Annotated in this window: 49 protein-coding genes, 2 tRNA genes and 15 pseudogenes (1 of these 66 running past the window's edge); 40 read left to right on the top strand and 26 right to left on the bottom strand. The window is 56.6% G+C overall.

Features of this window, described 5'->3' with window-relative positions; genetic code table 11:
- A partial coding sequence (locus MUBE_RS07950) for a 1-deoxy-D-xylulose-5-phosphate synthase N-terminal domain-containing protein (RefSeq protein ID WP_243632934.1) occupies nucleotides 1–648 on the bottom strand: 648 nt, incomplete at its 3' end.
- A 189-nt stretch (nucleotides 649–837) separates the two neighbouring features.
- On the opposite strand from MUBE_RS07950, the gene MUBE_RS07955 reads away from it, so the two are divergent.
- Together MUBE_RS07955 and MUBE_RS07960 are read left to right on the top strand one after the other, a co-directional pair.
- The gene (locus tag MUBE_RS07955) at nucleotides 838–1,281 is read left to right on the top strand and encodes a CBS domain-containing protein (protein ID WP_116540128.1); all 444 of its coding nucleotides are present in this window, start codon (nucleotides 838–840) and stop codon (nucleotides 1,279–1,281) included.
- A 52-nt stretch (nucleotides 1,282–1,333) separates the two neighbouring features.
- A complete protein-coding gene (locus MUBE_RS07960; RefSeq protein ID WP_116540129.1) occupies nucleotides 1,334–2,620 on the top strand; it encodes an ArsB/NhaD family transporter in 1,287 nt (428 codons plus the stop codon).
- Nucleotides 2,621–2,641: 21 nt separating this feature from the next.
- Here MUBE_RS07960 and MUBE_RS17745 read toward each other — a convergent pair.
- A pseudogene (locus tag MUBE_RS17745) lies at nucleotides 2,642–3,126 on the bottom strand (ABC transporter permease); the annotation flags it as partial.
- 150 nt (nucleotides 3,127–3,276) lie between these two features.
- Here MUBE_RS17745 and MUBE_RS19410 point away from each other — a divergent pair.
- Nucleotides 3,277–3,517 (top strand): annotated as a pseudogene (locus MUBE_RS19410) (MarR family transcriptional regulator); the annotation flags it as partial.
- A gap of 1,236 nt (nucleotides 3,518–4,753) precedes the next feature.
- Here the strand turns inward: MUBE_RS19410 and MUBE_RS07980 are convergent.
- The gene (locus MUBE_RS07980; protein ID WP_116540131.1) at nucleotides 4,754–6,748 is read right to left on the bottom strand and encodes an APC family permease; all 1,995 of its coding nucleotides are present in this window, start codon (nucleotides 6,746–6,748) and stop codon (nucleotides 4,754–4,756) included.
- A 141-nt stretch (nucleotides 6,749–6,889) separates the two neighbouring features.
- Between MUBE_RS07980 and MUBE_RS07985 the strand changes: the two are divergent.
- Together MUBE_RS07985 and MUBE_RS07990 are read left to right on the top strand one after the other, a co-directional pair.
- Nucleotides 6,890–7,512 (top strand): annotated as a pseudogene (locus MUBE_RS07985) (NAD-binding protein); the annotation flags it as partial.
- A gap of 119 nt (nucleotides 7,513–7,631) precedes the next feature.
- Nucleotides 7,632–7,967 (top strand): annotated as a pseudogene (locus MUBE_RS07990) (NAD-binding protein); the annotation flags it as partial.
- Nucleotides 7,968–7,975: 8 nt separating this feature from the next.
- Here the strand turns inward: MUBE_RS07990 and MUBE_RS07995 are convergent.
- Both MUBE_RS07995 and MUBE_RS17755 read right to left on the bottom strand, forming a co-directional pair.
- Nucleotides 7,976–8,581, bottom strand: a pseudogene (locus MUBE_RS07995) (DUF3159 domain-containing protein).
- A 165-nt stretch (nucleotides 8,582–8,746) separates the two neighbouring features.
- Nucleotides 8,747–9,092: pseudogene (locus MUBE_RS17755) on the bottom strand (OB-fold nucleic acid binding domain-containing protein).
- Between the two features lie 105 nt (nucleotides 9,093–9,197).
- Here MUBE_RS17755 and MUBE_RS08005 point away from each other — a divergent pair.
- Nucleotides 9,198–9,896, top strand: coding sequence for an alpha/beta hydrolase (locus tag MUBE_RS08005; RefSeq protein WP_116540132.1), 699 nt, complete (start codon nucleotides 9,198–9,200; stop codon nucleotides 9,894–9,896).
- 45 nt (nucleotides 9,897–9,941) lie between these two features.
- Here MUBE_RS08005 and MUBE_RS08010 read toward each other — a convergent pair whose 3' ends face one another.
- Nucleotides 9,942–10,709, bottom strand: coding sequence for a DUF3710 domain-containing protein (locus MUBE_RS08010; protein WP_116540133.1), 768 nt, complete (start codon nucleotides 10,707–10,709; stop codon nucleotides 9,942–9,944).
- Nucleotides 10,710–10,755: 46 nt separating this feature from the next.
- On the bottom strand, nucleotides 10,756–11,220 hold the full coding sequence (gene dut, locus MUBE_RS08015) for a dUTP diphosphatase (protein WP_116540134.1): 465 nt from the start codon (nucleotides 11,218–11,220) through the stop codon (nucleotides 10,756–10,758).
- A 25-nt stretch (nucleotides 11,221–11,245) separates the two neighbouring features.
- Between dut and MUBE_RS08020 the strand changes: the two genes are divergently transcribed.
- Entirely contained in the window at nucleotides 11,246–11,731 is a 486-nt protein-coding gene (locus MUBE_RS08020) for a DUF3093 domain-containing protein (RefSeq protein WP_116540135.1), read from the top strand.
- Between the two features lie 4 nt (nucleotides 11,732–11,735).
- Here the strand turns inward: MUBE_RS08020 and MUBE_RS08025 are convergent, their stop codons facing one another.
- Nucleotides 11,736–12,038, bottom strand: a complete 303-nt coding sequence (locus MUBE_RS08025; protein ID WP_116540136.1) for a DUF4193 domain-containing protein — start codon at nucleotides 12,036–12,038, stop codon at nucleotides 11,736–11,738.
- A gap of 172 nt (nucleotides 12,039–12,210) precedes the next feature.
- Between MUBE_RS08025 and cei the strand changes: the two genes are divergently transcribed.
- On the top strand, nucleotides 12,211–12,861 hold the full coding sequence (gene cei, locus MUBE_RS08030) for an envelope integrity protein Cei (protein ID WP_116540137.1): 651 nt from the start codon (nucleotides 12,211–12,213) through the stop codon (nucleotides 12,859–12,861).
- Nucleotides 12,862–12,988: 127 nt separating this feature from the next.
- Here cei and MUBE_RS20165 read toward each other — a convergent pair whose 3' ends face one another.
- Nucleotides 12,989–13,117: a hypothetical protein gene (locus tag MUBE_RS20165; protein WP_424399058.1), complete on the bottom strand. Its 129-nt coding sequence runs from the start codon at nucleotides 13,115–13,117 to the stop codon at nucleotides 12,989–12,991.
- A gap of 92 nt (nucleotides 13,118–13,209) precedes the next feature.
- On the opposite strand from MUBE_RS20165, the gene MUBE_RS20170 reads away from it, so the two are divergent.
- Entirely contained in the window at nucleotides 13,210–13,371 is a 162-nt protein-coding gene (locus MUBE_RS20170; protein ID WP_424399059.1) for a hypothetical protein, read from the top strand.
- A 21-nt stretch (nucleotides 13,372–13,392) separates the two neighbouring features.
- Here MUBE_RS20170 and MUBE_RS20175 read toward each other — a convergent pair whose 3' ends face one another.
- Nucleotides 13,393–13,569, bottom strand: a complete 177-nt coding sequence (locus MUBE_RS20175) for an FIG domain-containing protein (protein ID WP_424399060.1) — start codon at nucleotides 13,567–13,569, stop codon at nucleotides 13,393–13,395.
- A gap of 330 nt (nucleotides 13,570–13,899) precedes the next feature.
- Here MUBE_RS20175 and ppgK point away from each other — a divergent pair, with 330 nt between their 5' ends.
- From ppgK to MUBE_RS17760, 4 genes and pseudogenes are all read left to right on the top strand, one after another.
- Nucleotides 13,900–14,712: a polyphosphate--glucose phosphotransferase gene (ppgK, locus tag MUBE_RS08040; protein WP_116540138.1), complete on the top strand. Its 813-nt coding sequence runs from the start codon at nucleotides 13,900–13,902 to the stop codon at nucleotides 14,710–14,712.
- A gap of 178 nt (nucleotides 14,713–14,890) precedes the next feature.
- Nucleotides 14,891–16,435 (top strand): RNA polymerase sigma factor, encoded by a 1,545-nt coding sequence (locus MUBE_RS08045; protein WP_116540200.1) that lies wholly within the window; start codon nucleotides 14,891–14,893, stop codon nucleotides 16,433–16,435.
- Between the two features lie 730 nt (nucleotides 16,436–17,165).
- Nucleotides 17,166–17,363 carry a hypothetical protein gene (locus tag MUBE_RS08050; protein WP_133297082.1) on the top strand — a complete coding sequence of 66 codons (198 nt, stop codon included), beginning with the start codon at nucleotides 17,166–17,168 and terminating at the stop codon, nucleotides 17,361–17,363.
- Between the two features lie 248 nt (nucleotides 17,364–17,611).
- Nucleotides 17,612–17,968, top strand: a pseudogene (locus tag MUBE_RS17760) (RidA family protein).
- On the opposite strand, the gene MUBE_RS15755 reads toward MUBE_RS17760, so the two are convergent.
- Nucleotides 17,953–18,093: a DUF952 domain-containing protein gene (locus MUBE_RS15755; RefSeq protein ID WP_165849772.1), complete on the bottom strand. Its 141-nt coding sequence runs from the start codon at nucleotides 18,091–18,093 to the stop codon at nucleotides 17,953–17,955. The pseudogene MUBE_RS17760 and the gene MUBE_RS15755 sit on opposite strands and share 16 nt — an antisense overlap.
- 378 nt (nucleotides 18,094–18,471) lie before the next feature.
- Between MUBE_RS15755 and MUBE_RS08060 the strand changes: the two genes are divergently transcribed.
- From MUBE_RS08060 to dnaG, 5 genes are all read left to right on the top strand, one after another.
- Nucleotides 18,472–18,657 (top strand): DUF7455 domain-containing protein, encoded by a 186-nt coding sequence (locus tag MUBE_RS08060; RefSeq protein ID WP_116540140.1) that lies wholly within the window; start codon nucleotides 18,472–18,474, stop codon nucleotides 18,655–18,657.
- 598 nt (nucleotides 18,658–19,255) lie between these two features.
- On the top strand, nucleotides 19,256–19,450 hold the full coding sequence (locus tag MUBE_RS08065) for a transposase (RefSeq protein WP_116539437.1): 195 nt from the start codon (nucleotides 19,256–19,258) through the stop codon (nucleotides 19,448–19,450).
- 784 nt (nucleotides 19,451–20,234) lie between these two features.
- Nucleotides 20,235–20,471, top strand: coding sequence for a hypothetical protein (locus MUBE_RS08075; protein ID WP_116540142.1), 237 nt, complete (start codon nucleotides 20,235–20,237; stop codon nucleotides 20,469–20,471).
- 444 nt (nucleotides 20,472–20,915) lie between these two features.
- Nucleotides 20,916–22,205, top strand: a complete 1,290-nt coding sequence (locus MUBE_RS08080) for a deoxyguanosinetriphosphate triphosphohydrolase (protein ID WP_116540143.1) — start codon at nucleotides 20,916–20,918, stop codon at nucleotides 22,203–22,205.
- A gap of 637 nt (nucleotides 22,206–22,842) precedes the next feature.
- Nucleotides 22,843–24,771, top strand: coding sequence for a DNA primase (gene dnaG / locus MUBE_RS08085; protein WP_116540144.1), 1,929 nt, complete (start codon nucleotides 22,843–22,845; stop codon nucleotides 24,769–24,771).
- A 13-nt stretch (nucleotides 24,772–24,784) separates the two neighbouring features.
- Here the strand turns inward: dnaG and MUBE_RS08090 are convergent, their stop codons facing one another.
- Nucleotides 24,785–25,042, bottom strand: coding sequence for a hypothetical protein (locus MUBE_RS08090; RefSeq protein ID WP_116540145.1), 258 nt, complete (start codon nucleotides 25,040–25,042; stop codon nucleotides 24,785–24,787).
- 181 nt (nucleotides 25,043–25,223) lie between these two features.
- On the opposite strand from MUBE_RS08090, the gene MUBE_RS08095 reads away from it, so the two are divergent.
- A tRNA-Asn gene (locus MUBE_RS08095) sits at nucleotides 25,224–25,297 on the top strand.
- 281 nt (nucleotides 25,298–25,578) lie between these two features.
- Here MUBE_RS08095 and MUBE_RS20180 read toward each other — a convergent pair.
- Nucleotides 25,579–25,692, bottom strand: coding sequence for a malic enzyme-like NAD(P)-binding protein (locus tag MUBE_RS20180; RefSeq protein ID WP_243632936.1), 114 nt, complete (start codon nucleotides 25,690–25,692; stop codon nucleotides 25,579–25,581).
- A gap of 164 nt (nucleotides 25,693–25,856) precedes the next feature.
- Between MUBE_RS20180 and MUBE_RS20185 the strand changes: the two genes are divergently transcribed.
- Entirely contained in the window at nucleotides 25,857–26,078 is a 222-nt protein-coding gene (locus tag MUBE_RS20185) for a hypothetical protein (RefSeq protein WP_243632937.1), read from the top strand.
- Between the two features lie 124 nt (nucleotides 26,079–26,202).
- On the opposite strand, the gene MUBE_RS20190 is transcribed toward MUBE_RS20185, so the two are convergent.
- Nucleotides 26,203–26,442: a hypothetical protein gene (locus MUBE_RS20190; RefSeq protein WP_243632938.1), complete on the bottom strand. Its 240-nt coding sequence runs from the start codon at nucleotides 26,440–26,442 to the stop codon at nucleotides 26,203–26,205.
- A 674-nt stretch (nucleotides 26,443–27,116) separates the two neighbouring features.
- On the opposite strand from MUBE_RS20190, the gene MUBE_RS15760 reads away from it, so the two are divergent.
- The 7 genes and pseudogenes from MUBE_RS15760 (at nucleotide 27,117) to MUBE_RS08125 (ending at nucleotide 30,753) form a co-directional block, all read left to right on the top strand.
- Nucleotides 27,117–27,269: a hypothetical protein gene (locus MUBE_RS15760; RefSeq protein ID WP_165849773.1), complete on the top strand. Its 153-nt coding sequence runs from the start codon at nucleotides 27,117–27,119 to the stop codon at nucleotides 27,267–27,269.
- A 179-nt stretch (nucleotides 27,270–27,448) separates the two neighbouring features.
- Nucleotides 27,449–27,784 carry a hypothetical protein gene (locus MUBE_RS15765; RefSeq protein WP_116540146.1) on the top strand — a complete coding sequence of 112 codons (336 nt, stop codon included), beginning with the start codon at nucleotides 27,449–27,451 and terminating at the stop codon, nucleotides 27,782–27,784.
- Nucleotides 27,785–28,156: 372 nt separating this feature from the next.
- Nucleotides 28,157–28,780: pseudogene (locus MUBE_RS08110) on the top strand (aminotransferase class V-fold PLP-dependent enzyme).
- Nucleotides 28,773–28,983: pseudogene (locus MUBE_RS20195) on the top strand (aminotransferase class V-fold PLP-dependent enzyme); the annotation flags it as partial. The pseudogenes MUBE_RS08110 and MUBE_RS20195, both read left to right, overlap by 8 nt.
- A 128-nt stretch (nucleotides 28,984–29,111) precedes the next feature.
- The gene (locus tag MUBE_RS08115; RefSeq protein WP_116540147.1) at nucleotides 29,112–29,585 is read left to right on the top strand and encodes an LppP/LprE family lipoprotein; all 474 of its coding nucleotides are present in this window, start codon (nucleotides 29,112–29,114) and stop codon (nucleotides 29,583–29,585) included.
- 339 nt (nucleotides 29,586–29,924) lie between these two features.
- Nucleotides 29,925–30,107 carry a hypothetical protein gene (locus tag MUBE_RS08120; RefSeq protein ID WP_116540148.1) on the top strand — a complete coding sequence of 61 codons (183 nt, stop codon included), beginning with the start codon at nucleotides 29,925–29,927 and terminating at the stop codon, nucleotides 30,105–30,107.
- A gap of 70 nt (nucleotides 30,108–30,177) precedes the next feature.
- A complete protein-coding gene (locus MUBE_RS08125) occupies nucleotides 30,178–30,753 on the top strand; it encodes an MFS transporter (protein WP_133297083.1) in 576 nt (191 codons plus the stop codon).
- Between the two features lie 553 nt (nucleotides 30,754–31,306).
- On the opposite strand, the pseudogene MUBE_RS20200 reads toward MUBE_RS08125, so the two are convergent.
- A pseudogene (locus MUBE_RS20200) lies at nucleotides 31,307–32,540 on the bottom strand (acyl-CoA dehydrogenase); the annotation flags it as partial.
- 608 nt (nucleotides 32,541–33,148) lie between these two features.
- On the opposite strand from MUBE_RS20200, the gene MUBE_RS15770 reads away from it, so the two are divergent.
- On the top strand, nucleotides 33,149–33,322 hold the full coding sequence (locus tag MUBE_RS15770; RefSeq protein ID WP_165849774.1) for a hypothetical protein: 174 nt from the start codon (nucleotides 33,149–33,151) through the stop codon (nucleotides 33,320–33,322).
- Between the two features lie 532 nt (nucleotides 33,323–33,854).
- Here MUBE_RS15770 and MUBE_RS08145 read toward each other — a convergent pair.
- Nucleotides 33,855–34,295 (bottom strand): annotated as a pseudogene (locus MUBE_RS08145) (MarR family winged helix-turn-helix transcriptional regulator).
- A gap of 172 nt (nucleotides 34,296–34,467) precedes the next feature.
- Here MUBE_RS08145 and MUBE_RS08150 point away from each other — a divergent pair.
- The gene (locus MUBE_RS08150; RefSeq protein ID WP_116540154.1) at nucleotides 34,468–36,525 is read left to right on the top strand and encodes an ABC transporter ATP-binding protein; all 2,058 of its coding nucleotides are present in this window, start codon (nucleotides 34,468–34,470) and stop codon (nucleotides 36,523–36,525) included.
- Complete coding sequence (locus MUBE_RS08155) at nucleotides 36,522–37,373, top strand: CbiQ family ECF transporter T component (RefSeq protein ID WP_116540155.1); 852 nt, start codon at nucleotides 36,522–36,524, stop codon at nucleotides 37,371–37,373. Before MUBE_RS08150 ends, MUBE_RS08155 begins: the two co-directional genes overlap by 4 nt.
- A 68-nt stretch (nucleotides 37,374–37,441) precedes the next feature.
- Here MUBE_RS08155 and MUBE_RS08160 read toward each other — a convergent pair whose 3' ends face one another.
- From MUBE_RS08160 to MUBE_RS08170, 3 genes are all read right to left on the bottom strand, one after another.
- On the bottom strand, nucleotides 37,442–38,782 hold the full coding sequence (locus tag MUBE_RS08160; RefSeq protein WP_116540156.1) for an ABC transporter substrate-binding protein: 1,341 nt from the start codon (nucleotides 38,780–38,782) through the stop codon (nucleotides 37,442–37,444).
- A 96-nt stretch (nucleotides 38,783–38,878) separates the two neighbouring features.
- Nucleotides 38,879–39,703, bottom strand: coding sequence for a carbohydrate ABC transporter permease (locus MUBE_RS08165; RefSeq protein WP_116540157.1), 825 nt, complete (start codon nucleotides 39,701–39,703; stop codon nucleotides 38,879–38,881).
- On the bottom strand, nucleotides 39,690–40,574 hold the full coding sequence (locus MUBE_RS08170) for a carbohydrate ABC transporter permease (protein WP_116540158.1): 885 nt from the start codon (nucleotides 40,572–40,574) through the stop codon (nucleotides 39,690–39,692). Before MUBE_RS08170 ends, MUBE_RS08165 begins: the two co-directional genes overlap by 14 nt.
- 154 nt (nucleotides 40,575–40,728) lie before the next feature.
- On the opposite strand from MUBE_RS08170, the pseudogene MUBE_RS08175 reads away from it, so the two are divergent.
- Nucleotides 40,729–42,174, top strand: a pseudogene (locus tag MUBE_RS08175) (TldD/PmbA family protein).
- Nucleotides 42,171–43,543, top strand: a pseudogene (locus MUBE_RS08180) (metallopeptidase TldD-related protein). Before MUBE_RS08175 ends, MUBE_RS08180 begins: the two co-directional pseudogenes overlap by 4 nt.
- On the opposite strand, the gene MUBE_RS15775 reads toward MUBE_RS08180, so the two are convergent.
- Together MUBE_RS15775 and MUBE_RS08185 are read right to left on the bottom strand one after the other, a co-directional pair.
- The gene (locus MUBE_RS15775; protein WP_165849771.1) at nucleotides 43,462–43,695 is read right to left on the bottom strand and encodes a hypothetical protein; all 234 of its coding nucleotides are present in this window, start codon (nucleotides 43,693–43,695) and stop codon (nucleotides 43,462–43,464) included. The pseudogene MUBE_RS08180 and the gene MUBE_RS15775 sit on opposite strands and share 82 nt — an antisense overlap.
- A 98-nt stretch (nucleotides 43,696–43,793) precedes the next feature.
- Nucleotides 43,794–44,063 carry a TrkA C-terminal domain-containing protein gene (locus MUBE_RS08185; protein WP_133297084.1) on the bottom strand — a complete coding sequence of 90 codons (270 nt, stop codon included), beginning with the start codon at nucleotides 44,061–44,063 and terminating at the stop codon, nucleotides 43,794–43,796.
- 179 nt (nucleotides 44,064–44,242) lie between these two features.
- Between MUBE_RS08185 and MUBE_RS18990 the strand changes: the two genes are divergently transcribed.
- On the top strand, nucleotides 44,243–44,377 hold the full coding sequence (locus tag MUBE_RS18990; RefSeq protein ID WP_279386698.1) for a hypothetical protein: 135 nt from the start codon (nucleotides 44,243–44,245) through the stop codon (nucleotides 44,375–44,377).
- A 184-nt stretch (nucleotides 44,378–44,561) separates the two neighbouring features.
- Here the strand turns inward: MUBE_RS18990 and MUBE_RS08190 are convergent, their stop codons facing one another.
- Nucleotides 44,562–44,768, bottom strand: a complete 207-nt coding sequence (locus MUBE_RS08190) for an ion channel (RefSeq protein ID WP_116540160.1) — start codon at nucleotides 44,766–44,768, stop codon at nucleotides 44,562–44,564.
- A complete protein-coding gene (locus MUBE_RS08195; protein WP_116540161.1) occupies nucleotides 44,769–45,203 on the bottom strand; it encodes a hypothetical protein in 435 nt (144 codons plus the stop codon).
- Nucleotides 45,204–46,644: 1,441 nt separating this feature from the next.
- Here MUBE_RS08195 and MUBE_RS15780 point away from each other — a divergent pair.
- The 3 genes and pseudogenes from MUBE_RS15780 to MUBE_RS08220 all read left to right on the top strand — a co-directional run bounded on the left by MUBE_RS15780 (nucleotide 46,645) and on the right by MUBE_RS08220 (nucleotide 50,687).
- Nucleotides 46,645–46,965 (top strand): hypothetical protein, encoded by a 321-nt coding sequence (locus MUBE_RS15780; RefSeq protein ID WP_165849775.1) that lies wholly within the window; start codon nucleotides 46,645–46,647, stop codon nucleotides 46,963–46,965.
- Between the two features lie 1,842 nt (nucleotides 46,966–48,807).
- Nucleotides 48,808–48,881: transfer RNA gene (locus MUBE_RS08210), tRNA-Ile, on the top strand.
- 850 nt (nucleotides 48,882–49,731) lie between these two features.
- Nucleotides 49,732–50,687 (top strand): annotated as a pseudogene (locus MUBE_RS08220) (cation:proton antiporter).
- A 508-nt stretch (nucleotides 50,688–51,195) separates the two neighbouring features.
- Here the strand turns inward: MUBE_RS08220 and MUBE_RS08225 are convergent.
- On the bottom strand, nucleotides 51,196–51,534 hold the full coding sequence (locus tag MUBE_RS08225; protein ID WP_116540165.1) for a hypothetical protein: 339 nt from the start codon (nucleotides 51,532–51,534) through the stop codon (nucleotides 51,196–51,198).
- Nucleotides 51,535–52,370: 836 nt separating this feature from the next.
- On the opposite strand from MUBE_RS08225, the gene MUBE_RS15785 reads away from it, so the two are divergent.
- Nucleotides 52,371–52,547 (top strand): glycosyltransferase family 1 protein, encoded by a 177-nt coding sequence (locus MUBE_RS15785; RefSeq protein WP_165849776.1) that lies wholly within the window; start codon nucleotides 52,371–52,373, stop codon nucleotides 52,545–52,547.
- Between the two features lie 325 nt (nucleotides 52,548–52,872).
- Nucleotides 52,873–53,109, top strand: coding sequence for a hypothetical protein (locus MUBE_RS08235; RefSeq protein WP_116540167.1), 237 nt, complete (start codon nucleotides 52,873–52,875; stop codon nucleotides 53,107–53,109).
- 707 nt (nucleotides 53,110–53,816) lie between these two features.
- Here MUBE_RS08235 and MUBE_RS08240 read toward each other — a convergent pair.
- On the bottom strand, nucleotides 53,817–54,275 hold the full coding sequence (locus MUBE_RS08240) for an Hsp20/alpha crystallin family protein (RefSeq protein WP_116540201.1): 459 nt from the start codon (nucleotides 54,273–54,275) through the stop codon (nucleotides 53,817–53,819).
- A gap of 178 nt (nucleotides 54,276–54,453) precedes the next feature.
- Between MUBE_RS08240 and MUBE_RS17780 the strand changes: the two genes are divergently transcribed.
- Nucleotides 54,454–54,606 carry a hypothetical protein gene (locus MUBE_RS17780; protein ID WP_243632939.1) on the top strand — a complete coding sequence of 51 codons (153 nt, stop codon included), beginning with the start codon at nucleotides 54,454–54,456 and terminating at the stop codon, nucleotides 54,604–54,606.
- 922 nt (nucleotides 54,607–55,528) lie between these two features.
- A complete protein-coding gene (locus MUBE_RS08255; protein ID WP_116540169.1) occupies nucleotides 55,529–55,747 on the top strand; it encodes a hypothetical protein in 219 nt (72 codons plus the stop codon).
- An 842-nt stretch (nucleotides 55,748–56,589) separates the two neighbouring features.
- Here the strand turns inward: MUBE_RS08255 and MUBE_RS08260 are convergent.
- A pseudogene (locus MUBE_RS08260) lies at nucleotides 56,590–57,671 on the bottom strand (AAA family ATPase); it runs 104 nt beyond the window's last position.

Below are 57,671 nucleotides of genomic sequence, written 5' to 3' on the forward strand. Positions count from 1 at the left end.
CTGGCCGACCAACGGCAGCGAGCGCAGTCCATCACGGCCSTTCTCGAGTAACTGCTCATAGCCTGGCTGCAGCCGCAGCGTGGCGAGATGGTCGGCGACACCACCAATCGTAGGCGCATAGCTGCGACCATTATCATTGACCACGATGACCACCGGACGCGGCGTTGCCGCGATGTTGTTCAACGCTTCCCAACACATGCCGCCGGTAAGCGCCCCGTCACCAACCACTGCGACCACATGTCGGTTGCGATGTCCAGCCAGCTCAAATGCCTTGGCCAGACCGTCGGCATACGATAACGCAGCACTAGCATGGCTGGACTCCACCCAATCGTGTTCGCTCTCGGCGCGAGACGGGTACCCCGACAACCCGGCCTTTTTACGCAGGCTGTCGAAGTTCTGACAGCGACCCGTCAACATTTTGTGGACGTACGCTTGGTGACCGGTATCGAAGATGATCGGATCATGAGGTGAGTCGAACACCCGGTGCAGCGCCAGCGTGAGCTCGACGACACCCAGGTTCGACCCCAGATGACCCCCGGTGGCCGCCACTTTGTAGATAAGGAATTCACGGATCTCAGAAGCCAGATCCCGTAGCTGCCTCCGGGAAAGACCCTGCAAATCAACGGGCCCGCGGATCTGTTCCAACATTCCGTTAGTGTACGCAGGTAACGTAAGGATGAGCCCCGCTAAGCGGATAGCCGAACCACCTCTCTGGTAGCGTCAGCCTGCGGTGAGCCGAGAAGTCGGGTCGGCAGCCAGAGTCCTGCAACCCTGGAGTATGATGTGAGCCTCAATGTAGCCCACAACTAACGAACCACACAGACGTATTGTCAGCACATGCGCGCCGAGGACATCGCCGAGGACTTTCCGGCAATCAGCATCGATTCAAGTGCGTTAGACGCTGCTCGCATGCTTGCGGAGCACAGCTTGCCTGGACTCTTGGTCACCGACACGTCTGGCAAGCCCTACGCGGTTCTGCCCGCATCCCAGGTGGTGCGATTCATTGTGCCCCGGTATGTGCAGGATGATCCCTCACTGGCTGGTGTTCTCAACGAATCGACAGCCGACCGGGCTGCGGAAAAGTTGAGCGGCAAGAAGGTCCGCGACGTGTTGCCGGAACATCTCGTTGACGTCCCTCCGGTCAATGCCGACGACACCATCATCGAGGTAGCTGCTACCATGTCGCGGCTGCGAAGTCTACTGCTTGCCGTGGTCAAAGACGGACGGTTACTCGGTGTTATCACAGCGTCACGCCTACTAGGGGCGGCGCTGAGACATTGATCCCGACCAATGCAGTGACAAGTCGCCTGCGGACAGCAGCGCAGGAAGCTCGATGAGTGCCGTTGTGGTCACCGTGTTTGCGGTGACCTACGCACTGATATCTCATGATCGCTTTAACAAGACACTGGTGGCCCTGGCGGGAGCGGCGATCGTAGTCACCTTGCCGATTATCAATTCCGAAGACGTCTTCTACTCGCATGAGACCGGAATCGATTGGGACGTAATCTTTTTACTGTTGGGAATGATGATCATCGTCGGCATGTTGCGCCAAACCGGTATCTTCGAATACATTGCAATCTGGGCCGCCAAGCGTACGTATGGCTCCCCACTGCGCATCATGATCCTGCTGGTGCTGGTAACCGGCACGGCATCGGCTCTGTTGGACAACGTCACCACGGTGTTGTTGATCGCTCCGGTCACACTGTTGGTATGTGATCGGTTGACGATCAACGCAGCACCATTTCTGATGGCCGAAGTTTTTGCCTCCAACATCGGCGGCGCAGCAACCTTGGTCGGCGACCCACCCAACATCATCATTGCCAGTCGGGCGGGGTTGTCGTTCAACGATTTCCTGATCCATCTAGCGCCGGTTGTGCTCATTGTAATGACTGCCTTCGTTGCTCTGGTACCCCGCTTGTTCGGCCCGTTCGCAATCGACCCCGACCGAGTCGCCGACATCATGTCACTGGACGAGCGTGAAGCAATCCGCGATCGCGGGCTGCTCATCAAATGCGGCGTTGTTTTGTTACTGGTATTCGTAGCTTTCATCGCCCATCCGGTGCTACACATCGAGCCGTCACTGGTGGCGATGCTGGGCGCCGGCGTCTTGATCCTGATCGCCGACCTGGAGCGGTCCGATTACCTATCCAGCGTCGAGTGGGACACATTGCTGTTTTTCGCAGGCTTGTTCATCATGGTCGGGGCTTTGGTGAAGACCGGTGTAGTCAACCAGCTGGCGCGGGCAGCGACTACCTTGACCGGTGGCCACGAGTTACTCACCGTCGCCCTAATCCTCGGTGTCTCAGCTCTGGTGTCTGGCATCATAGACAACATTCCTTACGTGGCCACAATGACGCCCATTGTATCGGAGCTGGTCGCGGCCATGCCGAATCAAAGCCACACCGACACCCTGTGGTGGGCGCTGGCGCTAGGCGCCGACTTCGGCGGCAACCTTACCGCGGTTGGCGCCAGTGCCAACGTCGTTATGATCGGAATCGCTAAGCGGACAGGAGCTCTCATCTCATTCTGGGAATTCACCCGCAAAGGCATTGTGGTCACTATGGTCTCGACCGCTCTCGCGGGGATCTGCTTGTGGCTGCGTTATCTGGTGATGAGCTGAGCTCGGTTGCTCAGGTTGAGCTTAGCGTGAAATCGCCAAAACAGCACCGGAGTCGCAGCCAAAGCCAACAGCCAGATAAGGCCAATATACTAAATAGCCCAGGCCACCCAGAACGCCTTGGAGGCCAAGTAAAACTCGCAGGATACCAAAGGCGAGGTTTCAACCGGAATTGATAAACCACGGCAAGCAGGGCAGTCCCATGATCAGCATGCCAAGCGCGCGTACCATAGCTACACTCTGAACTTTGTTGCTGGCCATGACGATGATTATCAGCAGGGTCACCACAGTCGACAGACTGGACAGCAGTCCGATCAGAACCAGGCCGGGTCTCAGCAGACCACTGAATGATATCGTCGCGACGATATAGACCGTGGTCACCACAAGCACAGCAACTGCCCGATAGGCAAAAACACTCTCAACGAGACCAGGGCAACCCACAGCGCAATCAAGGTACCAGCGTCGACTTCGTCTAGTGTCAGTAATGCCACCAACGCACCGATGCTGATGCTGATGCATAGTCAGGATAAGCGGACAGTACGGACAAAGAATTTCTCACTCACACGATGACAACAGAAAGTGCGGTGGCCAAGCACAACGATCTACACTAGGCCGCCAAAGAGCTCACACTCGTGCTCACTAAGCATGGGCTGCAGTGTATGATTATGTACGCGCTTGCAGCTCCGCTGTTCACCGCACAAACCACCATAATCATTGAGGGAATCGGCGAAACGACTGCAGGCACATTCGGGCGCCGTTTCCGACTCACTCAAGATGTTCACCTCGGTCAGCCTGGCCGAATGCGTGCTCACCCCGGGTAGTCGTCGAGACCACTACCGGCTGCGCGACGACGCCTGGGCGGTCTTGTTCACCAATCAAAACTTCGTGATCTCGACCATGTAGACCGCCGAGGACGGGATCACCGCAACTAAGAGCTGGGCAGCGTTGCCCGAGACCGACTGGCCTAGATGCACGACCTCTACGCATTTCTACCGGGCTAGATCCCAGTACTGCTGTAACACTGGTGGCAGCAGGCTTCTTAGTGACCTAACAGGTCAACAATGCGACGCATTCGATGTGATGGTTCAGTGGGAACGCATCAAAGAACTTGATCTTCTTGACGACGTAACCATGACAACAGTAAAGCCCGATACCACGAGCGAAAGATGCATTCTCACAACCGACATGCACCACTCACAGGACCTCGGTTGCAATCAATAAGTCGACATCATCGCGTCCTGTGCCTGGCTGCGACGGAGCCAACACCGCTATAGCGGCGCCGGCTTGTTATACCACCAGCTCCCGTCTGACCAAATCGGGCCATGACGTCCACCTGCGGCAGATAGGCCAACGCGGGCGGCGAGCGCCGAGGTGTTAGGCGCGGTGTCGACGGCCAAACACCCATCAGGAGTACTCGACAGCATAATAAGCTAGCACCGCAGCGAAAACTCCTGCGCCACCCTATAAATATGCTGAAGCCAGGCTGTGCTCAGTCAAAGACCAGATTGCTGTAGACCGCCGTCGCATCCCGGTGCACCTCCCAAAAACCGCCACCGGCACCCACCAGCTACGTTGACCTACCCACTGCACCGCGTGATAGTTACCCTCGGTCGCCTTGGTCACGTTTCTGGTTGCGTTATATGTGGCCCCTCTCGCACCGTGCACACCACATAGCGCGCTGTACGTCGTCGACCGCATCGGTGCGGCTTAGTTGTGGGCGACCAGTCGATGTCGGCCAACCCATCCACCATTCCAGCCGGTAAGTGTGCACAGCTCGAATCGGTCACCAGTTTTGCCCTATACTATTCGGTCAAAACTCGGACGACAGTCCGGCCCGACGTCTAGCCGAACCCGGTGCCGTTCGCCCCAGTGATCGGGTACAACGACGTGGTTCGATTCGCCGACGACTCAATCACCTCGACAACTTCTGCGTGCCAATATTTAGAGCCGCGGTCAACGGTGCCTCACACCCATACTCATTCACCGAGCATACGTAGCGGACGAATACAACCCGACCTTCGTGGCGTGCAACACAGCTGCCGTCGTTCGCGAGGGCACCGGTGACCAGCATCAGTGCTCCGACAGCAGATGATATCGGCGCCTCGGGTTTCCCATCATGGGTAGCCGGTTTGGTGCTCACTCGAATATTCCACGACGAGTATCTCCTGAAGCCGCGTGCAATTGCAGCGCCCTGACACGCTCCGACGAATTCAATTGCCAAGGAACCGAAGTCACCATAACTCCGGGCATGAACAACAACCTGCTCTTGAGCCGCAGCGCACTCTGATTGTGCAGCAACTGCTCCCACCAACGGCCTACCACATACTCCGGGATGAATACCGTCACCACAGTGCGCCGCGACTCTTTGCTGACTCGTTTGACGTATTCGAGTACAGGACGGGTGATCTCGCGATACGGCGACGCAATAACCTTGAGCGGCACACTGACGTTGCTGTCCTGCCAAGTACGTACCAGCGCACGGGTTTCCACGTCATCTACGCTCACTGTAATCGCCTCAAGCGCATCTGGACGAGTCACCCGCGCGTAGGCCAGTGCACGCAGGGTCGGCAAGTGCAACTTCGACACTAGCACCAGGGCGTGATTGCGGCTGGGCAACATCACGTCATCTTGGGCAGTGGCTTGCTCCTCAAGCTCTCGGTTAACGTTGTCGTAGTGCTTGCGGATAAACTTCATGAGGATGAGCAACAAACCCATCGCAACTATCGCGATCCACGCACCGGCAAGGAATTTGGTGAACAACACGACCAGAAGAACTGCACCGGTGGATAGGAAACCGACCGTGTTGACCGCCCGCGAACGCATCATCTGACGACAGACCATAGCATCAGTCTCGGCGCACAGCAATCGGTTCCAGTGCCGGACCATGCCGATTTGGCTCAGCGTGAGCGATATGAACACACCGACAATGTACAACTGGATCAGCACGGTCAACTCAGCGCGGAACGCAATAATAGCCAAGAGGGCCGCTACCGACAAAAACAGGATTCCGTTGGAAAATGCCAGGCGATCTCCGCGATTATACAGTTGGCGGGGAAGATAGCTGTGTTGTGCCAGTACCGAACCAAGGACCGGGAAGCCGTTAAAAGCAGTGTTTGCCGCCAACACCAAGATCAGAGCAGTAACGATGGCGATGAGCAGAAACCCTATCCGGAAGCTGCCAAATACTGTCTCCGCTAGCTGTGTGACTAGAGTCTTCTGCAGATAGCCTGCTGGTACACCACCGAGCTGCGTTTCAGGATCCTCCACCAGCTTGACCCCGACCTGCCGAGCTAACACGATGATGCCAATCAGCAAACTTACCGCGATTGCGCCCAGCATCAGCAGGGTCGTTGCCGCGTTGCGCGACTTGGGTTTCTGAAAAGCCGGTACCCCATTGCTGATCGCCTCAACACCGGTCAGCGCTGCACAGCCCGAGGAGAACGATCGAGCCACCAGAAACACCAACGCGAAACCGACGACGTCACCGTGCGCGGCACGCATCTCGAAACCGGCCGATTCAGCCTGCAACGGATCACCCAACACAAAGATCCGGAACAGTCCCCAGCCGATCATGATCGAAACTCCCACGATGAACGCGTAGGTCGGGATAGCGAATGCCACCCCGGATTCACGAACCCCACGCAGGTTCAAGGCCATCATCATCAGGATCGCGGCCACACAGAACCACACCTTGTGTGCGGCCACGAACGGTACGGCAGAACCAATGTTCGACATTGCCGACGCCGTCGACACGGCCACAGTGAGTAGGTAATCCACCATTAGAGCACTCGCCACCGTGAGGCCGGCCGTGTCACCGAGGTTGGCAGCCACTACCTCGTAGTCGCCACCGCCCGACGAGTAGGCATACACGTTCTGCCGATAGCTGGCCACCACAACCAGCATCACCGCAGCCACCGCTAGACCTATCCATGGGGTTAACGAGTACGCCGCCACACCAGCCACCGAGAGCATCAAAAAGATTTCCTCGGGAGCATAGGCCACCGAGGAGATCGCATCAGAAGCGAAGACCGGCAATGCGATCCGCTTAGGCAACAACGTGTGACTCAGCCGATCACTGCGAAACGGCCGACCAATGAGCAAGCGTCGCGCGGCAGTTGAAAGTTTATACACGAAAGCCAAGAGTAAGCCTACCTGGGTTTGGCGGTAGTGTTCTATTAGACGGGAATGGCCCGGACCGAAATCGGCTGGCCAACCCGGGTTGTCTATTGGTCAAGATGCGCAAGAATCAGCCAAGAGGACCTCTAGAGGCGGGTGAGGTCTTCGCTGGCTGGCCGCCTATTCCGGATCGATCACGACGTCGCGGTGATCGATCTCCAAAGCCCCGCCTCCAAACGGCTCAGCTCGGAGTTCGTCGACGAACGGGTGTTGGGCTAGGAGTTAGACCGCAATGTTCTATTTCGGGCGGGCATCGAGGAGGCCGGCGCGTTCGCCGCAGTGTCCTCAGGCGACAATTCCAACATCATCTCGACGTAGTTGGCTCGGGAGACCTTCGGTATGAAGCGAGTGGTTGCCCACATCTACGACGCCAAGCACGCTGAAGCCTAGAACACTTTGGCATCCCCACAATCGCCACCGCGCCCTGGACCACCGATCGCCTGCTCAACGCGCTTACCCGAGAGACCTAGATCGCTAAACGACGTGATCCAACCGGTACCGTCACCGTCGCCGAAGTCATGTTGCACGAGAACTGGATGGGGCACCAGACTACCGGCGCTCGCGTAGCCTTCTTGATACGGTTCGGAGCCAGTGTGTCGCCGGAATCTAAAATCGGTATCCAGGCCGGCGATCAAGTCTACATCGCCGCGATAGCCGGTCGCGCTGCCGAAATGGTAACCATCGCGGCCTTGCCATCCAGTGAAGACCTCAAGGTGGGTACAGGGCTATGGAGGTTAAGGCACGCATTCCAGCCAGTGTGGCTAGGGTTGAGGAATGGTTCGAATGGAAGTAGCCCGCCGAGGCCAGCGCTGTTAGCTACTCGGTCACCTGTGAACTCGTGGGGAACAGTCACGATGTGAACCCGATAGAGCACAACGCCGCCCATGTCGAAATCAACGACATACCCCGCCTTGCACTGGTGGCTAGGCGACACATGCAAGCTGAGTCTGTTCGAGTCGGTACATCTCGAGGGTTCCGATGTTGTCGTCGCCACGACCGGCGATGACAAGGTCAATGTAGTCCTAAGCCTCTTGGCCAAAACCGAATTCGCGGTACCCTGGACGATAGCCCGAGTCAGCGATCCTCGCAACGAATAGCTGTTACCGACACCTGAGGTGTGAATAGAGCGGTGTTGACCCCGCGTATGCTGACCTCGCTGATCGAGATCGCCCTGCCCGGCAACTAGTCACGGCCAGTGTTGGTTTCCAGCTCGACACCAGCGGGTCTGGCTGTCGCACTGTCAGCAACGTCGCCGGTGGGCAATATGGCAGACTGAACTGCCTTGATTGTCGCATACGTCACTAGTGCAGCCATCGCGGTCGGCGGTGGGACCATCCCGATCCGCACCGCCCTCAGTCAACTAGTCTGGTCGGCATCATAGAGATACCGCTGAACCACGAAGCGGGTGCCGAACACCAAAACCTAGCCGAGCGTGGCGATGTCGAACGCGTATACCGTACAGCGCACCTCACATCACGCTTACTGGCCCAGCTCCAGAGGTAGGCGACCAGGGGCCAACAAATTAAGGATCGACACCGCGAAGACCACCACCCGCAGCAACGACATCCAGATGCCCAGCAGGAAATCACCCTTGGACTCCCTCACGATGTAGACGATCAACACATACCACGACCCAAAGAATCCGGAGATTGCCGGCTGCATCGATTCCCGGCAAATCAACCCCCAAAACACGACCAGCACAGCCACATCCAGTGCGCTTTTGATCGCAGGTAGCGAACCAGACACGCTGGAAACCATCAAAAAAGTCACCACAGGCAGCGACAAAATAAATTAAGATCTGGCCACCCCAGCCTACCTGAACTGCGCCAGCACGTGCTCCGGGCCGGCGCGGCTAGCGAACACGCGATACACACGAGTGCAGCGGCGGTGTGGATAGCGTCCGTACTTTTGAATCGCTGGCAGCCGTCACCATTGAACTTCGTAACACGGATTTTAGATGGCCTTGCCCCCGTTGTTAAACTGAGGTAGCCGACCCCGTACCCACAGCATCCACCTCGAGTCTATGCCGGGATCCGATTCTGACCCAACCACACCAGCGTGGAAGGTGTCACTACCGGAGAACAATTCGGCGTGGGCCCCGCCAGCGCATCCTTTGCCGTTGGTTTCCAATGTTACTGCAGCGTACCCACCATGATGACCTCCTGGCCACGACGACAATCAATCTCACATTGGGCGCCGAACGCTAATTACCTCAGTCAGATAACTCCTCAGAATCGCGTTGCTCCAGGTCCTTCGTCAACTGACGGGGCAGCCGGCACAGATAATCTGGGGCCCTCATGGCCATCCTTGACACTGGCCATCCAGATATCAACCTTTCCATCTGTGCCAACGGCCACCGTAGACCTGTTGGTTCCCCGGCACCACAACCGGGCAATATCAAGGGGTGGCTATCAATTTACGTGATGTTACAACCGTGTTGTTGCCTGGCACCGGATCCGACGACGACTACGTCTATCGGGCATTTTCAGGACCACTACACCGGGTCGGCGCGGTCGTGCTGACGCCGCCACCCCAGCCAGACCGGCTGATCGACGGCTATCTGTCCGCTTTGGACGAGGCTGCGTGCGCAGGTCCGATCGGTGTCGGCGGTATCTCGATCGGTGCAGCGGTGGCTGCCGCGTGGGCGCTTGCTCATCCCGAGCTCGCCGTCGCCGTACTGGCCGCGCTGCCAGCCTGGACCGGACCACCAGGATCAGCGCCAGCTGCCCTCGCGGCACGATATTCGGCATCGCAGTTATGTCGCGATGACCTGGCAGCGACCACGACGCAGCTGCGGGCATCAAGCCCACCTTGGTTGGCCGACGAACTGGCCCGCTCGTGGCGCAGACAGTGGCCACGGCTGCCCAAAGCTATGGAGGAAGCAGCGGCATACGTCGCACCGAGCTGCGCAGAGCTGGCCCAGTTAGCCGCGCCACTGGGGGTAGCCGCCGCGGTCGATGATCCGATCCACCCGCTGCAGGTTGGTGTAGATTGGGTGACTGCCGCGCCACACGCCGCATTGCAGACGGTGACGCTCAACCAGATTGGCACAAACACCGCCGCACTGGGTGCTGCCTGCCTGGCCGCCCTCGCACTCACCTAATCCAGCGACAATGTGCACGGGGAATCGGAACGTGAAGAAGTGGGATTAGCCGCCCGTCGTGCTACGCAACTGCTGCATCGCCGATCCTGCGGCACCGCGGCGTGGAACCGGCGCTCGTGATTGCCGTTGCGCGTCAGCTTGTTGCGCTGCAGCGGCCTCACGCAGCTGCACAGCCATGGGCTCAGGCAGCTGCACTGGCAACGGCGTCCGCACCGGCAGGGGCGTATCGCCACGACGAACAACGGTATCCGCTAACGCTGCGCGGGCCTCCTCGCTCAACACATCGATAGTCTCCAGCGGACCATTCACCACACAGCGGATCATCCACCGGTAGCCATCGATTCCGATGAAGCGTACCACGCCAGTGACGGTACCAACCACTTCTCGCCCCCACGGACCGTCTTTAATAGTGACTTTGGCAGAGTCGTTGCGCAGCGAGTCTGCAAGTTCATTGGCCACCTCACGCCATAGACCACCCGTCTTAGGGGCCGCATAGGCGGCGATGGTGAAACGACCGTTAGGTGTGACAATCCACACCGCGTTCGGCACCCCAGCATCGGTGAGCTCGACCTGCAGCTGACCCCCTTCCGGCACAGGAATCAGCACCGAGCCCAGATCGAGTCGAGCTAGCTCAGCGACCGCAGGATCCTCGAAGTCGTCGATGTCGAACGGGCCCTCCAGCTCGTCCAACTCTTCGAAGTCAGGCCCGTTGGCCGCTGGCAGCCCAGTATCTTTTGGTTCTACGGATTCGGTCAACGCACGGCTCGCGTCGTCTTTGCCGTCTTTGCCTGTGCGTCTACCGAATGCGGCCATAATCGCCGCTCCTCCCTATCGCTTCGCTCTACATCGTCGTCGGCGGTCACAAACTCGCATGCCCTCCGGAGGAACCGTGACCGCTATCGCCACGGGACGTCTCGGCCAGCCCGGTCTCGTCAAACGACGAGACCTCAACCAGCTCAACCAACTCAACCCGCTGCACGAGTAATTGGGCGATACGGTCACCGCGATGGACCACGATGGGCTCCACTGGATCCAAGTTAATCAGCGTGACCTTGATCTCGCCGCGGTAGCCCGAATCGATGGTGCCCGGACTGTTGACTATGGAAAGCCCCACCTGCGCGGCCAATCCTGAACGCGGGTGGACCAATCCAACCATTCCGAAAGGGATGGCGACCGCCAAACCCGTCTGCACCAAGGCACGTTGCCCGGGTACCAGCTCGATACCTTCGGCACTGTAGAGATCAACCCCGGCATCGCCGTCATGGGCCCGGCTAGGGAGCGGGAGCCCGGGGTCGAGACGAACAACGGTCAGACTGGTCAACACGGGGCCACAGACTACCCTTGACCTCGTGCCTGGTACCCGTGTCGCACCGCACAGCGTACGATATCGTGAGCGATTGTGGGTGCCATGGTGGTGGTGGCCGTTGGCCTTCACACTGGCGGCGCTCATCGCGTTCGAAGTCAACTTAGGTGTTGCCTCACTACCCGGTTGGCTACCGTTCGCAACACTGTTCACAGCGGCGGCCGGGACATTGCTATGGTTGAGCCGGGTTGAGATCCAAGTAACCGCGGATGCTGCCGTTGGGGACAACACCGAACTATGGGCAGGAGACGCGCACCTGCCCGTCACCGCGATCGCCCGGACAGCTGACGTCCCGCACTCGGCCAAATCGGCAGCGTTGGGCCGCCAGCTCGACCCAGCGGCTTATGTGCTGCACCGGGCGTGGGTTGGACCGATGATTCTGGTCGTGCTCGATGACCCAGATGACCCGACACCCTACTGGCTGGTAAGTTGCCGTCACCCGGAGCGAGTGCTGTCGGCGTTACGCAGCTGACCGATCAGGCCGCACAGTCAGTGCAAATCATGACGCCGTCCTTCTCACTGGCTAGCCGGCTGCGGTGCTGTACCAAGAAGCAGCTTGAACAGGTGAACTCGTCGGGCTGCTTAGGCATAACGCGGACCGACAACTCCTCGCCAGAAAGATCAGCTCCAGGCAGCTCGAAAGATTCAGCAGATTCGGATTCGTCGACGTCGACCACCGCCGACGCCGCCTCGTGCCGTCGTGCTTTCAGCTCCTCCAGCGAGTCCTCTGAGACGTCGTCAGTCTCGGTCCGCCGCGGAGCATCATAGTCGGTAGGCATGTCCTATTCCCCTCATATGCCCTTATAACCTCAAGCAACGCTTTGTACCAGCATCGAACGCATCCACCAAACGATTCGTGCCCTTATTCTTACCCATTCAAGCGCGATTTACGTCACACCATCATTTTGACCCTTGCACCCGGTTTCGAACAGTGCGTTTTAGAGTGCAGCTGTGGTAACACAAATCACCGAGGGTACTGCTTTCGACAAGCACGGTAGGCCCTTTCGGCGACGTAATGCCCGCCCTGCCATCTTCGTGATGATGTTCTTGGTCATAGTGACAGGCGTGTCGTGGACTATTGCACTCACCCGACCAGCGAAGGTTCGTGAGGCCGAAGTGTGTAACCCACCTACCCAGCCAGTTGGGTCGACACCGATCCAACTAGGCGAACAGGTATCACGGGCGGGGATGACCGACGTTACACCCGCCAAACTCAGCGACACCAAGGTCCGCGTACTCAATGCCAGCGGCCGGGGCGGTCAAGCCGCCGACATCGCCGACGAACTGCGGGATCTAGGCTTCACCCAGCCAACCGCCGCCAACGACCCGATCTACGCCGACACCCGACTGAACTGCCGAGGCCAGATCCGTTTCGGGACCGCCGGACAAGCCACCGCAGCTGCCGTATGGCTGGTGGCACCGTGTACCGAGTTGCTGCACGACAGCCGCGCCGACGACTCGGTTGACCTCGCACTGGGCACTGACTTCACCGCGCTGGCGCACAACGACGACATCGACGCCGTATTGGCCAGTTTGCGTCCCAACGCCACCGAGCCGTCAGACCCCACACTGCTGCAAAAGGTCCACGCCAACAGCTGCTGATCCTTGAGTACGGAATGGGCGCCAGGACGTCGAATCGCTGCAAGATAGCCAACAACGCGTCGGCGATTCCAGGCGCGGCAGCTACCACCAATTTGGCACCACCCAAGGACTCGTTCCGCGTGGACAACTACACATAGACCCCCGCTCCCGACGCGATCAACGCACCAGCCGCGCAGTCCCCTGCCTGCACTTTGTTCTCGTAAATTAAGGCATCCAGCTGGCCCGCCGTGACCAGACAGAGGTCTAGAACCGCCAAACCAATGCAACATACATCACGGACCACCGGTAGCGTCTGAGCTAACAAAGCCGCCTAGGTGACATGACGGCTCGCCGAAGTATCCGAAGCCAGTGCCCAGCAGCGCCATCGACAATGCTGCATCGCAGCCACTCGCGTATCCTGCTCACCAAGGCTATGCGGATATGCGCGCCGAGGCCGCTCACCGCCAAATACACGCGACCGACAACGACTTCAACGACCACCGACACGCCGTCAACCTAGGCTGTGACTGACATCACTTAAGCCGGGATCCCTTAGACAAAATTCATCGCGCCATCAATGGGGGCCAAGCACCCAGATAACCGTGCCTGTGAGCGTACCGACCAGATCGGCGGGCCCGTCCTCTCCTCGCCAAGGATCAGGTCACCGGGCCGTAGGTGAGCGATCCGATCACTCAACAAACGTTCTGTCTCGATGTCGACGACAGTCACCGGATCGGTCGGAGTGTTTTTTCGCGCGTACTACGCCGCCGGCGGCGGCACCCAGGTCGGTGCCAAAAACCTCAACTCGGCAACGTCGAACGAACGCAGCAGCCTCGACGGCCAGTCAATTCGGCTATGCAGCACAGCCATGCAGGATCGTTGTCAGATCCTGTCATGTCACCGGATTATCGCATCACAGTCATCACAAGATGCCAGACATCCTACTCGCCTCGTCTCCGGACCGGACCACAAATTACCCAACCCTCATTAACAGGCATAACCCCCCTCATCGCCGGGCTAAGGTGAGCGGACAACCAAATCTCGCCTTAGGAGATTTCGATGACGAGCATCAACGCGATCGTGGGGACCTCTCCCCTGAGCGACACGACCGGTACAACACTATGGCACCGTGGATTCGGCATCGACGTCGGCGGCAGTGGCATCAAAGGCGGTATCGTCGACCTCGACACCGGGCAGCTGATTGGTGACCGCATCAAACTGCTAACCCCGCAACCGGCTACTCCATTGGCGGTCGCCAAGACCATCGCCAAGGTCGTCAACGCGTTCGGATGGACCGATCCCCTGGGGGTGACCTATCCCGGTGTCGTCACCCACGGCATCGTCCGAACGGCAGCCAACATGGACGGCTCCTGGACTGGCACCAATGCCCGCAATGTCATCAGCGCTGAGCTGAACGGCCAGGAAATCACGATTCTCAACGATGCGGACGCGGCTGGTCTTGCCGAGGAGCGCTATGGGGCGGGCAAAAACAACTCTGGCCTGATTGTTCTGCTCACCTTCGGTACTGGAATCGGATCCGCAGTCATCCACAACGGGACGCTGATTCCTAATACCGAGTTCGGACATCTCGAGGTCGGCGGTAAGGAGGCCGAACAACGAGCGGCATCGTATGTCAAAAACAAGCACGAGTGGAGCTACAAAACATGGGCCAAACAGGTAACAATGGTGCTGATCGCCATCGAAAACGCAATATGGCCTGACCTGTTCATTGCCGGCGGCGGCATCAGCCGCAAAGCCGACAGATGGATACCACTGCTTGAAAACCGCACCCCGGTGGTGGCCGCTACCCTGCAGAACACAGCCGGCATAGTTGGTGCTGCCATGGCCTCCACCGCAGATGTGACGTACTGAATTTTGCCGGGTGGGGCAATCTGAGCACACACCACCGTTACAATGGTCACCGACGGTCGCCTGACCGATAGCGTGCGAGTACTCACGCTGATATCTAACGCTGACATTCGACATAGCAGACACTTTCGGTTATTTATGCCTAAACCCGCCGGAAGTGAGTCCGACCGAAGGGGTGTATGTGGCAGCGACCAAGACAAGCCCGGCAACCGATCAGCCGGTGAAGCGCACCGCCATCAAGACGCCTACGAAGCGATCGGCAGCGAAGGCTGGAAATGGCTCCGTCCCCGCAAAACGAGCGACCAAGACAGCATCCCGGGCCACCAAACCCGCGACGCCCCCCCAGGCCGGTGGAACAGACGACGCTGCGAAGAAGACCCGTATCTCGGCCAAAAGCACCACTGCAAAGGCACCGTCCACTCGAGGCCACACGCCTAAAACCTCGGCAGCCAAAGAGGTCCTGAACGATCTCGAGACCACCCTAGACGTCCTCGACGCCGACACCATTGTCGACGACCTCGATGCCGAACCGGATCTCGACGTTGAGCCCGGCGAGGATATCGACATTGACGCCGCCGACCTCCGTCTTGACGACCTCGAAGACGACGACGTAACAATCGACGTTGAGCCAGGTGATACCGAGGATGGTGAAGCCACCGCGGCCCCCAAGACCAGCGAAGCTTCCACCGATGATGACGAAGAAATCGCTGAACCGACCGAAAAAGACAAAGCTTCCGGTGATTTCGTCTGGGACGAAGACGAATCCGAGGCGTTACGTCAGGCCCGTAAGGATGCCGAGCTTACCGCGTCAGCGGACTCGGTGCGCGCCTACCTCAAACAGATCGGTAAAGTGGCCCTGCTCAACGCCGAGGAAGAGGTTGAGCTGGCCAAACGCATCGAAGCCGGTCTCTATGCAACCCAGCTGATGACTGAGCTGGCTGAGCGTGGCGAGAAGCTGCCCGCCGCCCAGCGCCGCGACATGATGTGGGTCTGTCGCGACGGTGATCGCGCGAAAAACCATCTTTTGGAAGCTAACCTGCGGTTGGTGGTTTCGCTGGCCAAGCGCTACACCGGCCGCGGGATGGCATTCCTCGACTTGATCCAGGAAGGAAATCTGGGCCTGATCCGCGCAGTCGAGAAATTCGACTACACTAAAGGCTACAAGTTCTCCACTTACGCCACGTGGTGGATCCGCCAGGCCATCACCCGCGCCATGGCCGACCAAGCTCGCACCATCCGTATCCCGGTGCACATGGTTGAGGTAATCAACAAACTCGGCCGCATTCAGCGCGAACTACTACAGGATCTGGGCCGCGAGCCCACACCTGAAGAGCTCGCAAAAGAGATGGACATCACACCGGAGAAGGTACTGGAGATCCAGCAATATGCCCGTGAACCTATCTCGTTGGATCAAACTATCGGCGACGAGGGCGACAGCCAACTGGGCGATTTCATCGAAGACAGTGAAGCGGTGGTGGCCGTAGACGCGGTGTCGTTTACGTTGCTGCAAGACCAGCTGCAGTCGGTGCTGGAGACCCTCTCCGAGCGCGAAGCCGGCGTAGTACGGTTACGCTTCGGCCTCACTGACGGCCAGCCTCGCACCCTCGACGAAATCGGCCAGGTCTACGGCGTGACCCGAGAACGCATCCGTCAGATCGAATCCAAGACGATGTCGAAGTTGCGCCACCCCAGCCGTTCCCAGGTCTTGCGCGACTACCTTGATTAGCAGCATCCCAGAACACGCGTTTCCATAGGCCGCCCTGTACGTTATGAACAGGGGTCAGAAGTCGTAGCCGCCGATCATCGCTGAAGGTATCGACCAACCACCTATCGCTTGTAGACGGTGGACGTGGTCGGTGAGATTAAGAAGTTGTGCCTAAGGAACAAGCCCCTTTCCAAGCATTGTGGCCGCGCATTCTCGAGACGAAGGATGCTCTCCCGCCAGTAACGAGAGTTCGCCAGTAAACGAGAACTGTGCAGACCAGCTCGGTGCTAGTGGCCTCACTCTGAGTCGAATAGTGCACCAACGCCACCTCGTTGGCGTTGGTGCCCTCATGTCCCGTATCGGCAGTGTAGAAGAAATCGGGCAGGGAACCAACACGATTTTGTTGGCTCTAACACACGCCTGCAGCAACGAGGGCCTCGGAGTCGTGTGGGCCGAGCCAGGACGTCTTCGGCCAATGCGTCGAACACAAACTGCGACCCTAGCTACTACCAGATCGGTTCAGCTCGATAACCGTAGGTGACTTCGTTGATCGTTACCCACCAACAGTCACCCGTGCTCAAACAAGCCGAGTCGATCGAGCAGGAAACCACCTACCTGCGACACAACCGACAAGGGGCTGTAATGTTCCCCATAAAGATATAAAATGCGTGAGTGAAGTGGCGGCAAATGCAGCGGCTACCCGATCGGGCGGATGCTGTCGGCTAAACCACGCAGCAGCTTAGGCGTTGGAATGCCGGATTGGGTCGTTGAGGATCAGCTCAGCGTCAACATTGCTAGCGAGTGGGCTGAAGCCACCGTGGGCCAAAACGACGAAAGCAGATACGGCGATAGTCGGTCACCGATTGCCATTGGAACCAAACCGAATGACGTCGCCGAGGGCATCCTGCCCAGTGACGGGCCTGCTAGACAGCAATCATTCTTTGGTTGAGGTACACAGACGACTGCCTCCGGACTGGCATGTCTTTGACGGTTCGTTGCACGGCTCTGCCATGGCGTGCAGAGCCAACTGGCCCCACCCCCGCGCAATTCGTTGACAAGCACAGCATCCGCGCGTCTTCGGAGATGACGATTCTGGCCGGCATGCCACTGTTAACAAAGCATTATAACCGTTTGTCATCGAACATGTTTCGCGAGTTGATAAACTCAAGTCTCGCGTCTCAGTATTCCTGCGATCGCATGCCTGTCAGCCACAACAGCGCTTCGTCCGAATCGGACTTCGAATCACGGTCGGTTACTCGCGCGCGGTGTGAGTGAGCCTACACGTCGCAGTGGCCAAGACTACCGACGCCGGGCTTGCCAGTAGCATTGCCACCCAGACGTAAGGCGCTTTGCGCTCGCATCGAAAGTGCGCTCACCGACGTCGTCCGTGCTCGTATCTATGTGACAGGCATATCGCGCTGGCGCGAAGTCGTAGCAGTACACACAGGCTTTCAGTCACATACGCCTGGTAGTCACAACGGTTTGAGGTGTCTGCTACTAATTGCACCGGAGCTGTTGGTGGAGATTGAAGCTGACACCTACTTGGAATCCTGAAATCCCGTGACCGACAGGACGGTGCCATTGGGCCCCAGCAGGTACGAAGTCATTCTGATCGCAGCGCGCACCGAAAACCAACCGTACAGATGCGGGAAAAGCATTGACTCAGGATCCGTGGCCACTCTTGGTTCCTAACGCATCGGTTAGTCGAGTTCGCTCGGATTGATACCTAGCAAAAACAAGTCATCACAGCCGCGGTACAACCAGTAAATTAGTGATTCTACTTGCTCAAGTGTCGATAGTACGGATGAACACGGCACTGTTCGCTACACTGCACGGATCGGGGTAGAACCCCGCCACAGCGGTGGGGTTCTCCCATTACCTTTACACTTCATACACCGCAAAGATGCACCAGTGCGCCACGAAGCAGGGCCATGCTAGTTACCAAATCCCGGGAGATCGAAATTCGTGATAAATGACACATATTCTAGCAGCTGGGGAACAAGGCGAAAATCGCTGACGTCTGAGACAGTGTAGGCACGCCAGAACGGAGAGGAGCCATGAACGCAACTCTGGCCAGTCCCGAACTGACTAGGGCAGATCGCTGCGACCGCTGCGGCGCAGCAGCGCGTGTGCGGGCCAAGCTGCCTTCGGGAGGCGAACTGCTCTTCTGCCAGCATCACGCGAACGAACACGAAGCGAAGCTAACTGCATTAGCAGCCGTGATTGAAATCAGCAAGCCCTAGAACACATCGGAGTGCGCGATCTGCATTGGCGACTTTCATAATCACAGCAAATACTCATTAATTCACGCGGCGACGTCTTTTTAATCGTTTTTTGCTACTTGACTGGGTAGGGGTGTTTTGATGTTGGTCGGCGTGTCTTATGGGGTGAGGGGCCCTTGGCTTTTGGAGGTCTAGGTGTTGCTAAGTGTTCAGCTGATGAAGGGAGCTAAGGGTTGTGACCGGGGTGATGACATTGTTGTTTAGGCTGCCAGGAGTTATGGGTGGAGCGTGTCTAACACCGTGACAATGAGCCGTCAGCGCCAGGGTGTCCAGGATATGGAATGGTCTTCACGTCCGGCCAAGGAATATGTGAGCAGTTCACCGATAGATCTTTCTATTCTCTACGGTACAGAGCTAATCCTGGCGTGGTAGCGCAAGACCTGATCGCGGTGCACGCGAGGTTACTGGTAGCGTTGTGCTGCAACGGGCGCCGTGTGGATTGAACCGGTTTTGTGGACCTGGCCGGCAATCAGGACCTGTTGGGACAGGTTGTAGGGCCGCACCGCGAAACCCGGACATCGACTAGTTTGCCCAACGTGGTTCCTAGTTTTGCAATGGCATCAAATCCTTAGCCATCGATCCGGCCGCGGGCTACACGTCGGCGATCCACGCCGTGCTGCCGGGTGCCACGCTTGTTGTCGGCCATCAGGACACGCTCGCTAACGATGCACTGACCAAAGTACTCCGCCAGGTCACCTGGGAGCTGCGGGATCGCCGCGGCGACAAGCTTGATCCCGAGTGGGTCAATCAGTGACGCTTACTCAACTCTACGAGAACGACTATCCAACAAGCGCTTTATCAAGATATGGAACTAGATCCACGTCTAGAGGATCCCAGCGTCCGAGATCCTCTAGACGTGGATCGCCAAAAAATAACCGTACACCTTATCGTCTATCGTGCGGCTTGGCGAGGAACCGCATCTGACAAGACATCGCCTGCACCGCTTCCTGACGTGGCGCCTTGACTCCAACACCCCAGAACTGATCATCCGGGCTGGCACCGTCAACACTTGGTGATCCAAGATCAACCCGTTTCACCACCACTGGCATTACCAACTCACAAACCGCGGGCTACAACAACCTGACCAAGCAGGTCAAAAACGTCGGCTGCGGGTTCAACAACATGCACGGATACAGATCCCCCTACACCCGCAAACAATAGGCCACAACCCAGACCTCAAGCTAAGAACCCAACTAAAACCAAAGAGCTCCTTTGTCAGGGCCTAGATCAGTTGTTGACGCAATGGAAACGCACCGAATTACTTGGAGCTTCACTCTTGATGTCAAGCTCAACAAGCTGCCGGTGGTGTCCGGGGTTTTTCTACTCGGAGCATCCCGTATTTACAGTCAATGCTAGCGCAGTCGCAATCGTCGATTGCGTGTAGTGAGTTTGACGTACTACTTGGTCCAGCCCATCGAGTCGCGATGGGGCATTAATCACTAAATCCTGTAGCGCCTTGAATGCCTCGGTTTGTAACTTCTGTGCGCATCCAGCGCACGTCGCGGACGCGGTAGCTTGGGTGAGCAGTTGGTGGCACCGTGCCGTGGCCAACGTGGCAGCGCGCCGTCGGCGACGACCGGCCGCGCATGACAATCAGCAAGGTCACTACGGCGGTGGTGATAATGCTCAGTGTAGCCAGCAGCACGGCACGTATTGACGCACTAGATGACCTGTTGAATCCGTTGGTTGCAGCTACTACGGTGTCGCTCCAGTCGCGCTGGGCAGTACCGGCTCAATCTGGTGGTACTGCAGGTTACCTATTTGACTTTTGCTGATTCCTGGCAATGTATAAGAGACCAGGAAAGCATATGCGCGACTGACGGTGGCTACCGCCAGTAAAGCACTTTAGTCACCTAATTCGCTAGCTCGCCTGGTGCGCTGCGCCTAGTTCACCGTGCTCTGGCTAGAAAAGTCGTCAATGTAGAATCACCCATAACTGGACATGGCGATCTTCGCACAGCTTGTCGATGGTTGACGTGATGGTGGCGAGACTGGATTCCGGCAGTATGCCGGCGTTGTCGGTGATGTACTCCGGGAGCCGGAACGGTGGTTATGCACCGACAGGCGCAGCAGCAGCGCGGTGGTGATTACAGCTAGGATTACGGTAAACAGGCGAGTAATGCGTATATGGGTAATTTAACCTGGCGACAATACGGACCTGAGGGATCGACTGCTCTACCTCGGTCTTCTCGTTGCTGTCCCTGGCAGACTGTGCTGCGGTGACTAAGAAGACGAACACGAATCAGCATGACCCCTACAACGACTTGGACCGTCAGCGGCAGGTGCATGAAGCGCCCAAGACTGCGGGTCTGCCAGGTAGCGAAGGCGAGCATCGCACCGAGTTTGCACGGGACCGAGCCCGGGTGTTGCACAGCGCAGCGCTGCGACGGCTGGCGGACAAGACCCAAGTTGTGGGGCCTCACGAGGGAGACACTCCGCGCACTCGACTGACTCACTCGTTGGAAGTGGCCCAGATCGGGCGGGGCATGGCGGTCGGGTTGGGCTGTGACCTCGATCTCGTTGAGTTGGCTGGACTGGCCCACGACATTGGCCACCCACCATATGGGCACAACGGTGAACGGGCGCTCGATGAGGTGGCAGCCGGCTGCGGGGGCTTCGAAGGCAATGCGCAGAATTTCCGAATCTTGACCAGCCTTGAGCCCAAGGTCATTGATACACAAGGGTGTAGTGCGGGATTAAACTTGACTCGCGCAGCCTTGGACGCGGTCACCAAATATCCGTGGACGCGTGCAGATGGGCTTGGAAATGGGAGAAGCAAGTACGGGTTTTACGAGAATGACCTTGGTTCCGCGGATTGGGTCCGCGTATGTGCGCCGGTGGGTCGTGCATGCTTGGAAGCCCAGGTGATGGACTGGGCCGACGATGTCGCCTACTCTGTCCACGACGTGGAGGATGGCGTCATTTCGCAACGGATCGACCTGCGCGTGCTCGCTGACGACGACGGAGCTGCCGCGCTGGCCAAGCTGGGGGAGAGCGAATTCTCTCGAGTGAATGCTGACGAATTGATGGCTGCCGCGCGTCGGCTGTCGGGGCTGCCTGTGGTTGCTGCGGTCGGTAAGTACGACGCTACGTTGGCATCGTCGGTCGCGCTCAAGCGATTAACCAGTGAGCTGGTCGGCCGGTTTGCGTCGGCCGCGATCACGACCACACGTGCAGTGGCCGGTCCGGGGCCGCTGGTGCGTTATCAAGCTGACCTGCAGGTGCCCGATCTGGTGCGTGCCGAGGTCGCGGTGCTGAAAATCTTGGCAGTACAGTTCATTATGTCCGATCCACGGCATCTGGAAGGCCAGGCCCGGCAGCGTGAGCGTATCCATCGGGTAGCCAATTGGCTGTATTCCGGGGCATCACGTACCCTCGACCCGGTCTTTGCCACGGCGTTCACCACCGCTGCCGACGACAGTGCCCGCTGGCGGGTCATCGTCGATCAGATCGCCTCGTATACCGAAGGTAGGCTGGAGCGCATTGACGCCGGTCAGGTGAGTCCGTAGTAAGTAGCCGGGTTAGACATCCGAACATGCTCAAATCCAGATCAGCATTCAAGCACCCAACTGGGTTCCACGCCTGAGGTCAAGACTGGCGCATCGGTATCGTCAACGACCAGCCAGTTGTCCGGTGGTGAATCGCTGGCAGTGGAACTGAAAACTCCGGAAGGCCGACTGGTGGTAACGACGGCCATTCGATTTGACCAGTTGCGTCCTCATCCATCACTGTGAAGACGATTGTGATCGGCATTTTGGTGCCGTGTTTTCGCGGGATACGTACTCACCCGATCGGCACGTCAGAACCCTACTCAGTCGCTCCAGTCGGCAGTTTACCTGTAATTATACTTATCTGCCAGTTGGCATTACCAGACACCCGGGCACTCTGGGAAATCTCCGAGAGGCGAATTCACGTTGCTTGAGGTAGGTTGAGACGGCTCCGCTCTGCTGGTGACGATTAGTGATGCGTTCACCAGGTACGGGCTGGTAGAAGATAGTAAGTACCGCAGTTATGATCGACGATGCCAAATACAGCGACAATGCCATGGATCGGATTGTCTGTGGCGTCATTGGTCCGGCTCGCTAAACTAGCCCGGAGAGGTATTGGCTATGCAGCGAGCCGAACCCGGAGTTCTAGACTGAGCCGATGCCTGGCCGGATCCCAGATCGTGATATCGCCGCCATCCGTGAACGGGTTCGCATCGAGGACGTCGTCGGCGATTACGTCCAATTGCGGAGCGCTGGCGCCGATTCGCTTAAAGGCCTGTGCCCTTTCCACAACGAGAAATCACCGTCATTTCATGTCCGCCCAAACCATGGCCACTTCCACTGCTTTGGCTGCGGTGAAGGCGGCGACGTGTATGCGTTCATCCAGAAGATCGAACACGCCAGCTTCGTCGAGTCGGTTGAAATGCTGGCCGACCGGATTGGTCACACGATCAACTACTCTGGCCCTACTACCAGCGTGCAGCGCGACCGCGGTAGTCGCAGCAGGCTCATCGCGGCCAATGCGGCTGCGGCAGTGTTCTATGCGGCAGCGTTGGAATTAGACGAGGCGGCACCGGCTCGCCAATACCTCATGGAGCGCAATTTTGATGCTGAAGCTACTCGTCATTTCGGCTGCGGATTTGCACCGTCGGGCTGGGATTCACTGACAAAACATTTGATACGCAAGGGTTTTGAATTTAAAGAGCTCGAGGCTGCGGGGCTGTCCCGGCAGGGGCGCCATGGCCCGATGGACCGCTTTCACCGTCGGTTGCTGTGGCCGATCCGCACATCGGCTGGTGAAGTGATCGGGTTCGGTGCCCGGCGGCTGTTCGACGACGACCCGATGGAAGCCAAGTACGTCAACACACCCGAGACGTTGCTGTACAAGAAGTCGTCGGTGATGTTTGGCATCGACTTAGCTAAGCGCGATATCGCCAAGGGGCATCAGGCCGTTGTGGTCGAGGGCTACACCGACGTGATGGCGATGCATCTGGCCGGGGTCACCACCGCTGTCGCGTCGTGCGGCACAGCGTTCGGCGACGAGCATTTGGCGATGTTGCGTAGGCTGATGATGGACGACAATTGGTATCGAGGCGAATTGATCTTTGTCTTCGATGGCGATGAGGCTGGGCAGGCAGCGGCTCTGAAGGCATTCGACGGCGACCAGCAGGTTGCCGGAAAATCGTTCGTCGCTGTTGCTGCCGATGGTATGGATCCGTGTGACCTCCGACTCAACTCTGGTGACCAGGCATTACGAGATCTGGTTGCTCGTCGCAAACCGATGTTCGAATTTGCTATTCGAAGTTTGATTCCCGACGGAGTGGTTCTCGATGACGAACCGCAGGCGAAAGTGGATGCGTTGCGCCGGTCCGTTCCTCTGGTTGCTCGGATTAGGGATTATGCGTTGCGCGACGAATATGCGCGACGTCTGGCTGGCTGGACGGGGTGGTCGGACGAAGGGCAAGTACTTGCCCGAGTGCGCGCAGAGGCTAGCCGACGTGGTGTGCCGAAACGCGCCAGAAAACACGGCGCGGGCGTTAAGCGATCACCATCCCTGCAGCCGTCGAGTGCTTTGACCGAAAACCCGACCGCCCGCCCCGACCCGCGTGACCCAACGCTATGGCCGCAGCGTGAGGCTTTGAAATCGGCTTTGCAGTATCCGGCACTGGCAGGACCAGTGTTCGACACACTTACCGTTGAGAGCTTCACTCATCCCGGCTACGGAGCCGTTCGCACGGCTATCGACGCGGCGGGCGGGACGTCGGCCGGTATCACTGGAGCCCAGTGGATTGATGTGGTGCGCCAGCACACCACATCGACGCTGACTGCCGGTCTGATCAACGAGCTGGGCGTGGAGACGATCCAGGTCGAGGACGAGAAGCTGGCGCGCTATGTCAACGGGGTGTTGGCTCGTCTGCAGGAAGTGTGGATGGGCTGGCAGATCGCCGAGGTGAAGTCCAAGTTGCAGCGCATGTCGCCGATTGACCAGGGCGATGAGTATCATGAGCTGTTCGGCGACCTGGTTGCCATGGAATCCTATCGTCGCAGCCTGTTGGAGCAAGCCAGTGGCGACGATCTGAACGCTTGAGGTGTTGTTGGCCTCAGTTCGCACCGTTCGCTCGCCACTCGGCGGGGCGTTCGACAATGGTAGTCTGTTTGTCGATTTCGGTTAGTGTCACAAGCCCCGCGTCAGGTGAGATCCGATTCGCGACCTTACGGCGCCCCCCTTCGATCATCGACTTGGCAATGGGGCTATTGGTAAGCGCGCGATACGTACCGACGAGCTGCTCGTAGCGGCGGCGACCAGCTTTTGCACCCAGCACGTAACCCAGTCCAAGCACGATGATATACCGGATCAAAGCATTCCTCCCACGACTGTGCGGTTGGCTCCATCCTGCCTCACACACCGGGATGCGTGCGCGCCCAATCCGGTTAGCCGAGCGGCCCAGAGTAAGCGGCCTGGTACCACTCTAGGTGCGGGTAGGCCAGTACGCTAGAGTTATCCTGCGATCTATGCCATCGTTCGCGTGGACTGAGCGGTCCCCTGTAGCTCAATTAGGCAGAGCATTCGGCTGTTAACCGAACGGTTGGAGGTTCGAGTCCTCCCGGGGGAGCTGTGGTCTACAGCACACCTGGCATGCTGTTGGCGAGGGCCTCATACACCGGTCGTCACGTGGCGTCGCAGACGGATTACGCGATATCGGTGTAGATTGCAGTCGCTACTCTGTCGTCGACGGCCGCGTCATAGACAACTGTAGTGACCGCATTCTAGATGGCGCATAGGTTGCTCGCATACGGCAACCGCGAATCTCCCAGATTGGTCAGACCACCCTGACGGGCAATGTCCTTGGCTGCAGCGTGCAGCATTCCCTGGGTTAGCAGCCTGCCACTGACTCTACATTCCGAGTCCGGGAACTACCAGCTCATTTCTGACCTGGCCAATGGTGAAGGTGGTGTGCTCGTCGTGTTCTACAGGGGCGACCGGGCTGCCATCAGCAATCAACGCCATAACTATTCTACCAGTTGAAAATGTTAGCCGGTATGGTTTTCACGCGTAAGAGTGGGTTGAACATATGGGAAGATCATTAGGTCGTTCGCAGGACACCGCCATCGTCTCGCCAAGCTCTCAGGCTAACGTACCGAACACCGTCGAACAACCGAGCAGGAGTGTCGGTGACGTTGTCTCGATATCTCGATCGCGTTGACCCGTCCGACCCGCTCCCCAGCGGCCACCTCGAGCTATCGACGGTTCTTAGTATGGGGCACCTGAAAATCGCGCAGATCGTCCATTCGGCAACACCAACCGCGGTGCTCCCGGCTCCGAAGACAACGGTCACCAGTATCTTGCTGCGCGTCATCGTTGAACGCGCAGTAGTTGCCACCATAGGTCCGTAAGGTATTCTGTGCGTTTATTAGCTCGAAGTCCTCAAAATGCAGAGCCGCGTGCGGAAGCAGCCGGTTCGCGATCTAGCGTTTGATTAATTCATCGTATGTGTGCTGCACGTGGCGGTTGTCGAGATTAGGATGGATCTTGCCGCAGTGGTTCATTATCAGTTCCGACATCAAGAGACACCGCCAGGGAGCGACGTGGATCGATTTCGTCGCCGGCGTTACAGAGTGCCAGTTTGCCCGCTGCGATTTGGATGCTATCCACGCCCCAATCGCTGATCCCTAGGATGGTCTCGGTGTTGGTGCAAATAATAAAGTCGATGTCGTTGGGTCCTAAATTCAAAGGTTTGGAAGGCTGCGGTGATGTCATCTGGTTCGTTGATGATCAGAAAGAGTCCCCGCTACCCACGGTATTTATCAGAGGAGTGTTGGATCGCCTCACCGAAGGTAAGTGTGTAGACCACCGGCATCAGCTCCGGCAAATGGTTGGTCAGCACCTTGAATTAGAGCAGTTTGTGTCGGTAATGCAAGCTGTTCAAGTCAGTACGTTACGGCACAGGTCAGTTGCGACGCTTTGCAATCGAGCCCAGACGCGGTCGACTTATTGTTCCAGCGTTAGCACGGCCGACGAAAGTCGGCCGGTCAGCCCTAGTCATCGCCACTCCTGGTGAGTGAAGCCCACTCCACGGTTGCGGGTTGATGAGGACGTCTCTACTAGGATTAGCGGTGTGCGGGCGTCGCTTATTAAAACTTCCGTTGGTATGTGAGATCATGGCAACGCTGGCCGAGATTAAGGTTATCTTGACGAGCTTTTGAAAGCCGCCATCCGGGTATTACGGTCCGGTGCCCAGCGTCGTAGATGAGTGGGTGTGTCTAGCTCGGAACTCTAGTGTAGTAGAGCCAAAGTCTGGTGGTGAGATCGGATTTGTGGTTGTGATGTTTGGCGTGGTGACAGCTGAGTCGTGGTTTGCGCCCAGTGCGCAGAGTTCGATTGCGCGGACCGATGGCGCACTGGGCGTCATAGATCAATGCTAGCTGCGACACTTGCGGATTGCCACGATCGGCGAGCCCATTGAGGTGATCAAAACCCTGGCGATGCGGAGAGCACCAACGATTGGAGTGTCCGGCTCGTTCGGGGTGGCGTTGGCGGCTTTGGCGCACCTGGCTAATAACGAAAGGTTGAGCTGGCCGCCGTGAGAGTTGTCGCGGCACGGTCCACCGCGGTGAATCTGGGGTGGGGTGTGCGATGGGTGCTAGCCCAGTTGTCCGACGGATCGCAGGGCCGTGCTGGAGTAAGACCCTGCGGCTGTTGAACGAGGACACCCAGGTCAACCGGGGGTTGCCCCGGCTCATGCGACGGATCTCATCCAGCGGTTGTGTACGGGTTGGCGGCTGGGCGTTCTGACTCACTACAACATCAGGTGATTGGCCACGACTGCATTCGGTACCGCACTCGGCGCGCTTTGGGTCCTGCGTGCGCGGTCTGGCCTGAGACGGTCTTGGTTGGCTCGACACGCTCGCTGCTGCAGAGGGCCCGGCTGACCGCATCGTCACCGATGGTTCGGTCGCCAACAGGATCGGCATCTATGGCCTGGCACTCCGCTGTGCACCGGCATGGCATTCCGTTCATCGTGGTTGCGCCTGACTCGACGTGTGATACGACCACCGCGACCGGAAGCGAGATCGTCGTCGAAGAACGAACCACGGGTTAAATCACCCATGTCAATGGAGTCGCCACGGCTCCGGATCGCACTCCAGCCTTCCGTTCTGCCTTCGATGTCACCCAATCTTAACTGATGACCGCGATCATAACCGAGAATAGTTTGGTGGATAACGGTGTTGCAGATCGGCTTCAGAACGTGTCGTCACCCGCTGCTGTCATTGGGTGACAGATCGTCAGCGTCACATTGGGTCTCTATGTGCGCGACTGGATACCGAGCACGGCCGGCATCATTTCGTTTTGTACTGGGCGTACCGCAGTGATTACCGGTAGTGGAATGTCCAAGGGCAAGCTCACCGTCGACGATAGCGCGGCCAAGTCTGAAGAAATCGTTTTTGTGCGCGGCACCACCGAAGCAATCAATATGGTTGCTTATGCGTGGGGTGGTAAGTATCTGCGACCTGGTGATGAGATAGTTATCTCTCACCTCGAACATAACGCCAATATTGTTCTGTGGCAACTACTTTAGCAACAAACTGGCACAATCCTAAACGTCGCGCCAATGGAAGATGCAGGCAATGTGTTGATGTCGGAATTCGAGGTTCTCCTCGGGCCCAGAACGAAGTTGGTGGCCATGACTCAGGTGTCGAATGCGTTGGCCACGGTGACGCCAGTTGAGACGATCGTCGAGTTAGGCTATCGCTACGGTGCGTGGGTGCTGATCGACGGCGTGCAGTCGATTCCGCATCTGCTGATTTCCGGGCTTAGCGTCGATTTCTTCGCGCTTTCCGGACATACGATTTACAACCCTGTTGGGATCGGTGTGCTCTACGGTTGCGAGGACGTGCTGACGGAGATACAGCTGTAGTAGTGCGGCGGCAACATGATCGCCGATGTGACGCTGGAACGGTCGCTCTACCGCGGTCCGTCCAACAAGTTCGAGGCCGTTACCGGCAACATTGCCGACGTTGTCGGGCTGGGAGAAGCATTGTATTACATCAAGCATAGTGTGTCCCATGAGTACGCGCTGCTTTCTGGCCGGACATGAGCCGATCGAGGTGGGCAAGGCGCTCAGTGCCGAAGGGATTGCGGTGTGTGCCGGTAATCATTGCGCACAGCCAATTCTGCGGCGCCTCGGGTTAAGAGGACACTGTTCGCTTTTCGTTCGCTTTCTACAACACGTTTAACGAGGTCGACGTTTTTATCAACGCGGTGCGTCGAATCGCAGGGGATGGTACCAACGTGGGCTGATTGGTAATATCTGAAATACCACTGAATGTAGATCGTCGAGTCCGGGGTCATCGCTTGGGCTTCGACGAGGAAAAAGGCGGCTTCCTAGGCTTCGCTAAGCTCGCGGAGTGTGTCGTCGTTTGGTCGTGATGTTGCTGAGTCTGTGTCTAGGTCTGGCTAGTGCCGGATGCGGTTGGAAGCCACAGACACCACCACCACCACCTGACACGTGCAAAATTTCCGACGGACCGACGACCCAGACAGTGCAGCAGACCACCGCCATGGTTCCGATCCTGACACCTGGATCGGTCTGGGTCGAAATCGCCCGGGGACATACCCGGAACTGCCGTTTATACTGGGTGCAGATCATCCCCAGCATTGCCACCGAGTCGACTCCCCAGCAGTTGTTGTTTTTCGACCACAACACCCCATTGGGTACACCGACCCCGAACCCGAAGCCTTACATAACTGTGCTGCCTCCCGGCGACGATACGGTGACGATTCAGTATCGGTGGCAGGTTGACAATGAGCATCCGTGCTGCCCGAACGGTATTGGCACAGTGCGATTCCGGATCGGATCCGACGGCAAGTTGCAAACCCTCGGCGCGATCCCGCATCAGTAGTTTTGATGCACGGACTTTTTCGGCGCAGCCGGTGCACCCCGATACGCAGCGCTTTTGGAAATTCTACAGGAGTTCTTCAGGAGTTTCAGGCTTTCCGGGATGTGCTTCGTGTCCGCAAGTTTCCCACTCTGGGAGGCCGTGGCTGCATACGCGGCTGGGTTAAGGAGGGTGATGGACCAGCAAGGTGCTGCTGCAAGGTGAGGAGTCGCCGCGCAGCTCCGGTCGCAGATCAAGAGTTGTATCACTGACCATCGGAATGGTCCAAAGCTGAGTCTTTTCCGGCTGTATGCGGGGTAGTGCGTGTCGCATCTCGCATTGGGATCCCGAGGATCAAGCGGCTTGGGAGGCCGGCAACAAAATCGTCGTCCGGCGCAACTTGCTCTGATCGGTTCTGACCGTCCGCCTGAGGTATTCGGTGCGGACGTTCTGGTTGTGGTGATGGAGCTGTTCATGCCCAAGGCCTTATACGGCTTTTCTGTGGCCGACAAGTTTCTGCTCGCCACCACCGTGACCCTGGTGTGAGGCGTGCCTGCGGATGCCGTACTCGTTGGCCACTGCGATCTTCGGTGGCCATAATTAGGCGGTTTTCTCGGTGATGGCGCTGTTGGCCCATCTGGGATTATCGCTGTGGCCTTATTTGGTGTGTGCGACACTGACCGGATTAGGTGGCGGCAATTTCACGGCGTCGATGACGAACGCCAACGCCTTCTACCCGCATCGGTTCAAGTGTGAGGTGCTCGTGTTCGCTGGTAGGGTTGACAATCTTGGAGTGCCGATGATCCAGGTGGTTGAGATGCTTGGTCATCGCCAGCGTAGGTGCCTGAAAGTCTTACGTTGTGTGCAGACGTTATGTGGTGCTGTTGATAGTTGCCGGGATCAGAGCGATGTTGTTCATGAACAACATCGAGCACCACCGTGTCGAGGTAACTCGCGTCCGGTCGATCCTGTCCGCGGTGGTTTCTACTTGCGACAGCTGGGTGCTCGCGCTGTTCTACTTCTCTACTTAGCAAGTTTCGGCTCGTTCATCGGTTTCTCGTTCGCATTCAGCCAGGTGCTGGAAACCAACTTCGTTGCTAGCAGACAAAGTACACCTCAGGTCGCGCTGCACATCGTTGAGTTAGTATTCATCGGACCGACGCTGGCCACGGTAGCCCGGTGTTTGGGGTGATGAGCTAACCTGCCAACTCGGCGGGAGGTCGCATCACTCCGGTGGTCCTTGGTGCCATGGCTTTTATTGCTGAATGTACTGGGCACAATCAAGGGTTCACACGGGACCCGATCAGGGGAGGTATAACGGCCAGCTAATTCGCTGGATTCATCAACCCTGTGCATCTTGTCCTGGTTGGTCAATGACTCGGTATACAAGATGATTCCGACAATTTTCGAGGCCTGCAGCTATTCCCTGGGGATTAACGGCGTCGAGCGCCACGACTGGTCACGGGTCATTTCAGGGATTATCCTTGGTTTCGTCGCGGGGGTCGGCGCACTCTGGCGGCGTCGAGATCGACCTGGCGTTGTAGGAGTCCGACCTTAACATTGGCGGGGTGACCTCGGTATTTTGGATCTTCATGTTGTGTTATACTGTAATCAGTTTTGTCCTGACCTGGTAAAGTGAAAATGTAGATGTATATGCGTCGACCACTGTCAGGCGGGTGCATGGCTATGTGGCCAGTGTGCTTTCGGCTGGTATCGCAGCCGGTGGAGCTGATTGGTGCCGAGGTTTAGACGAGCCGATTTTTGGAGTACAGCATCTCTCTGTAACGTATACTGCTTTGGGATCCCCAAGCCGTCGACCACCGTCTTGGTATGCGGCCGCAGCGTCCGGCATCGCCCGTTGATCCCCTGAGGGACTGCCTTAACTCGCTCGGGGGAAGGGTACCGATACTCGATACACTACGCCTTATCTTCCTCGATCACTGACAATGTATACAGCTCGCACACGATGGCCAGCAGCTTGCGGGCTGCAGGATTCGATCTTGGCGACAAAAGCTTCCAGCACTACTCGATCGATGTGCACGCTTGCCGTGTACAGCACATGATCCTGCACGACGGCGTTGAATAAGTCAAAAGCCTACGCCTCTTTGGATTTGGCCTGCAGCTGGCATACGGCGGATGACAACAGGTAGTCTACGCGCTCCTCAAATATTAGTGACTCGGGTGCTGCGGTTAATTAGGCCATCCTCCTCTTCGCTGTCTTGGCGGGCGTCCACAATATTCTCTGCAAAATAGCTTCGACTGTTGTGTGTTTCATTATCCACTCACTGACACCGTTGGCGGTGAAGCGCACCTATTCGACCGGGCTCATGCTGCTGATGTCGTCATATGTAGGCGGTAAGCAGCTCTTTGATCACTAAAGATAACTAGACTAGTATATGGCTGTCGCCTTCGAAATGTGGTAAACACGTCGGTGTCGGTCTGGAGCGGGATCAGTTGGTTTTCGGGCATATAGCCTGTGCCGCTGTATGCTTCCTGGTCTTCCTTGGTGGGCTCGTCAAGCGTTGTTAAATCTTAGCTGCGTTCAGCCCTGGCGGTATGCGCTTCCAGACCGCGTTGTTCATCGGCCTTGGTGACGTCGGACGTATGCAGCTTGTGGCAAACTAGTTCTGGGCGAATTACAACTCGTAAGAACACACTATCAAATGGAAACAGTATACGCCGGTGCACCAGGTAGTCCATGGTCAGCACTTTACCGCTGCCGGGAGCACTGAATTACTTGCTTTCTAACGCATATGTCGGATGGCGATGTAGAGTTCAACCTGGATGGTGGACCTGCCACCCACCGTGGCCCGGCTGCAGATCAGCGTGTCGATCATGGTTAAGAACCGGTGGCTCGAGTTGTCGATTGGCGAGCTGATAAGTGCCATCTGGTGCGATGTCGCCGTACTTGTTCAGCAGGTTTTATCGTGGGACGCGGACATGGTCGAACCTAATGCAGCCGTTGTCGATGCCAGGCAGACAAAGTCAACGAGGTCGGCGATGAGCAGGCGGGCCACTAATCGGATTTGCCGCTTTGAGGCAAGTTCGGCTCGGGTAGAGGTGGCCCAAGCTTAGCCACCGCCAACAGGGGCCGGTTGGTAAGCACTGTTGGCATTGGCGTGTACCCGTGTCAAGGACAACCAGCTAATCGGTGATTCCCATTGCCGACTGAATCTGCAGCAGCAACCCGGCAAAGGCTACGGCGCCCGCAGAGGTAAGCAGCACCACCTGGTCGCACATGTTCAGGTGGGTGAGCGACGTCTACAATGGCAGAACCATCACGACGACGCATCCTAAGATGGGCCTGGTACCGCAAATCGCCATCAAGTGATTTGCTTGCGGTACATCTAGCCTGCCGGTCAGATCCTCTATCACCAGTAGCGTGGCTCTGGTTATGAGTTCGATCGCCATCGATACGCACCGACGCATCTCGGGTGACAGTTTGTCGATCTGGCTAGTACGGTGCACGGTCAGCTCGCGTTCGTTGACAATCTAGCTTACCATCCGACGGCGCTGGTTGAGCGCGGTGTCCGGCGGCAGTCGTCATTCGGCGGCGCATCTCAGGGCTCATTTACGGTGAGCTGTTGGTGCGCGCGGTCGTTGCTGGTCACTATCCCGATGCGGGTGCACATCGACTTCCGCTCGGTATGCACGTCGTGGTCGTTCAAGGTGATTACGCTGAAACTGAGGTCTCTGGTGCCGGCGAGCAGACCGAGCAATATGGAGCTGCGGCCACCGACGGCCCAAATAACCGCGGCTAATATGTACCTGCAGGCGTCGTAAATGACACATCCGTAAGCACCACGCGCGTATCGACGTGGGATGATTTGACCTAATCTGTGTTTTGCTGCGGTAGGTCGCAAGGGGTAAGCCGGTTGAACGGCCGACGTGGAAAATCGGCGGTGGCTCCCGATGCGGATTACCCAGTGTGATCATCTGGCCGTTGCAGATGTTGACCGCTGACCTCTGGGCGCTGTCAACGAAGATGTCGTGTGCGCTCCCGTCGACGGCTAACCCCAATGGCTACCGTGATACCGTAACACCAGGCCGCGCTGTGTTGTCTGCGGTCCTGCAGCTGCATTGCTGAGGCAGTCCAATCAGGATATCGCACCGGCTGTCGTGTTCTACATTCACGTCGCGGCCAGGGAGGAAGACGTGCTTCATCAATTCGACCCAGACGGTCAACGGAGACGGTGGAGAGGTGGACGTCTTGGTCTGCATGGCCGCTGCCTTTCCTCACCGGTCTCCGTGCGCGTCAAGCTAAATGGCTACCCGCTGCCGGCGCTTGATCCACTAAACGATCGGGTTGATCGTAGTCTCCAGAAGGCGGCATAACACCACAACCGCGTCTAGCCAGCACCCTGGCGGTCTGCCGGTTCGAGCCGGGCCAGTTGCGGTTTGATAGCGGCGGCGTGGTCGGCACGGATCGCGGTCAGTGTGTGAATCCGCTGGGACGTGATGCGGATTCGGACTGCACGGCCATCTCCGGGGGTGACGGTTCGGGTCACCAGGCCGACAGCCTCAAGCCGTCGTACCTGCATGGTCATCGTTGGCTGCGAACGATGACCGGCGGCGGTCAGGTCACCGATGCGGGCTTCACCGTTGGTTTCGATAGTCTTTAGCAGTCTGGTCTGTGCCGAAGACAATGGCATTTGGATGCGCTGTGTGGTCAACTGGGTGGGCCGCGCGACCATCGCGAGTAGATCCCGCGCCCAAACTTTTTTGAGGCTTAATGTTTGTAGGTTCGCTGACCTCGGAGTTGTTGGGTCGCGGCAGAGGGATTTATGCAGCTATCGTTACATAGCTTTGCTATACGAGATCATCGGGGCGATGCTAGCCCTGGAACACCTAGCCGGGTCGGTGCGCTGCGACGGACTTGGCGCTAGGTTCTGGCACAATCGATAAAATGACCGCCTTCGACTCGCTCCATGTGCATCATCGGAGCGGGTCGTTGCAACCGGGCGAATTAGCGCAGGCTTCGGTCTTGGCAGGCTTATGCGCGGTTACTGCGATCGTCTCGGTTGTCGTCCCTTTCGCAGCCGGCTTGGCGCTTCTGGGTACCGTGCCCATGGGCCTGTTAGCCTATCGTTACCGCTTCCGTGTGTTGATGGCTGCGATGGTTGCGGCCGGAGTAGTTGCCTTTTTGATCGCTGGGCTGGGCGGTTTCATGGCAGTTGTCAACAGCGTCTATATTGGAGGACTGACCGGAGTCGTCAAACGTAGAGGCCGGGGCACAGCAACGGTGATTGCTGTGGCCCTGGTCGCTGGATTCGCCTTCGGCACCGTTAATGTTTCCGCGCTGGCGGTGCTGGTCCGGCTGCGGCACTTGATCTTTAAAGTGATGACCGCAAACGTAGACGGCATCGTGGCCACCTTGACTTGGATGCATCTGCCGTGGGTCGCGGTCCAGCTAAAGCGGTATTTTGCCGACGGGCTGCAGTACTGGCCGTGGATGCTGCTCGGCTATTTTGTTATTGCGATTCTGGTTGTGTCGTTGATCGGTTGGTGGGCGTTGTCGCGCGTGCTGGAGCGGATGCGGGGCATTCCCGACGTCCATAAACTGGATGTCCCGACCACTTGCCGGGCCGGTGGCAAGGAGGATGCTCCGATCGGGCCGGTTCCGGTGCGGCTGGACAAGGTGCGCTTTCGTTATCCTCGCGCCAGTCACGATGCGCTTAGTGAGGTTAGCATGGACCTGCAGGCCGGTGAACATGTGGCGGTCACCGGCTCTAACGGTTCCGGGAAGACTACACTGATGCTAGTCCTGGCCGGCCGGGAACCGACATCGGGCACGGTGGATCGCCCGGGCGCGGTGGGCCTGGGCAAGCTTGGCGGCACGGCGGTCGTCCTGCAGCACCCAGAAAGCCAGGTTCTGGGCACCTGGGTCGCCGACGATGTGGTGTGGGGACTGCCGCCGGGAACCGATGTCGACGTTGGCCGATTACTCAGGGAAGTGGGCCTCGAAGCACTTGCCGAACGTGACACCGGCAGCCTCTCCGGCGGTGAACTGCAGCGCCTTGCACTGGCGGCGGCCTTGGCCCGGGAGCCGGCGCTGCTGATCGCTGACGAGGTCACCAGCATGGTTGACAAGCAGGGCCGGGATGCTTTGCTGGATGTGTTGTCCGGTCTCACTCAACGACACCGTACTGCCTTGGTACACATCACGCACTACAACAACGAAGCCGATACTGCCGACCGAACGATCAACCTCAGTGATTCACCCGACGACGTCGGCATGGTTGAGACCGCTGCGCTGCCGGTATCGACCGTCGCGGTGGATATCAGCTCGCCCACCTCGGTGCTCGAACTCGTAGATGTTGGCCACGAATATGGCAGTGGTACCCCATGGGCCAAGACCGCGCTACGCAATATTAGCTTCGTGATTGAACAGGGCGACGGGGTGCTGATCCACGGCGGTAATGGCTCGGGTAAGTCAACACTGGCGTGGATCATGGCCGGCTTGACGGTTCCCACAACCGGAGCATGCCTAGTCGATGGCCGGCCCACTCATGAGCAAGTCGGTGCGGTGGCATTATCTTTCCAGGCCGCCAGGTTACAGTTGATGCGGAGTCGCGTCGATCTGGAAGTGGCTTCGGCGGCAGGCTTTTCGCCCGGTGATGAAGACCGTGTGATTGCCGCACTGCGTATTGTCGGACTGGATCCCGCCCTGGCTAAGCGGCGCATCGACCAGCTCAGCGGGGGCCAGATGCGACGTGTGGTACTGGCTGGGCTCCTGGCACGTTCGCCGCGCGCGTTGATCCTCGATGAGCCGTTGGCCGGGTTGGATGCGGTTAGCCAGCGTGGTTTGCTGCGGCTGCTGGAAGTCCTGCGCCGTGAGCAGGGTTTGACGGTGGTTGTTATTTCCCATGACTTCGTCGGGCTGGAGGATGTGTGCCCGCGCACCTTGCATTTGCGTGCTGGCGCGTTGGAATCGGCATCGACCGCGGCGGGCGGTGCGGCATGATCTCAACCCCGGTATCCGAATCCCATGTCATCCGGCGCCGCCCTCGTCCGGTTGTGTTGCTGGTTCCGATACCCGGGACTTCGGTTATCCACGATTTGTGGGCCGGCACCAAATTGCTGGTTGTTTTCGGTGTGGAGGTGCTACTGACCTGCTATCCAGGTTGGGTGACGATCGGGTTGGTGGCGACGCTGGTGATCGTGGCGGCCCGGATCGCGCGCATTCCACGTGGCGTGCTGCCGTCGATACCGCACTGGTTGTGGATCGTTGTTGCCTTAGGGGGTTTCACTGCTGCGTTGGCCGGTGGCAGTCCGGTGATCTCAATGGGTGGAGTCGACATCGGATTTGGTGGAGTGTTGAATTTCCTGCGCGTCACAGCGTGGTCGGTGGTGTTACTTGGGCTGGGGGCGATGGTGTCGTGGACCACCAATGTCGCCGAAATCGGACCGGCGATAGCGATGTTGGGCCGTCCGTTGCGGATATTGCGGATCCCGGTCGACGAGTGGGCGGTGGCTGTGGCACTCGCGCTGCGCGCTTTCCCGATGCTGATTGGCGAGTTCCAGGTGCTCTACGCGGCTCGCCGGTTGCGTCCCAAGCAAATTCCGCGCAGCCGTAAGGCTCGTCGACAGCGGTACTCCAGGGAGCTGATCGACCTGCTCGCCGCTGCTATCACCGTGACGTTGCGACGCGCTGACGAAATGGGCGATGCGATCACCGCCCGTGGCGGCATAGGTCGCCTATCCGCCTATCCGGCCCGGCCGAAACTGGCGGACTGGGTGACATTGGCGGTTGCGGTCGCTGCCAGCAGCACTGCGGTGGTGCTCGAGACGATCTTGCACACCGCTGCCTAAGTTTGGTCCATGAACGAAATCGACAAGATCATCCGCCACAGCTCGGTTCCGGTTCTGGTGTTTCCCGGTTAGCGGTGAGCTGCGGTGTTGGCTGCCGCCTGAGCCTGACTCAGGATTGTCGCGACATCGCCGCGACCGAGAAACATTTTGTTGAAATAGCTTTGCAATGCGTCGTCTCCGGCGGGAAAGCCGGCGCCGCCCGGAGCCGGAATGTGGGGGTCGTCTAGCACCGAGAAAAAGGGCGCGATATTTACACCTTTCCCGGCCCAGTAGTCGAAGTAGACTGGCTGAGCTGACCGCACTGCTGGAATGGCGGCACCCTGACGACCCAGGTACGCGTTGCCCTCCTTGCCGCCCATCCAGGCCAATACCTGACGCACTGCATCCGGATGTTTGGTCGCCGAATTACCAGCTGCAGCAATACCGTTTATAACGCTCACCCGGCCTTGTGGGCCAGCTGGCAACATCGCGACACCCCAACGGAACCGGGCCTCGCAGGCTATTGATGCCAGGTTGTAGGTTCCGGACTGGAAAAGAGCCATCCTGCCGGCTAAAAATTGGTTTAGTGAAAAATCACTGTTGTCGTTGGTGTCTGAGGCCGGTGGCGCCACGTGGTCGTCGTTGATCAGACTGACCAGGTACTGGAAGGCCTCAATTGCGGGGGGGTTATTGAAGGCGAACTCGTCGCCGCGCTGGAATACTCCTCCGGCTGATCCGATGTAGTTGAGGTAGATGGCCTGGGCGTCGTTGGCCGCGTTGTACCCCCACTGACGGACTCGTCCTGAGTCGAAACCCGGTGTTTTTGCGGTATTTCCATTGTCATCTAGGGTGAGTCGAGCGAGCAAGGGGCGCAAGGTATCGTCACCGCTGGGAGTCCATCGCATGTGGTTGAGCTGGACCGGGTCAATGCCGGCGGCAGCAAGCAGGTCGGCATTGTAGAACACGGCAATGCCAGCATCGGTCAACTGCGGTACACCCCATAGCGCACCGCCCCGAGTGAACTGGTCTACTATTGCTGGCTCCCAGCCTGAGGCAGCCTCTTTACTCAGCGTCATACTAATGTTCATCAATCGACCACTATCAGCGTATGTGGCGAGGTAAGCGCTTGATAGCCAGAAGATATCGTCAGCACTGCCGCCGGCTATATCAGTGCGCAGGGTGTTGAAATACGTCGAGTAGGCAACCGTATTGGTGCGCACCTCGATATTGGGATGCGTACGGGTGAAGGCTTGGAAAGATTGAGTATATGCTGCGGCAATCTGGTCCGCCCAGAGGCGCACCGTAACAACGACCTTGTGGTCACGTGGCTGTCCTCCTGACCAATCCATCAACATCGCTGTTACGCCCAACAGAACGGTGACTAACGTTAGCGTTGCAGCGATCAGTGTTGAGTAGCGAGGCCGGATCACGTTGTGTTCCTACCTGCCCGTTGAGATTGCCGTGATGGTTGTGGATCTGCAAAGATCATAATTTTACGGCAATCTCGGTGCTAAACTCATATACACTCATTTCAGCCCCGACACGACGGTCGATGAGACGATGTGCCGCTGGAAACCAACGAAAAGTATGATCAGGGGCAGGATGGCGACTGCAGTCGCAGCCATCACAAGTGTCCACTGGGCGTTGAATCGGGACTGTAGGTCAGCGGTTGCAACTGTAAGCACACGCCACTTGTGGCCACTGGTGATCACCAGCGGCCACATGAAATTATTCCACTGCGAGACCACAGTGATGAGTGCTAACGTCACTAAAGCCGGGCGGCTGGATGGAATCACGACATGCACGATCACGTCCAGCGTGTTAGCACCGTCGAGGCGGGCTGCGTTGATCAAATCGTTCGGGATGGTGCGAAAGTGCTCGCGCAGCAGGAGAATTGCGTACGGGGATCCAAAAATAAACGGCAGAACCAGCGCCCAAAATGTATTACGAAGGCCGACTTGGGCCATCATCAGATACAGTGGCACCACGGTGACCGTCGCTGGCACCATTAGTGTTGCGATATAGACCCAAAACAGGGCATCGCGCCCGGGAAACTGCAGCCGTGCGAACGCATAGCCAGCGAACACTGAGAAGGTCAGCTGGCCAAGTAGAACCACCGCTGTCATCAACGCGGTCACCGCGGTTGCGCGCAGAAATCCAGCACTGGAGAGGCCGGCGTAGTTGTCCAGCGTGGGCGGCCGTGGAAACTGTAGCGGCATACTGGTCATAAATTGGTGAGTCGACGTGAACGAGGTGAGTAAACCAAGCGCGAATGGCGCCAGGGTGATCAGCGCACCGACTGCCAGGACGGTGTAGATGACAGTGTTGGAAAGGCGGCTACGTGAGTTCATAACTGGTCCACCGACGGAAGTGCAAATGCTGAATGGCGGTGACGCCGAGCAGAATGACGAACAGTAAAACCGCCATAACCGATGCTCGCCCGATAGTTGCGGAGTCAAACGCCTCGGCATAGATGCGGTGCGCTACCAGGTCGGTGTGGCCATACGGCCCCCCGTCGGTCAGCGCATAAACGGTGTCGAAGGTCTGTGCTGTGCTGACGATTCCGGTAATCAACACAAAAAACATCGTCGGCCGCAGCATCGGCAGGGTGATATGCCAGAACTGCTGCCAGGCATCGGCACCGTCGGTGCGCGCGGCCGCGTGGATATTATCTGGGATAGCTAGCAGTCCGGCGAGGAACAATAACGAGACATAGCCGACATTAGCCCAAACGACGACCGCTGAAACGACCGGTAGTGCAAGGCTGGGATCGGAGAGCCATTCGATGCGATGTCCCAGGACCGTGCTGACTGCGCCGTCGGTGGGAGCAAGGATCCATCGCCACAACACCGCGATTGCCGACGGAGCGCAGATCCAAGGCAGTGTATATAGTGTGCGAAACACGCCGGTGCCCGGAAGTTGGCGGGCCAATATTGTCGCGGTCAGCAGGCCGAGTACTGTCTGAGTGGGTACCACGATCGCTACGAATACGGCCGTGACAATTAGTGAATTAGCGAAGTCACCGTCAGCCAGCACCGACTGCCAGTTGGCAAGACCGACGTAATGTAAAGGCCCCAGCAAGTCCCACCGGAACATGCTCAGCCACAGCGCCAGGATGATTGGTAGCAATAGGAAGACTGCCACACCAAGCAGACTGGGTGCCAGCAGGACGTAGGCCAATGCGATGGGTCGAGGTTGACTGCTTGCTACAGCTCGGGTCATGTGCGTCGCTCTTCACTCAATTGCTTCGCTCTGCATCGTCGCCGGTACGGGTCATGGAGATATTAAAGCGGGCGCAAATGGGCTGTCGTTACGGTGTGTCCGTGATATCAACCTGGGGTTGATGCCTGACTTCTTGGATCTGCCGCGCTAGAAGTTGGCCGAAGCCGCATTGTCGGCGGCCACTGCGGCCGGGGTCAGCTATACCAACCTGCGCATTCACCGTCTCTACGCTGAGATCATTACGTTCCGTGACGGCGAGTTGGAGATCGCGGTGGCTAGTCGTGGGCGATACGGGTAATCGCGGACGGCTTCTGGGGGTTCGCGCCTCGCATCCCGAGTTGACGTCCTTCGTGGCAGTCGGCACCGCGCGCCACGTAGTACGGGTGGTCACCACGTTCGCGGCGCTCAACAGCGAGCATGTCGAGCTTGCGCCCGAGCCAGTCTACGCTAACGTTAGTTGGGTGTCGACTTATCGGATCGACTCGTTCAGCATCTCTGCGGTGGACAAGCTTGCTGTGTTCGAGGAGTTTTCTTGGCGGTTGTTTGATGCTGATGGTATTGACTGCGTGGTCGGCTGGTTTGCTGGTAGTCAAAGAGGAGTTATTCTCCGATTGTAAATAGCACAACGATGGGTGCGGGTAATGCCCTCCTTGGAGGCGGTGACGGTGGACGCTGCGGCGGGCGGTTTGGATTCGATGCGCACGCTGGTGTCGCTGACGGCCCGGGGCTGGAAAGCGCTAGCTGACGATGAACTGTGGAACTAGACCGACGAGCTCACGCAGCTGTCGTCGTTGTTGGCTGCAAAGGCCAAGTCATCCCGCGTGACCCCAGGGCCTAAGGGCTTTAGTGATCGACCCAGCCAGCCTGTTGCTGGCTATTCACGAATCCGTATGCCATGTAATCGAATCCAATTGTACTATTGGCTATAAGGCCGCTTAGGCTGAAATTTGGTGCGCTATACCCGACAAACTGGGAACTATGCAATATAGCTCGCCGGTGATGAAAGTTACAACCGACCATACGGTCGAGTTCTGCCTAGTCAGCTTCAGTTACGACGATGGTAGCGTGACTGCGTAGTGCTGGGACCTGGTGCGTGATGGGGTGTTCGTTGGCTATTAGTTCGAACGAGTCTTCGCCGCACGGCTGGGGCAGTCGCACTCAAATGGATGCTCGTCTGTCGATTCATCACATCACGTGCCGATTCAGTGGATGGTCAATGTATCGCTGCAGCCCGGCCCCGACAAGATTACTATCGCTGACCTGATCGCTTGGGTTAGTGACGGCATCTATATCGTCGGCGACAAGTCATGGTCGATTGATATGCAGCGCTATAACTTTCATTTCACCGTACAGCGGTTCTTCTATATCTGAGATGGTCGGTTAGATAGTCAGCTACGCGACGTTGCGTATCAGGCCACCACTACCGATTTCTGGAATTACTATGGAAACCGTGGACGGCTCGTCGACCTGGCTGTTTGCCAGCGCATTCAATTGCGGACAGGTCCAGCCTGGCTAGGTGGCTATCGTGAACCACGGTTGTCCGTCTGCGCTATTCCGAGACGTTGACGTACTCAACATTCGTACCGAGGGTGGCCGATGATCACTGTGCAGCATGTCGTCAATCTTGTTCTAGACCAGGCCGGGTGCAATCTGACCGGGCTGAAGAGACCATGGTGATGGTTACTGGCCGTGTCAAAGCGACCTTGCGCTGGATGGGCAATTCGATCGCTACCAATGCAGTTTTGGTCAATCAAAGCGTGGCTGTTATTTTGTCTGTACATCAAGATGATATCGTTTCCGCTGGTACGGTGGTATCGGCAGAAGTGAATCCACTAGTGATTCCCGAGTTGGTGGCTGCATCTCAAGAGACGTTCCGATCTGCACCAGAGGCCGGCGATGTTGCGTCACTGTTGGCCGGTGTCGGGGCGCCCGACGATTGGGATGCTTGTGGTGTCTGGAACCGGAGCTGAAGTATTCCCCGATGTCACCAGCTCATTGAGCCGGGAGTTCCGCGACACCGACATTGTTGTACGGCTATGCGCATCACAGTGGCTTGACGACGTTCTTGGCGTCGTCTACGGGGCTGCGCCGCCGCTATACCCAGCACACCGAGGCAATTGAGATCAACGCCAAACAGGGCGACACGACTGCTTGGCTGGGTGTTGGCTCGCACGATTTCGTATACGTGTCAACCGATCTTTTGCTCGAGCAGCTGTCGACTAGATTCGGGTGGACACAGCGTAATGTTGAGCCGCCCGTGGGACGATACGAGAAGATCATGCCACTACCGATGGTAGCCGATATGATGATGTATCTGGCATGGTCGATGGCCGGCTGGGGTACACAGGAGGGCCGGACCGCGTTGTCGGTGTCCGGCGGTGGGACCTGAGTGGGGGAGCGGCTCACCGACTTGCCACTGACGTTGTTTTCTGGCCCTTTCGCCGCAGGAGTGGGGTGCATGTCGTTTGTCGTGGTGGGCAATTCCTCAGAGAGGATGTCGGTGTTTGAAAACGGGATGGAAATCGGTCAGGTGGAATGGAGCCACGACGGGGTGATCAACACGCTGGCCTATCCGCGGGCTACGATGGCCAAGTTCAATGCCCCGGCCGTGGTCGCTGCCGACAACACCTGATTATGACGGTTGGATCGACCGATATTGTCGACATGATCACAGCTACCGAGCGTGGCTTGCTACTGACCACTCTGTGGTGCATCTGCGAGGGGGATCCGACCACGTTGTTACTCACCGGGTTTTACTCGCCGGCGGTGTGTACCTCATCAAGGACAGCGAAGTAACCTCAGCGGCTAACAACTTCCGGTTCAACGAAAGCTCGCTGGATGTGCTGCGATAATCTACACAGGCCAGCGTCAGTGAGATGGCTCTGCCTCAAGAATAGCGGAACTGGTCCACCCAGGCGGCGGTGCCTTTGTTACGGATGTCTGACTTCCACATGTTATCGGTGAGCTGAGTGCAATAGTAGCCGATTACCGAGCGGGTTGCGAAAGTACTGAGCTTGACGCCGGAAGTTCCGAGACGCTCGATGATGACATCGAGCGTCTCGAGACCACAATAACTGTGTAAAAGCCTGACTGCGGTATGTGGATCCGTTAGTTTGGACACCGCCGCACCTCGTCGCCGACGATGCCGCCGAGGTGCGCGTTAGTTTTCGTTACCGAGGCCGTCGAGCTAACTTTTGATATCTGCTGGATGTCGCCCGGTCAGACCGTGTTACGCAACAAACCGGACGTCCATTTGTTGATCTCCCGGTGGGCGTTCATCGTGCTGCCAGGTAGGCTGTCCTTTACGCAGGGTAGCGAGCGGTTATCGGTACGGAAATGTACAAGGTAAACGGTGTCGCCGGCGTTGAGCAAGGCGTCGCGGCCCGGGTACAGCTGGACTGGCAAATTGTCCCGGATAATCGCGACGACATCAGTTTGCGTTGACAGCTCGAATATTTTCAGCCCATCGAGTTCGTTGCTGACTTGCACATGCATTTCTCCTATCAAATAAAGAACGGTTTCCAACCGAAACAATCTCCAGCATTTGCAGTGCCAGCGCGGCGTCAATAAACTACGGTAAGGCTAATTCTGCAGTAGAACGAATGTCTTTGGAACCGAACCGCTGCGCTATCGCGGAGTCGAGGTCGTAGACCCGCGGCACTAGCGGGATGCCGCTCTGCCGGCTGGTGGCGGTTTCCACTTTGGTAGCTCAGCATTTCACGAAGTACGACCCCGATGTTGAACATGCTGTCTCGGGTCAGCACCGTTATGGCACTGGTTTGGTCGACGCAGGCCGCTTCTAAATGTCTGGCGTAAAGGGGCGTCCCCGAAGATCGCCGGTACGTCGAGTTGGTCCATTGTTGACAGGAAGCGGTTGTTTATATCGCGCTTGATCACCACTACGTCGTATCGAGCTGCGGTCAGACCAGTGACGACGTGGATGCCAAGCGCGTTCAGTCCGACGGCGATAATGTGATTGCGCAAATGTTACGTTCGCAGATGTCCGCTCGACCAGACGAATCGACGCGACAACAGCACGTTGGCGACAAAAGCGACAAGCAGTGCGGTGGTGGTTACGCCACCCAACATCAACGTGACGGCGTACATCCGTAGCCAGATAGGCTGCTGGGCAAAGCTGCAGTTACCGTAACCGACCATCGTGATCGTCTCGTTGATGAAGTAGAATACGTCCACTCACGAAATCCCGGGGTGTTTATAGCGAAAGCGCGACAATGTCGTTGAGCCGAGCATTAAGGCACCTAGGGTGGCAAGTACGGGATAGAATGCAGGATTGATTTCGCTGTATATGGTGTGTGCAGCGTCCAATGCTTGGTACAGTTGAGAGTGATGCGAACGTGTTTTCGCCTGGTGCGGAGCCCTGATGTCACAGTGGTCTACCTCGTCGGTGGTGTCGACCATCGCCGTAAAGTAACCGGCGTGCATCTGCACGTCTTGTCTCAGGCATGCCTCAACGACCGCCGACGTCGTGAGGGCGGCGAGGTCAAGTATCGCACTGGGTCCATCGCCGTCGGCTACCGTTTCATGTAGTACCTCGCTGGCCAACGACGTCACAACACGAATATCCGGATCGGTTTTCCTCGTGAAAAAATAGATTGCGATATTAGTCACGTTGTCGCCACTAATATGATAACATGCTGATGCATAATTTTGGCCCCTGCGTGGAACATCAATCTAAACAATTTTGCTCAGACTTTTCCAGTATAAAGTCGGTCTAAACTAGTTTTATAGCAATACTTTTCTACATCTGGAATAAGAAGTTGCTGTGTTTACGGTTATGTTAATTTATAAACTTGGGCAACCGTATATATTAACCGATACCAGTAATAGAGTTACCCATGCCGTACAGCCATATTCTGATCATATTATTGTACGGCAGTAAATTCTACTATACCGCAATACAAACAGAGCTTGCAATTGGTTGCCATACAAATCAACCACGTTGGTACTATACCATATATCGACCTGGTTGGTAGTCAAACATTTTGTTGTGCAAAATATTTACATGTTGTGCACATTGTCACTTCCGCTACTAAGAACTGGGCTTTGTTACATAGATATTAGCTTAGCTTGAGAAGATACCAACAACATCCTGTTTCTAGCCACTCTGCAGACCGACGAAGTGAGCTAAGGTTATAGGTTCTAACCGAACTCTATGTACCAAAAAAGGAACATTGATTCTTGACAACAACTTTGGCTGAAAAATAGATGATATGGTTGTTTTTTCGATGTGTGTAAACGCGGCGCGTTCGGAAAACCGTTGATCACCGACCAGTTGCGGTGCGAACGATTTTCGAATCCTGTTGTCTTCAATGTCCTTTCGCCGGATATGATTTCCACGACGACTTACGGCTCTGAACAGGTTATGATTGAGTTGCCGTTGACCGTTGGGATGGCCACGTTCGTTTTACTGCTTCCAGTCACCGGTGTCATGCTGGCTGATTCTGGTGTTGGTGGCCGCGTCGTATTGACAAATTATCAAGGTCTATACACCGGTCCGACGTGTCATATGTGTTCGCACGGGATAATCTTGATACTCAGATGTTGCATATTGCCGTGGTGACGTTGTTGATCGATTACGTGGTCACTGTCGCGTGCAGCCGATGGTAGAGACAGTGGCAGTAGTTTCGGCTATGCCAGTGCCGGGTTCCTATAACCTGGAAATCATGGTGGTCGTGGTTTTGCCGATGTTTCTGGCCAATCTGTGTGGATTGCGAGAGGTCAGAGTGCCTTTGTGTTGCCGGCTTACGTCTTTTAGCCGTGGTCGCCGCTGATTGTAGTAGTTGGCCTTGTTCGTGAATTAGTTTGAAGTTTAACGAAATACGTTATACAATAAATTGTTTCGGTGGTTCCGGTTCATCAAGGTAGTGGTTTGGTTATAGGCGCGGTAGTGCTGGCCATGGTGACTTGCATTCTCGCTTTTACTGGCGGGTGTGGCCTGACTGTCGCATACTACCGACTCTACATCCTATGGCGAGAGATATCCGTCGATATTACCCGAGTGGTCTTTGAGGCATAGTGTTATGAGTAAAACCTTGTACTTTTGGTATGGATGTCGACAGCAGCCATCCTTTTTGCCGGTTGCAATACGAGTTGCAATGGTTTTCTCGCATTGGCCAGTTTTGTTGCCGAAGACCGTTTTCTGCCGCGTTCGTTGATGAAGCGCGGTCATCGTCTTGTTTTTATTAACTGTATTCTGATGCTCACCGTGTTGTCTTTAGCGTTGCTGGTCGTCACCGGAGGCGCGGTCAATGCACTGGTACTGTTTTATGCGATCGGCGTGTTCACCGAGTTAGTATATGGCCGGCTACGGAATGGCAAAACACCATTTGGCCCGCCGCGGAACGGGTTTACGGTACAAGCTGGTGGCTGACTGGCCGGCGATCGTGTCGTGATTAAAGGTTTATGGTTGTCTTGATGAAGGATGACATCAAGATCATTTGTGCTTTGCGCCAATTGGATTCGTGACTGTGGGAGGTAAATAAACCGTCACTGAATATGGAGAATAATCTGTGAAGTGATGGACCAATACGCTTTTCCCAACGGGGCTCGTCGTTGACATCGTTAATGAGGGCGGCTTCGGCGGTAAAGACGACTGACTGGGGCGGTGCTCTGCATACTGGTGCGACTAAGTACTTTCGCTATAGATGGCCGATCCTGCTGTCAGAAGGAAAAACCATCGCTGTGTGAGCTAGCCGACGCACGCTTTACCACTTAATTGCCTGCTCGCAGCTTTGAGTAGCATATCCAGAGTGATTCACGAACTGTACTAGCCATCAAATGATCTCGTCATAAGTGCACTTCTTTGCTACGACCTACGAGTAGTCTGCGATGTGGCTAACTCGTTGCTAAACGATCTACCGGGTCACCTAGTGAGCTTGAACTTTTTGAAGGTCTGTGGGGTACGTATATCAGACGTGTTAGTAATGTTGGACTTTAGCGGAAGCACTTGGTCTCAGAAAGTCGGACGAGTCTCGTTGCTCGATTGATCAGGCCATTGAAAGCAAGCCAGCTTCCTGGTCTTCTTGGCAATGCTTTAGCTTTCAATTCACATTTCTATAAACAGATAAAAATAACTTGGTGTAGAAAAGGGAGAACACCATGTAGATAACCAAAAATAATTCGTAGTTTTACGTTGTTCGCGGTAAAACTAGGTTGTCAGATTTCCCGAACGTACAGCAAACAGAGTTAAAGCGTATCTACCTGCTAGGTAATAGCTCTTAACGCTTGGTGGAGAACTTTATAGTGGAGCAATCATGAGTGTCTGTGACCTTGCTCTCGTTGTTTATGTTGCACTCAATATCGACGACGGCAATATGTGAAGCATCACCGAATTAACTACCTAACTTTCTCCGTCCGGTCCAGAACGTGGCGACAACTACCGCTACACCGATCAAGCTCGGAAAGTATTAATTGCTATGAAAACCGAGATCCACGACAACGTGGGCCAGCTCTGTGCCTCTGGTCTACGTGACCGTTGTGTTAGCCACTCCCCACAGTAAGCGACAGGTAGATGCAATTTCCATTGCAGAGGAGCAGTATTCTTCTGGTTTTCGGCGCATAGTCCAGCGCCACCAGGTAGAGGAACTTTAAATGTGACGGTCACGCAGGAGTAGTTTTTTTCTGGCTTTGATCGCCCTTGATACCGAGAACCTGGATACTCGATAATTTTAGTTAATAAATATGGTTTGGAGAATTGCGGTGTCGTAGAGGACCTTGACGTGCAACTGCTCTGACTTGCTAACGCGACTGATCTGTTCGCTGGGTAAACGGTGACGGCTCGTGCCCTCATAGGCTATATATGTGATCGACAAAAGGTATTGTCGAATCAACAAACAAGACAAATCGTGCAAGCCACGTCCCTGTCCGGTAGCCGGATAATAATGGCTAAAGCCAGAGCTACCGAGCAACCTGAACGCACTCCATGTTCCCAAGGCATCACGGAGCATCTAGCCGTGGACGAGTATCGCAGACCGTTCGATACGGCTTGCAATGTGGTGGGGCCACGGGTCTTGTATCATGTAGGCCTGCAGCAGGCCAGCGCGTCATGCCAGGCGCTACTGTCTAAGGTCGTGCAGAAACACCGCTTGGATATGTAACAGCTGCTATTCCGTGTGACCGTTGCGTACAGTTGTGAAGCGATTCGGCTGGCGTAGTGGACATAGGCGCCGAAGATGTCGAGGACGGAGACTATATTTGCGGCTAGATAGGTTAAGGGGCGGTAGCTCAGTTGGTTAGAGCCGCGGACTCATAATCCGTTGGTCGCGGGTTCGAGCCCCGCCCGCCCCACTGTGCGGCAATACGTAGCTTCTCTAGTGTTGTGTGGTTTTGTTTTGTTTATTTTGGTGTTGTTGGTGAGTTGATGGATGTTGGTTTAAGTGGGGGTGATCTTGGTGAGGATTTCTTCGATGGTGGCGGTTTAGACGGAAGGGGTGGGTTTCGGCGTTCCAGTGCTCGATGTGGTCATGGATCTGTTTGGTGAGGACGTTGATTGAGGTGATGGTGCCTCGACGGATCGCTTGACAGGTGATGCTGGTGAGCAGAGCCAGGGTGCCAAAGCCACGTTACGCGTGCTAGCCGAGATTATGACCGATGCTCTGCAGTGGGCGCGGCAGCACCTGATTAGCGGGAAGCCCATGACGGCTTTCGGGACACACCGTCTCAGGTGGTACCGATCCGGGGGCTGGGGTATACCCAGCATCAACCTCACCGAACGCGGATATTCAAGGATCCGAATGGCGTTGACACGCGGTAAGATGTCCTGTGCATTTTGATACTGACTAACGCTGCCGGTGCTGGCATCACTGCTGTGTTATCGGGCAGTCATTCAACTCGCCATTAGTATCAACGCGATGGTGGCCTTTATTGCTAGGTTCACCGGGCAACGAAGCCTGGCGCAGCAAGCCCTGGGTGCGGATCCAATTGATTGTGGATAGTCCGTCACTCATCGAGTCAAGGCGGTCGACTTCGCGGTTATTTTCAACAGTACCAACCTACCTGCCCTGCTGCACAATTAGTTGCCAGAGTGTTCTGGCAGTACCTGGACAGAGTTCGGTTGAGGTGGTCATCGGGCATCTAAACAACATCGCGACGGCTATCCTGGCACGAACGCCGCTCTAAGGAGAGTTGACTTGGTGACGTGCACGGATTCGGCTTCAATACGTTGGCGCTGTTAATTGTTACGGACCTGGCCGGTCCGTTGCTGGCGTCACTGTCGCACCTGTGGATTCTGACGGTTGTCGGTGAGCTCATCGCCGGGTTGGTGCTCGACAAGATTGGTTTTGGTGTCGTCGATGACGCCAACTTAACTTTTCAGTTGTTCGCGAACATCGACTTCGTGCTGGTGATGTTCGTCGTGGGCACTTATGCTCCGGTCCACGACCCCAAGATGTGTTTCGCCGTGCCTATGGTGTTGGTGTGCGGTTTTGGTCGGCGCCGACCACGCGGTGCTGAGTGGATTGGCGATCACCGTTTGCGCGGTAGTGATGTTTGCGTTGTTGCATGCGGGCGATCGCAGGGGCTGACGTCAGCGCATGCATGACTATTCCTAGAAGCAGCGGTTTGCCCTGGAACTGCGGACTAACCTGCTCGTGCTGTTCGGACTTTCAACACTGGCCGCCATCATCGATGTGTCAATCATGTTGGCGGGTTTCGGGTTGGGTTTGGTAATTGTGATAGTTGGCGAATCGCGGCAGTTAGCGCGTCGGTTGTTCGGCATCACCGAAGGATTCTTTAGCCCGCTGCTATTCGCCTGGCTCGGTGCATCGCTGCAAGTCTACTAGCTCAGTTCGCATTCGCAATTCATTATACTGGACGTAGGGCTGGGGCTTGGTGGTGCACTAATGCATTGCGTGGCAGGGCTGTTCGGCCAGCTCGTGACACTTGCGGTGATGTTCGCCACGCAGCTGAGCGTGGCGATAACTGTGGCCACCATCAGCACCGAGCAGCATTTCTATTACCGCAGGCGAACTATCGGCGTTGATTTTTGGTGCCTTGCTGACGATCACCTGCACATCGATCGCCGGTATGTTGATGGCGCGTGGCCAGACTGTCGAAAAAGTGTGTAAGGCCGGCAAGTCCACCCAAGCTGGGTGATCCATGGTTAGCCAATGATGACCATGGCGACGGCGCAGGGAGCGACAGAGAAAATGTCATATCACGAGTGCACGGGTGACACCAGCTGTCGGCGACAGGCGTCAGCATGTCCGCAACTGCACCGGTTTGGTCGCTGTGCAGGGATGCGGTTTGGAAGTTGGTGACTATCCACGGCTGACCTGGATGACGATGCGAGTCTGCGATAGTGGTCATCTGGGATGCTGCTTTCGTAACCGGCAACGTAGCTGTGGGCGTCTGTGACACTGTCGCTTACCGAGATGGCAACGTCTATGCCCAGCGGTCTGCGTTCTTGGGGTAGTCATGAAAAGCCTTCGTAATAGCGGATTACCGATGATCTGTAGAGGAGATAATCGATTTTGTGGCCGTGGTTTACGCTGTCGATAGTGTCTGCCTGATCGCCAGTTACCTTAGCGTTAGATAGTTTTTCGGAGTACGCAGTGATCCACCGGAGTAATGATCTTGTCGTCCGCTGACAGGACTAGCAATATCAGCATTTCCGCGCCTTGAGATAGATAAGTTGGAGTTGGATCTGTATCAAAATCATGTATATGACAATAACTCTCAAGATCACCTGTGGAAACTCTACCCAGTTCCGGCTCTGGCACGAATACGACGCGGCAATCTTTTGACTGATCTGCAGATTGCGTCCCTCCGTCATCAGCGTGGATAACCGCATCTTCGGATCTTTGATAGTTGCATCGATGTTAGCCTCGGCTAGCCGATGATCATCGGTGAGTGCGGCCAGAGCACGCATGTGATACGACCACACTACCTTGTATAACACCGCGACGGCCGGGCGCATCATCAACTTGGGTACGTTCTCCACGATGCTTCTAGGGCAGAACAGCTCGACACCACCATGATGCCAATTATCTTCAGGCGCCGCGGCAGCTGCACCGCAGGAGCTATCTTAAAGAAATACCCCACAAGAGGTTTCCTACGCCTGGTCAGCACGACTTGTACCAACCAGAGTTGCACACAACGTTTGGTAGGAGGATTGGTGGGTAGTCCGTTTGGAACATGCCCCAGCCCAGTTTGCTGCTTTTAAGACTATTTCTGAACTATCCGAGAGAATATCGTAGTTTAACCCGCCCTTAAGTCACACACCGACGTAGTTGATTTCCTTTCGGTGGTGGTAGCTTTCGCTGCCACTTCGGTCACGTCTGAATACACGACACGCTGCTGGCCACGCGCTACGGTTACGTCGAAAACCACGTTTTGGATTGCCCTGCGAAGTCTGCTGGGAAAGGCTAAATTGGTCAGGCAGGTCCAGAGACCTCGCCTATCGACCACCTTGGATTTAGCGTCGGCCTGGATAGCGTTCGTGTCAACATGCGAAGGGCCTATCATCCAGGGTTTGGTTGGCGCCGAACCGAGTATATAGGTCTTGCTGTGGAATACGTTTCGTGAATGACTGCCGTCCGTGCAAGGAGTTCATTCGGGCTCGAAGAGGACCACAGTGAGAATTGTGTTCGTCAGAGGTGACGACCTAGGGTAGACGAGGAAACCGGGATGCTACGCAGTGTGGTTGCGGTACAAGGGCATGGCATAACCTCCTATGTCAAGCAGAGATGTTGCCACAGCTAGGGGAGTTGCCACCGCGCAACGATCATCCAGCGTGTCTGCCAAGTCGTTACGACGTGTGTCGGTCCTAATGTGGGGATGCCTGCCCGCGAAGTCTTGCCGTTTGTCGGTGACTGGGCGGTCTCGCTCGAGGGCTTGTGGCTGTCGGAGCGACTTGACGTCGTACACGTGCACGGTTGGCTTGGCGGCTTGGTCGCTCAACTAGTCGCGCAGACGGCAACTTATCCCGACGATCCAAACTTTCTAGGAATCTAGCCGCCATGTCACATTTACGCTCCGTCAACGGTCTGGGTCAACAGGACGAACGTGAATGCATCGAGCTACTATTGGTGTGTAATGCAATGTAGGTTACCACTGAGAGCACCTCGGACGACGGTGTGCTGGCCTAGGTTAAGTCACATGCGGATGGCATTGTCGGTTTTGCCGAGCGGCATCGACACCTAGCGGTACACTGCGGTCGGTCCGGTAGTTTGTCCATAGCAACTGCCATCGCGTTCTCTGCCTAGCGCCGAATTCACTGTCGTGCAAAGGATTCGACGTTGCAATTCGAGCTATCCGCGGGATTCCGGGCATTGAGCTTGTGATCGCAGAAATTGCTGCTACTGACCATAGTCCCGACGGGGCGCGGGCCGAACTCACACGTCTTGCCGCCGAGCTCGGAGTAGCCGACCGGGTTGGTTTCGTAGGAACGGTTATCGGTAATGAGCTGCCGATGTTGTCGCGATCAACTGACGTAGTGTATACATACCGCGGCAGCCGCTGCGCGACAACGGTGTTGCAAGCAGTGGTCACTGCTACTTGTCGGTATCCTGACTGATGTTGTCATGCATGGCGTAACTAGGCGCGTGCTGTGAGTGGGCAATCTCTTAGTGAATTAATCATTGTGTTTAAAAAACTTGGCTTACAACGGTTTTTCGTGAGAGCATGAAGGCGGTGGGCCTAGGCCGCACGCTTTCCCGCTTCGCCTGGGACAGGATCGGGTGCGAGTCGCTGAACTCTATATATGGACAATCTATATATGGACAATCCAATTCGAGGTACTCGGGGCAGTTTATGTGACAAGAAGCACGGGGATTCTGCGGCGACTGTCAGGCTGTTTTCGATAAGTTTGCTATGGCCGCCCGTGGTAACCATACCGTGCATGCAAAAGTGTATCCGCTGCCGCACTGTTCGGCGTAACCGACTGGCTGCTTAGGCGCGATCGACGCTAATCTTTGCATCTCTGATGCTCTGAGCCATTCGGATAACGTGCGGGTGACAAGCACTTTCGACCATCGAGCAGCCGTTTTACTGTGGACGCGACGTGGTACGCTCTCGTGACACTTCTTGGATGATAGTCTGGCTTCCTACTGTCTAAAGATGTGAAGATGCGTTGCCAGCAGCAACTGTTAGCCGGTGTCATGGCGAACGCCGGAACATTGGCGGCTAGCAGCCCAAGGTGTTTAGATCCTTAGTTTTCAAGGTTACGACGGGCTGCCGACCGCCGCCGGTATGCCGAGCTTGCTACACAAGCCACACCGGATTTTAGGCGTCTATAACTTCATGTGCAGTGTTGTTGATGGCTTGGTGTCCGTCCTTGTTACGCTCGACGTTGCGCTCGACGGAAATCTTGCGCGGCTTGGCCCGTTCGGCAACCGGTATAGACAATCTCAACACTCCCTCCTGATAGGAGGCCGCAACCCGGTCGGTGTCAAGGTTCTCGCCGAGTACCAGTTGACGACTGAACACGCCGCGTGGCCGCTCGGCAGCAAGCATTTCCCGATCGGGGTTGACGCCCGGGCGCTCGGCACGCACGGTCACCACATTACGTTCGATGTCGATGTCCAACGAATCAGCGTCGATCCCGGGGAGGTCGAACTCGACGACGAATTCTTCACCCTCACGCCAGGCATCCATGGGCATTGCTGCTGGGCGAGCAGACGTGCCTAGCACTTGTTGGGCAAAGCGGTCCAACTCACGGAACGGGTCAGTGCGCATCAGCATAGTGGTCACCTCGCACTCCAATCTGTTGTAACAGGCTAGCTATTAACTGCCCATAATAACACTATTATAGTGTATGATGGTATAGATTTCACAGCATAGATTTGATATAGCACTATCGATATTTTGATGCAAGTGTGATTAAAGAAGTTTTCTTGTGTAAGCGTCCGAGGAGATTCGTATGCCCGATCGCAGTGACGGTATGGGTACGCTGGCAGTCGATCGTGGCGTATATGGCATCATCGGTAGCAGCCGAACTTTCCGGCATCTCGGTGCAGTCGTTGCGGCTCTACGAGCGTTAGTTATTAGGGTTGTTCAGATCGGCTCGAAGTGACGGCGGAATCCCGGGCTGTTGTAGCGCGATAACTTAGCCTCTCTGCAGTGTATCAGCGCATTGGTAGACGGTTGGTATCAACCTGGCTGGTATCGCCCTGACCTTGCACATGACAACCCAGCACTGTCTGAGTGCTAATGTTGACTTGCGATCCACCAAAAGTAGTTTGGGTAACGCAGCGAAGGCTGCGAGGTCCAAGCCCATGGGCGACCGGCTAGCCTGGTGACTCTTCCTGCTCAAGCACTTTGCAGTTTCGATTAGGCAACCACGCGGAATTGTTGCGCAGTCGGATTGCTGGGGTCTGGCAGGGCTATGCTTGCCTCTGCACCCGATCTGAGGTAGTCGATCACGGCGTTGTTGAGCTGCTCGCTCGAGACGACCATTAGGTATGCCTGGCGAATACTGGAGTGACCTGTTCTGTCGCGATGTTAACGGCGGCTTTTGATGCGGGCATCATTTTGGTGGGTCCGAAGAACATGTCATGAGGCAGGTGGGTGGTATCCAAGTTGCAATTCCGTTGGCGAGGGCAACTGTATCGGTTGCGGGCGTTCGAAGTCCCTTGCCGCTGTGCACCATTGGATTAGTGTTGCTATGAGTCGATTGGCGGTGTGCTTGTTGTCAGCGAACGACATCTTCGCCAGAATGCGACGGCGATAACTTAGGCCAAGGTTGACTTGGTGGTTTTCGTGCAGCCAATCCACGGCTTACTATCCGGATGTTCCGGTCGCGGAGACGTCCGTCAGGACTTGCGTAGTATCCAGGTCGCAAGACGCTTCTGAGTCTAGTAACTCGTCCTCCAGCACCCGCAGGTCCGCGATTTCGCCGAGCTGAGACCGGATGAGCGAGCTCAAATACGATAGTAAGCAGGCTGTGACCGTATTCAACCATCTGGCTTCGTCAACCGTCAAGGGCAGCATAGACAATGACAATCACGTTCGAGCTGGTGGTTGTAAGTAGATCGGCACACGAAGACAACCGTTTTGGGGTCCACCAGATCCTTCTGGAGGTGAAACTACAGACCCCTGTTCGAAACCATCGACTGGTCGACGACATCGATCTGTTCTACGTGGTCGATCAGGCGTGTAGCGAACACGCTGGTGCCACAACCGACGCCAAGGATGCGTTCACATCTTTGGGGTAGTTAATTTAGCAGCACTCGCTGGCAGTGGGCGTTGTGGTGTCAGGTCAACCAAACTTATTGCGCTTACTCTGATCAGGGCACCGTGGTTATCTGGACAGATCGTTGGCGTTTCATCGCGATATCGTGTGGGACCGGGACCTAGCGTTTTAACCGGAGTAAAATTGGTCGGTAGCGGCGAGCAACTGTTGGCCAGCAGGTCGCAGACCGACGTTGGTACAGAACAAGCCGGTTGAGACACGCTGGAGCATGCCCCATTGCCAGATAGGCGTGGACGTCAAGCCGGCAACGATCAACCAGGCGGTGTGCATGAACCCAGGTATCTTCGGTAAGCAGTTAGATAAGATCGTCGTGTATCACTACATCAATATCATATTAATTCAAAGTTTGATGATCAGTACGTCCGGATCGACAAGCGTAAAACCATCGCCCGACTCCAGCAGGTTTCACTGGTGAATGTTGCCGTGCATCAGGAGTGAGTGGTAGTTATTTTGGGCACCAAATATTTCCAGAGGCACGGCATACGTGATTGTCGTCGACAGCGGTTCGTCGGCTGGATGCCACAGCGGCACGGCGAGGCTGCGACGCATGCACTCGGCTAGCGCCTGCTAATTTCCCGGTGAAGCAGTTATTGAAGGTGCGCAGCGCCACTACCGCTATGTCGGTGATATCGTCATGCGTCACGTTTGCAATGCTAGATGCAAGGCGGCATCGCTGAGTGTACGTTTGGTTGTTGGCTTTCTTGCGTTCCCACAGTCCGGGCAACTGATTTTTCCTAACAACCAAACATACTCGGAATATTGCATGGTGGGTACAATTCCCTATTGGGAGAATTTTGTTGCTATTCAGCGTTTGCTCCAGCCCCATTGCAGTGTCGTCTGTCAAGTGCTGGTCGTTAATCCAGATCTCACCTTAATCCTTGTACAGCTCGACCTCGACTGTTCGGCGGCCAGCGTCAGTACCGAACAAGTTGGCCTTCGCCACGGGTACGGTGTCAAGGAACTCCAGCAGTGAACAGGAGTGGGAGACCACTCCAATCTGAGTCTGTGCGGCTGTGGTGTGGGTCAGCGACGCAAGCGTCCGTACCAAGTTTGGGTGCAGCGAGATTTCCGGTTCGTTGAGCACCATTAGCGATGGCGCTAGTGAGCTTAACAGTGCGGCGGCCCACAGCAACCAGTAATGTGCCGTCGGACAACTTGGCCGTTCGAAGCGGGCACAGCATCCCGTGTTGCCGCAGTTGAAGGTCGAACAGCCCGTCGTGGATGGCGACCGAGACCGTGACACCATCGAATGCGCCTGCGACGGCGCGGCTCAGATCAATCGAACCCCGCCTCGATGATCGTCTGAATTGCGCGGCGGCTACGTCACTGCCGTTGTCGGCAAGCACTAGGGTACACGTACCCGCCTGTGGGTGTCGTGCGGGCGTCGTCGCGTCAACGTAGAAACCATCATCCACGTAGTCGTTCACACACGGCTGCCAGTTCGAGAAGTGCGTGCGGATGAGCATACTCTGCTAGCACACTGCGGTTAGACAGCAAGAACCGTCATAGCTCGGTGAAACAAGCCTATGTCCGCGCTGGCTTTGGCGACGTTCTGGGTTCGGCGCACGAATGTGGTGCTGATCCGCAGCATCGGTTCGGCAAACACTGCTTCCCGTTTGATCTCTAAGTCGCGAGTGAAGGCCGAGTTCTGCCCGGCCGATTGAGGGATTCCTAGATCTACCAGATAGTCGAAAGCATCTGCGGTGAAGCCTAGTTCGAGGGATACAGGTCGGGTATATACCGCGTCTTCGTCTTGCCTGGCGCGTCGGGCGGTGCTTAGGTGATTGGGACTGGCCCACAGCACAGGTTGCAACTCGCTCTCACGAGCGAGTCGGTACTTCGCCGCGACCGCACTCTGCCGGTAGCCTCAGGGTGCGATACAGAGA

The sequence above is a fragment of the Mycobacterium uberis genome (assembly GCF_003408705.1).
GTDB classification, from domain to species: domain Bacteria; phylum Actinomycetota; class Actinomycetes; order Mycobacteriales; family Mycobacteriaceae; genus Mycobacterium; species Mycobacterium uberis.

Coding starts and splice junctions, on each gene's coding strand:
- MUBE_RS08010 (WP_116540133.1), bottom strand. CDS start 10,709: ATGGCCGCATTCGGTAGACGCACAGGCAAAGACGGCAAAGACGACGCG.
- MUBE_RS08050 (WP_133297082.1), top strand. CDS start 17,166: ATGCCGGATTGGGTCGTTGAGGATCAGCTCAGCGTCAACATTGCTAGC.
- MUBE_RS20190 (WP_243632938.1), bottom strand. CDS start 26,442: ATGACATCACCGCAGCCTTCCAAACCTTTGAATTTAGGACCCAACGAC.
- MUBE_RS08025 (WP_116540136.1), bottom strand. CDS start 12,038: ATGCCTACCGACTATGATGCTCCGCGGCGGACCGAGACTGACGACGTC.
- MUBE_RS08115 (WP_116540147.1), top strand. CDS start 29,112: ATGTTGCTGAGTCTGTGTCTAGGTCTGGCTAGTGCCGGATGCGGTTGG.
- MUBE_RS08165 (WP_116540157.1), bottom strand. CDS start 39,703: ATGAACTCACGTAGCCGCCTTTCCAACACTGTCATCTACACCGTCCTG.
- MUBE_RS08150 (WP_116540154.1), top strand. CDS start 34,468: ATGACCGCCTTCGACTCGCTCCATGTGCATCATCGGAGCGGGTCGTTG.
- MUBE_RS07960 (WP_116540129.1), top strand. CDS start 1,334: ATGAGTGCCGTTGTGGTCACCGTGTTTGCGGTGACCTACGCACTGATA.
- MUBE_RS08255 (WP_116540169.1), top strand. CDS start 55,529: ATGACAATCACGTTCGAGCTGGTGGTTGTAAGTAGATCGGCACACGAA.
- MUBE_RS08170 (WP_116540158.1), bottom strand. CDS start 40,574: ATGACCCGAGCTGTAGCAAGCAGTCAACCTCGACCCATCGCATTGGCC.
- dnaG (WP_116540144.1), top strand. CDS start 22,843: ATGCCTGGCCGGATCCCAGATCGTGATATCGCCGCCATCCGTGAACGG.
- MUBE_RS15785 (WP_165849776.1), top strand. CDS start 52,371: ATGCCTGCCCGCGAAGTCTTGCCGTTTGTCGGTGACTGGGCGGTCTCG.
- MUBE_RS08155 (WP_116540155.1), top strand. CDS start 36,522: ATGATCTCAACCCCGGTATCCGAATCCCATGTCATCCGGCGCCGCCCT.
- MUBE_RS20180 (WP_243632936.1), bottom strand. CDS start 25,692: ATGGCGTTGATTGCTGATGGCAGCCCGGTCGCCCCTGTAGAACACGAC.
- MUBE_RS15780 (WP_165849775.1), top strand. CDS start 46,645: ATGTCGACAGCAGCCATCCTTTTTGCCGGTTGCAATACGAGTTGCAAT.
- MUBE_RS08060 (WP_116540140.1), top strand. CDS start 18,472: ATGAACGCAACTCTGGCCAGTCCCGAACTGACTAGGGCAGATCGCTGC.
- MUBE_RS08240 (WP_116540201.1), bottom strand. CDS start 54,275: ATGCTGATGCGCACTGACCCGTTCCGTGAGTTGGACCGCTTTGCCCAA.
- ppgK (WP_116540138.1), top strand. CDS start 13,900: ATGACGAGCATCAACGCGATCGTGGGGACCTCTCCCCTGAGCGACACG.
- MUBE_RS07955 (WP_116540128.1), top strand. CDS start 838: ATGCGCGCCGAGGACATCGCCGAGGACTTTCCGGCAATCAGCATCGAT.
- MUBE_RS18990 (WP_279386698.1), top strand. CDS start 44,243: ATGCCGCTCTGCCGGCTGGTGGCGGTTTCCACTTTGGTAGCTCAGCAT.
- MUBE_RS17780 (WP_243632939.1), top strand. CDS start 54,454: ATGCCCGATCGCAGTGACGGTATGGGTACGCTGGCAGTCGATCGTGGC.